Origin of the sequence: Pseudomonas sp. s4, from assembly GCF_046764235.1 — a bacterium.
Lineage (GTDB): Bacteria > Pseudomonadota > Gammaproteobacteria > Pseudomonadales > Pseudomonadaceae > Aquipseudomonas > Aquipseudomonas asiatica.
Genome location: NZ_CP177209.1, coordinates 4,802,675 through 4,854,873 on the forward strand (window position 1 = coordinate 4,802,675; position 52,199 = coordinate 4,854,873).

General features: G+C 60.7%; 68 protein-coding genes, 1 tRNA gene and 1 pseudogene (2 of these 70 running past the window's edge). 18 read left to right on the forward strand and 52 right to left on the reverse strand.

Annotated elements, in window-relative coordinates; genetic code table 11:
* Nucleotides 1–892, reverse strand: partial view of a malate dehydrogenase (quinone) gene (gene mqo / locus ACK56M_RS22205; RefSeq protein ID WP_085721527.1) — the 5' portion only. It extends 746 nt beyond the left edge of the window; the window shows 892 of its 1,638 coding nt (coding positions 1–892); it begins with the start codon at nt 890–892; its stop codon lies off the left edge, out of view.
* Nucleotides 893–1,296: 404 nt separating this feature from the next.
* Between mqo and ACK56M_RS22210 the strand changes: the two genes are divergently transcribed.
* Nucleotides 1,297–2,349 (forward strand): proline racemase family protein, encoded by a 1,053-nt coding sequence (locus ACK56M_RS22210; RefSeq protein WP_015271372.1) that lies wholly within the window; start codon nt 1,297–1,299, stop codon nt 2,347–2,349.
* A 152-nt stretch (nt 2,350–2,501) separates the two neighbouring features.
* Here the strand turns inward: ACK56M_RS22210 and ACK56M_RS22215 are convergent, their stop codons facing one another.
* A complete protein-coding gene (locus ACK56M_RS22215; RefSeq protein WP_003254720.1) occupies nt 2,502–2,693 on the reverse strand; it encodes a YhfL family protein in 192 nt (63 codons plus the stop codon).
* A gap of 219 nt (nt 2,694–2,912) precedes the next feature.
* On the opposite strand from ACK56M_RS22215, the gene ACK56M_RS22220 reads away from it, so the two are divergent.
* The 4 genes and pseudogenes from ACK56M_RS22220 (at nt 2,913) to ACK56M_RS22235 (ending at nt 6,736) form a co-directional block, all read left to right on the forward strand.
* Nucleotides 2,913–4,367, forward strand: a complete 1,455-nt coding sequence (locus ACK56M_RS22220) for a TrkH family potassium uptake protein (RefSeq protein WP_411959058.1) — start codon at nt 2,913–2,915, stop codon at nt 4,365–4,367.
* A gap of 161 nt (nt 4,368–4,528) precedes the next feature.
* Nucleotides 4,529–5,890, forward strand: a complete 1,362-nt coding sequence (gene nhaA / locus ACK56M_RS22225) for a Na+/H+ antiporter NhaA (RefSeq protein ID WP_038410099.1) — start codon at nt 4,529–4,531, stop codon at nt 5,888–5,890.
* A 38-nt stretch (nt 5,891–5,928) separates the two neighbouring features.
* Nucleotides 5,929–6,009: pseudogene (locus ACK56M_RS22230) on the forward strand (chloride channel protein); the annotation flags it as partial.
* Between the two features lie 568 nt (nt 6,010–6,577).
* A complete protein-coding gene (locus ACK56M_RS22235; RefSeq protein ID WP_162998280.1) occupies nt 6,578–6,736 on the forward strand; it encodes a hypothetical protein in 159 nt (52 codons plus the stop codon).
* 57 nt (nt 6,737–6,793) lie between these two features.
* On the opposite strand, the gene ACK56M_RS22240 is transcribed toward ACK56M_RS22235, so the two are convergent.
* The 31 genes from ACK56M_RS22240 to ACK56M_RS22390 form a co-directional block, all read right to left on the reverse strand.
* Nucleotides 6,794–7,054: a hypothetical protein gene (locus tag ACK56M_RS22240; protein WP_121757742.1), complete on the reverse strand. Its 261-nt coding sequence runs from the start codon at nt 7,052–7,054 to the stop codon at nt 6,794–6,796.
* The gene (locus tag ACK56M_RS22245) at nt 7,051–7,434 is read right to left on the reverse strand and encodes a hypothetical protein (protein WP_121757743.1); all 384 of its coding nucleotides are present in this window, start codon (nt 7,432–7,434) and stop codon (nt 7,051–7,053) included. Before ACK56M_RS22245 ends, ACK56M_RS22240 begins: the two co-directional genes overlap by 4 nt.
* Nucleotides 7,431–7,877, reverse strand: coding sequence for a structural protein P5 (locus ACK56M_RS22250; RefSeq protein ID WP_411959059.1), 447 nt, complete (start codon nt 7,875–7,877; stop codon nt 7,431–7,433). Before ACK56M_RS22250 ends, ACK56M_RS22245 begins: the two co-directional genes overlap by 4 nt.
* Nucleotides 7,874–8,092 carry a hypothetical protein gene (locus ACK56M_RS22255; RefSeq protein ID WP_411959060.1) on the reverse strand — a complete coding sequence of 73 codons (219 nt, stop codon included), beginning with the start codon at nt 8,090–8,092 and terminating at the stop codon, nt 7,874–7,876. The genes ACK56M_RS22250 and ACK56M_RS22255 overlap by 4 nt, the downstream gene beginning before the upstream one ends.
* A 60-nt stretch (nt 8,093–8,152) precedes the next feature.
* The gene (locus tag ACK56M_RS22260; protein WP_411959061.1) at nt 8,153–8,752 is read right to left on the reverse strand and encodes a tail fiber assembly protein; all 600 of its coding nucleotides are present in this window, start codon (nt 8,750–8,752) and stop codon (nt 8,153–8,155) included.
* Nucleotides 8,752–9,330 (reverse strand): hypothetical protein, encoded by a 579-nt coding sequence (locus tag ACK56M_RS22265; protein ID WP_411959062.1) that lies wholly within the window; start codon nt 9,328–9,330, stop codon nt 8,752–8,754. The genes ACK56M_RS22260 and ACK56M_RS22265 overlap by 1 nt, the downstream gene beginning before the upstream one ends.
* Before the next feature lie 9 nt (nt 9,331–9,339).
* On the reverse strand, nt 9,340–10,395 hold the full coding sequence (locus ACK56M_RS22270) for a hypothetical protein (RefSeq protein WP_411959063.1): 1,056 nt from the start codon (nt 10,393–10,395) through the stop codon (nt 9,340–9,342).
* Nucleotides 10,395–15,578 (reverse strand): phage tail protein, encoded by a 5,184-nt coding sequence (locus ACK56M_RS22275; RefSeq protein WP_411959064.1) that lies wholly within the window; start codon nt 15,576–15,578, stop codon nt 10,395–10,397. Before ACK56M_RS22275 ends, ACK56M_RS22270 begins: the two co-directional genes overlap by 1 nt.
* 55 nt (nt 15,579–15,633) lie before the next feature.
* Complete coding sequence (locus ACK56M_RS22280) at nt 15,634–16,230, reverse strand: tail assembly protein (protein WP_232859868.1); 597 nt, start codon at nt 16,228–16,230, stop codon at nt 15,634–15,636.
* A complete protein-coding gene (locus tag ACK56M_RS22285) occupies nt 16,230–17,006 on the reverse strand; it encodes a C40 family peptidase (protein WP_162998281.1) in 777 nt (258 codons plus the stop codon). The genes ACK56M_RS22280 and ACK56M_RS22285 overlap by 1 nt, the downstream gene beginning before the upstream one ends.
* Nucleotides 17,003–17,686 carry a phage minor tail protein L gene (locus ACK56M_RS22290; protein ID WP_100413836.1) on the reverse strand — a complete coding sequence of 228 codons (684 nt, stop codon included), beginning with the start codon at nt 17,684–17,686 and terminating at the stop codon, nt 17,003–17,005. The genes ACK56M_RS22285 and ACK56M_RS22290 overlap by 4 nt, the downstream gene beginning before the upstream one ends.
* Before the next feature lie 7 nt (nt 17,687–17,693).
* Nucleotides 17,694–18,032: a phage tail protein gene (locus ACK56M_RS22295; protein ID WP_100413835.1), complete on the reverse strand. Its 339-nt coding sequence runs from the start codon at nt 18,030–18,032 to the stop codon at nt 17,694–17,696.
* A complete protein-coding gene (locus ACK56M_RS22300; protein WP_158239720.1) occupies nt 18,032–21,223 on the reverse strand; it encodes a tape measure protein in 3,192 nt (1,063 codons plus the stop codon). Before ACK56M_RS22300 ends, ACK56M_RS22295 begins: the two co-directional genes overlap by 1 nt.
* A gap of 223 nt (nt 21,224–21,446) precedes the next feature.
* Entirely contained in the window at nt 21,447–21,803 is a 357-nt protein-coding gene (locus tag ACK56M_RS22305; RefSeq protein WP_121757750.1) for a hypothetical protein, read from the reverse strand.
* 62 nt (nt 21,804–21,865) lie between these two features.
* Nucleotides 21,866–22,171: a DUF4035 domain-containing protein gene (locus ACK56M_RS22310; RefSeq protein ID WP_202982206.1), complete on the reverse strand. Its 306-nt coding sequence runs from the start codon at nt 22,169–22,171 to the stop codon at nt 21,866–21,868.
* A gap of 14 nt (nt 22,172–22,185) precedes the next feature.
* Nucleotides 22,186–22,653, reverse strand: a complete 468-nt coding sequence (locus tag ACK56M_RS22315; protein WP_411959065.1) for a phage tail assembly chaperone — start codon at nt 22,651–22,653, stop codon at nt 22,186–22,188.
* Nucleotides 22,653–23,123 carry a phage tail tube protein gene (locus ACK56M_RS22320; protein WP_102059542.1) on the reverse strand — a complete coding sequence of 157 codons (471 nt, stop codon included), beginning with the start codon at nt 23,121–23,123 and terminating at the stop codon, nt 22,653–22,655. The genes ACK56M_RS22315 and ACK56M_RS22320 overlap by 1 nt, the downstream gene beginning before the upstream one ends.
* A gap of 8 nt (nt 23,124–23,131) precedes the next feature.
* Entirely contained in the window at nt 23,132–23,479 is a 348-nt protein-coding gene (locus tag ACK56M_RS22325; protein ID WP_411959066.1) for a hypothetical protein, read from the reverse strand.
* Between the two features lie 4 nt (nt 23,480–23,483).
* Nucleotides 23,484–23,954: an HK97-gp10 family putative phage morphogenesis protein gene (locus ACK56M_RS22330; RefSeq protein ID WP_232874252.1), complete on the reverse strand. Its 471-nt coding sequence runs from the start codon at nt 23,952–23,954 to the stop codon at nt 23,484–23,486.
* Complete coding sequence (locus ACK56M_RS22335) at nt 23,951–24,241, reverse strand: phage head closure protein (protein WP_411959067.1); 291 nt, start codon at nt 24,239–24,241, stop codon at nt 23,951–23,953. Before ACK56M_RS22335 ends, ACK56M_RS22330 begins: the two co-directional genes overlap by 4 nt.
* 29 nt (nt 24,242–24,270) lie before the next feature.
* Nucleotides 24,271–24,747, reverse strand: a complete 477-nt coding sequence (locus ACK56M_RS22340) for a head-tail connector protein (RefSeq protein WP_135002206.1) — start codon at nt 24,745–24,747, stop codon at nt 24,271–24,273.
* Nucleotides 24,748–24,750: 3 nt separating this feature from the next.
* On the reverse strand, nt 24,751–25,140 hold the full coding sequence (locus ACK56M_RS22345; protein WP_161551439.1) for a hypothetical protein: 390 nt from the start codon (nt 25,138–25,140) through the stop codon (nt 24,751–24,753).
* Between the two features lie 43 nt (nt 25,141–25,183).
* Nucleotides 25,184–26,398, reverse strand: coding sequence for a phage major capsid protein (locus ACK56M_RS22350; RefSeq protein ID WP_161551440.1), 1,215 nt, complete (start codon nt 26,396–26,398; stop codon nt 25,184–25,186).
* Nucleotides 26,399–26,412: 14 nt separating this feature from the next.
* On the reverse strand, nt 26,413–27,288 hold the full coding sequence (locus ACK56M_RS22355) for a head maturation protease, ClpP-related (protein ID WP_123083825.1): 876 nt from the start codon (nt 27,286–27,288) through the stop codon (nt 26,413–26,415).
* Between the two features lie 13 nt (nt 27,289–27,301).
* A complete protein-coding gene (locus ACK56M_RS22360) occupies nt 27,302–28,699 on the reverse strand; it encodes a phage portal protein (protein ID WP_411959068.1) in 1,398 nt (465 codons plus the stop codon).
* Nucleotides 28,699–30,393, reverse strand: a complete 1,695-nt coding sequence (locus tag ACK56M_RS22365) for a terminase large subunit (RefSeq protein ID WP_411959069.1) — start codon at nt 30,391–30,393, stop codon at nt 28,699–28,701. Before ACK56M_RS22365 ends, ACK56M_RS22360 begins: the two co-directional genes overlap by 1 nt.
* A gap of 3 nt (nt 30,394–30,396) precedes the next feature.
* Nucleotides 30,397–30,879 (reverse strand): terminase small subunit, encoded by a 483-nt coding sequence (locus ACK56M_RS22370; RefSeq protein ID WP_123083828.1) that lies wholly within the window; start codon nt 30,877–30,879, stop codon nt 30,397–30,399.
* A gap of 126 nt (nt 30,880–31,005) precedes the next feature.
* Nucleotides 31,006–31,347, reverse strand: a complete 342-nt coding sequence (locus tag ACK56M_RS22375) for an HNH endonuclease (protein WP_411959070.1) — start codon at nt 31,345–31,347, stop codon at nt 31,006–31,008.
* Entirely contained in the window at nt 31,347–31,553 is a 207-nt protein-coding gene (locus ACK56M_RS22380) for a hypothetical protein (RefSeq protein ID WP_411959071.1), read from the reverse strand. Before ACK56M_RS22380 ends, ACK56M_RS22375 begins: the two co-directional genes overlap by 1 nt.
* Nucleotides 31,554–31,601: 48 nt before the next feature.
* Nucleotides 31,602–31,925, reverse strand: coding sequence for a phage holin family protein (locus tag ACK56M_RS22385; RefSeq protein ID WP_411959072.1), 324 nt, complete (start codon nt 31,923–31,925; stop codon nt 31,602–31,604).
* A gap of 58 nt (nt 31,926–31,983) precedes the next feature.
* Entirely contained in the window at nt 31,984–33,000 is a 1,017-nt protein-coding gene (locus ACK56M_RS22390; RefSeq protein ID WP_411959073.1) for a hypothetical protein, read from the reverse strand.
* Nucleotides 33,001–33,117: 117 nt separating this feature from the next.
* Here ACK56M_RS22390 and ACK56M_RS22395 point away from each other — a divergent pair, with 117 nt between their 5' ends.
* Nucleotides 33,118–33,306 carry an ECs_2282 family putative zinc-binding protein gene (locus ACK56M_RS22395; protein ID WP_015271435.1) on the forward strand — a complete coding sequence of 63 codons (189 nt, stop codon included), beginning with the start codon at nt 33,118–33,120 and terminating at the stop codon, nt 33,304–33,306.
* Between the two features lie 316 nt (nt 33,307–33,622).
* Here the strand turns inward: ACK56M_RS22395 and ACK56M_RS22400 are convergent, their stop codons facing one another.
* The 14 genes from ACK56M_RS22400 to ACK56M_RS22465 all read right to left on the reverse strand — a co-directional run bounded on the left by ACK56M_RS22400 (nt 33,623) and on the right by ACK56M_RS22465 (nt 41,734).
* On the reverse strand, nt 33,623–34,132 hold the full coding sequence (locus ACK56M_RS22400; RefSeq protein WP_015271436.1) for an acyloxyacyl hydrolase: 510 nt from the start codon (nt 34,130–34,132) through the stop codon (nt 33,623–33,625).
* 225 nt (nt 34,133–34,357) lie between these two features.
* Nucleotides 34,358–34,747 (reverse strand): antiterminator Q family protein, encoded by a 390-nt coding sequence (locus ACK56M_RS22405; RefSeq protein WP_054572660.1) that lies wholly within the window; start codon nt 34,745–34,747, stop codon nt 34,358–34,360.
* Nucleotides 34,744–35,031: a hypothetical protein gene (locus ACK56M_RS22410; protein ID WP_016489225.1), complete on the reverse strand. Its 288-nt coding sequence runs from the start codon at nt 35,029–35,031 to the stop codon at nt 34,744–34,746. Before ACK56M_RS22410 ends, ACK56M_RS22405 begins: the two co-directional genes overlap by 4 nt.
* A complete protein-coding gene (locus ACK56M_RS22415; RefSeq protein WP_054572659.1) occupies nt 35,028–35,585 on the reverse strand; it encodes a hypothetical protein in 558 nt (185 codons plus the stop codon). Before ACK56M_RS22415 ends, ACK56M_RS22410 begins: the two co-directional genes overlap by 4 nt.
* On the reverse strand, nt 35,582–36,085 hold the full coding sequence (locus ACK56M_RS22420) for a hypothetical protein (protein ID WP_161551441.1): 504 nt from the start codon (nt 36,083–36,085) through the stop codon (nt 35,582–35,584). Before ACK56M_RS22420 ends, ACK56M_RS22415 begins: the two co-directional genes overlap by 4 nt.
* A complete protein-coding gene (locus tag ACK56M_RS22425) occupies nt 36,072–37,466 on the reverse strand; it encodes a replicative DNA helicase (RefSeq protein WP_286595747.1) in 1,395 nt (464 codons plus the stop codon). Before ACK56M_RS22425 ends, ACK56M_RS22420 begins: the two co-directional genes overlap by 14 nt.
* Nucleotides 37,463–38,263: an ATP-binding protein gene (locus ACK56M_RS22430; protein WP_161551443.1), complete on the reverse strand. Its 801-nt coding sequence runs from the start codon at nt 38,261–38,263 to the stop codon at nt 37,463–37,465. The genes ACK56M_RS22425 and ACK56M_RS22430 overlap by 4 nt, the downstream gene beginning before the upstream one ends.
* The gene (locus ACK56M_RS22435; RefSeq protein WP_286595749.1) at nt 38,244–39,023 is read right to left on the reverse strand and encodes a hypothetical protein; all 780 of its coding nucleotides are present in this window, start codon (nt 39,021–39,023) and stop codon (nt 38,244–38,246) included. Before ACK56M_RS22435 ends, ACK56M_RS22430 begins: the two co-directional genes overlap by 20 nt.
* A complete protein-coding gene (locus ACK56M_RS22440) occupies nt 39,020–39,250 on the reverse strand; it encodes a hypothetical protein (RefSeq protein ID WP_286595751.1) in 231 nt (76 codons plus the stop codon). Before ACK56M_RS22440 ends, ACK56M_RS22435 begins: the two co-directional genes overlap by 4 nt.
* Complete coding sequence (locus ACK56M_RS22445; protein WP_123109043.1) at nt 39,247–39,897, reverse strand: hypothetical protein; 651 nt, start codon at nt 39,895–39,897, stop codon at nt 39,247–39,249. The genes ACK56M_RS22440 and ACK56M_RS22445 overlap by 4 nt, the downstream gene beginning before the upstream one ends.
* Complete coding sequence (locus ACK56M_RS22450) at nt 39,891–40,661, reverse strand: ORF6N domain-containing protein (protein ID WP_411959074.1); 771 nt, start codon at nt 40,659–40,661, stop codon at nt 39,891–39,893. The genes ACK56M_RS22445 and ACK56M_RS22450 overlap by 7 nt, the downstream gene beginning before the upstream one ends.
* Entirely contained in the window at nt 40,658–41,137 is a 480-nt protein-coding gene (locus ACK56M_RS22455) for a Cro/CI family transcriptional regulator (RefSeq protein ID WP_411959075.1), read from the reverse strand. Before ACK56M_RS22455 ends, ACK56M_RS22450 begins: the two co-directional genes overlap by 4 nt.
* Nucleotides 41,134–41,403: a hypothetical protein gene (locus ACK56M_RS22460; RefSeq protein WP_086976767.1), complete on the reverse strand. Its 270-nt coding sequence runs from the start codon at nt 41,401–41,403 to the stop codon at nt 41,134–41,136. Before ACK56M_RS22460 ends, ACK56M_RS22455 begins: the two co-directional genes overlap by 4 nt.
* Nucleotides 41,396–41,734, reverse strand: a complete 339-nt coding sequence (locus ACK56M_RS22465) for a hypothetical protein (RefSeq protein WP_411959076.1) — start codon at nt 41,732–41,734, stop codon at nt 41,396–41,398. Before ACK56M_RS22465 ends, ACK56M_RS22460 begins: the two co-directional genes overlap by 8 nt.
* 177 nt (nt 41,735–41,911) lie before the next feature.
* Here ACK56M_RS22465 and ACK56M_RS22470 point away from each other — a divergent pair, with 177 nt between their 5' ends.
* The 12 genes from ACK56M_RS22470 (at nt 41,912) to ACK56M_RS22525 (ending at nt 49,066) form a co-directional block, all read left to right on the forward strand.
* Nucleotides 41,912–42,397 carry a hypothetical protein gene (locus ACK56M_RS22470; protein WP_012313224.1) on the forward strand — a complete coding sequence of 162 codons (486 nt, stop codon included), beginning with the start codon at nt 41,912–41,914 and terminating at the stop codon, nt 42,395–42,397.
* A gap of 516 nt (nt 42,398–42,913) precedes the next feature.
* On the forward strand, nt 42,914–43,660 hold the full coding sequence (locus ACK56M_RS22475) for a LexA family protein (protein ID WP_225903918.1): 747 nt from the start codon (nt 42,914–42,916) through the stop codon (nt 43,658–43,660).
* Between the two features lie 137 nt (nt 43,661–43,797).
* On the forward strand, nt 43,798–44,187 hold the full coding sequence (locus tag ACK56M_RS22480; protein WP_286595758.1) for a LuxR C-terminal-related transcriptional regulator: 390 nt from the start codon (nt 43,798–43,800) through the stop codon (nt 44,185–44,187).
* Nucleotides 44,188–44,406: 219 nt separating this feature from the next.
* The gene (locus tag ACK56M_RS22485) at nt 44,407–45,201 is read left to right on the forward strand and encodes a Bro-N domain-containing protein (RefSeq protein ID WP_286595759.1); all 795 of its coding nucleotides are present in this window, start codon (nt 44,407–44,409) and stop codon (nt 45,199–45,201) included.
* Nucleotides 45,202–45,282: 81 nt separating this feature from the next.
* The gene (locus tag ACK56M_RS22490; protein ID WP_411959077.1) at nt 45,283–45,678 is read left to right on the forward strand and encodes a carbon storage regulator; all 396 of its coding nucleotides are present in this window, start codon (nt 45,283–45,285) and stop codon (nt 45,676–45,678) included.
* On the forward strand, nt 45,675–45,821 hold the full coding sequence (locus tag ACK56M_RS22495; RefSeq protein ID WP_411959078.1) for a hypothetical protein: 147 nt from the start codon (nt 45,675–45,677) through the stop codon (nt 45,819–45,821). The genes ACK56M_RS22490 and ACK56M_RS22495 overlap by 4 nt, the downstream gene beginning before the upstream one ends.
* Nucleotides 45,815–46,504 carry a hypothetical protein gene (locus tag ACK56M_RS22500; RefSeq protein ID WP_274395743.1) on the forward strand — a complete coding sequence of 230 codons (690 nt, stop codon included), beginning with the start codon at nt 45,815–45,817 and terminating at the stop codon, nt 46,502–46,504. Before ACK56M_RS22495 ends, ACK56M_RS22500 begins: the two co-directional genes overlap by 7 nt.
* Nucleotides 46,501–47,235: a hypothetical protein gene (locus ACK56M_RS22505; protein WP_411959079.1), complete on the forward strand. Its 735-nt coding sequence runs from the start codon at nt 46,501–46,503 to the stop codon at nt 47,233–47,235. Before ACK56M_RS22500 ends, ACK56M_RS22505 begins: the two co-directional genes overlap by 4 nt.
* 157 nt (nt 47,236–47,392) lie before the next feature.
* Nucleotides 47,393–47,713 (forward strand): hypothetical protein, encoded by a 321-nt coding sequence (locus ACK56M_RS22510; RefSeq protein ID WP_411959080.1) that lies wholly within the window; start codon nt 47,393–47,395, stop codon nt 47,711–47,713.
* On the forward strand, nt 47,710–48,447 hold the full coding sequence (locus ACK56M_RS22515) for a metallophosphoesterase (RefSeq protein ID WP_411959081.1): 738 nt from the start codon (nt 47,710–47,712) through the stop codon (nt 48,445–48,447). Before ACK56M_RS22510 ends, ACK56M_RS22515 begins: the two co-directional genes overlap by 4 nt.
* Nucleotides 48,444–48,818: a hypothetical protein gene (locus tag ACK56M_RS22520; protein WP_411959082.1), complete on the forward strand. Its 375-nt coding sequence runs from the start codon at nt 48,444–48,446 to the stop codon at nt 48,816–48,818. The genes ACK56M_RS22515 and ACK56M_RS22520 overlap by 4 nt, the downstream gene beginning before the upstream one ends.
* Nucleotides 48,815–49,066: a helix-turn-helix transcriptional regulator gene (locus tag ACK56M_RS22525; RefSeq protein WP_161551452.1), complete on the forward strand. Its 252-nt coding sequence runs from the start codon at nt 48,815–48,817 to the stop codon at nt 49,064–49,066. The genes ACK56M_RS22520 and ACK56M_RS22525 overlap by 4 nt, the downstream gene beginning before the upstream one ends.
* A 289-nt stretch (nt 49,067–49,355) precedes the next feature.
* Here ACK56M_RS22525 and ACK56M_RS22530 read toward each other — a convergent pair whose 3' ends face one another.
* From ACK56M_RS22530 to bamC, 5 genes are all read right to left on the reverse strand, one after another.
* Nucleotides 49,356–50,333 carry an integrase gene (locus ACK56M_RS22530; RefSeq protein ID WP_411959083.1) on the reverse strand — a complete coding sequence of 326 codons (978 nt, stop codon included), beginning with the start codon at nt 50,331–50,333 and terminating at the stop codon, nt 49,356–49,358.
* 110 nt (nt 50,334–50,443) lie between these two features.
* Nucleotides 50,444–50,533: transfer RNA gene (locus ACK56M_RS22535), tRNA-Ser, on the reverse strand.
* Nucleotides 50,534–50,624: 91 nt separating this feature from the next.
* Nucleotides 50,625–51,335, reverse strand: coding sequence for a phosphoribosylaminoimidazolesuccinocarboxamide synthase (gene purC, locus ACK56M_RS22540; protein ID WP_004375217.1), 711 nt, complete (start codon nt 51,333–51,335; stop codon nt 50,625–50,627).
* A gap of 30 nt (nt 51,336–51,365) precedes the next feature.
* Complete coding sequence (locus ACK56M_RS22545; RefSeq protein ID WP_015271459.1) at nt 51,366–52,124, reverse strand: MBL fold metallo-hydrolase; 759 nt, start codon at nt 52,122–52,124, stop codon at nt 51,366–51,368.
* Nucleotides 52,125–52,199 carry the final stretch of an outer membrane protein assembly factor BamC gene (bamC, locus tag ACK56M_RS22550; protein WP_004375223.1) on the reverse strand. Its footprint extends 1,047 nt past the window's final position, so only the last 75 of its 1,122 coding nucleotides appear in the window; its start codon lies beyond the right edge, outside the window; its stop codon occupies nt 52,125–52,127.

A 52,199-nucleotide genomic window follows, 5' to 3' on the forward strand; every position in this document is an offset into this window, starting at 1 on the left:
TCTCGGTCACCAGGAACGAGCCGCCCACCGGGAAGCCTGCGTATTCCTTGGCTTCAGGAATGCCCGACTTCTGCAGCAGCTTCAGCGCGCCGCCACCAGCACCGATGAACAGGAACTTGGCGTCGGTAGCCGATTCGCTACCGTCCTTCAGGTTCTTGTACTCAACGTGCCACGAGCCGTCCTTGTTGCGGGTGATGTCCTGCACTTCGCTGGACAGCTTCAGGTCGAAGTTTTCCTGGGTTTTCAGGTGGCCGACGAACTGGCGGGTGATCTCGCCGAAGTTGACGTCCGTACCGATTGGCGTCCAGGTCACGGCCAGCTTCTGGTTCGGGTCGCGACCTTCCATCATCAGCGGGACCCACTTGGCGATCTGCGCGTGGTCCTCGGAGTACTGCATCGGGCGGAACAGCGGGCTGGCCTGCAGCGCGTCATAACGCTTTTTCAGGAACTTGATGTTGTCATCGCCCCACACGAAGCTCATGTGCGGAGTGGTGTTGATGAACGAGTGCGGGTTCTTCAGCACGCCCTGGCGGACCTGCCACGACCAGAACTGGCGGGAGATCTGGAAGGCCTCGTTGATTTCGATGGCCTTGGCGATGTTGACGTTGCCGTCCTTGTCTTCCGGGGTGTAGTTCAGCTCGGCCAGCGCGGAGTGGCCGGTACCGGCGTTGTTCCAGCCGTTGGAGCTTTCTTCGGCCACGCCATCCAGGCGTTCGACCATTTCCATCGACCAGCTTGGCTCCAGCTCGTGCAGCCACACGGCCAGGGTCGAGCTCATGATGCCGCCGCCGACCAGCAGCACATCTACTTTCTTGGTTTCTGCGGCGTGCGCTTGCATGACGCTTGCAGCGACAGCCAGACCCAGCAAGGTCTTGCCAGCTTTCTTGAACATTGATCGATTCCAGTCAGGAGAACAGAGGGCGGGCCTGTGGCTGGCCCAGGTAAAGCATGTTCTGCAGCGCAGGCTTGTTGTTGATCATTGTTCAGCAGCCAGAGAACCAGAAAACGACTCGGCCTTTTGTCGAATTGACCGACAAGGCTGAATCGTTTTTCCGATTGTAACTTAAATGCCAGCACAAACAAATTGCCGGCCCGGGAGTCAAGGTGGCGGGTTGTCTCAGGCCTGTGCGCCCGTGTGGGAGCGGGCTTGCCCGCGAAAGGGCCGGCACAGGCCTGCGCAAATGCCATTCAAAAAACCGGTCACCCGATCGGATTTATTCGACTTACAGCCCCGCCCCACCGCTTTATCCTGCGCCCCAGACCCCGCCTCAATCCGATCAGAACAGGGCCGCCCATATGTCATTCAAACGCACCATCCACGCCGTCGACACCCACGCCGGCATCCCCATGCGCGTCATCACAGGCGGCGTACCGCACATCCCCGGTGACAGCGTACACGCCAAGATGAAATGGCTCGAAACCAACGACGATCAGTTGCGCAAGCTGATGCTGCGTGAACCGCGCGGCTATCCGGCGCACTGCTGCAACATCATCGTCCCGCCAAGCCACCCCGAGGCCGACGCCGGCTACATCATCATGGAGCAGATCGAGTACCCGGTGATGTCCGGCAGCAATACCATCTCGGTGGCCACCGTGCTTTTGGAGATGGGCATGCTGCCGATGCAGGAGCCGCTCACCGAGCTGGTGCTGGAGGCCCCGGCCGGGCTGATCCGCATCAAGGCCCGATGCGAGGGCGGCAAGGTCAAGGCCGTCACCTTCCAGAACGTACCAGCGTTCGCCGCACACTTGGATGCCGAAATCGACGTACCGCACCTGGGCAAGGTGCGCGTGGACGTGGGCTGGGGCGGCATGTTCTATGTAATCGCCGACGTGCGCCAGTTCAAAGGCCTGCAACTGATCCCGCAGCACGGCGCCGAAATCGCCCGGGTATCGTCGATGATCCGCCAGGCGGCTATCGAGCAACTGCCGGTGGCACACCCCGACTACCCCGGCATCGGCATCACCATCTCGCAGCTGTCCGGCCCCAGCGAAGACCCCAACGCCGACTGGAAGAACGCGGTGACCATGACCTGCGGCGAGTTCTCGTGGGACGACCCGGCCACCTGGACCGGGGCGCTGGACCGCTCCCCGTGCGGTACCGGCACCTCGGCGAAGATGGCCACCCTGCACGCCAAGGGTGAGCTGCCATTGCTCCAGGACTTCCGCCATCAGGGCCTGCTCGGCAACATCTACACCGGCCGCCTGATCGATGAAACCAGCATCGGCGGCAACGAGGCCGTGGTACCAACCATCACCGGCAAAAGCTGGATCTACGGCCTGAACACCTTCGTGCTCGACCACGACGACCCGTTCCCCGAAGGCTTTACCATCGGTGATATCTGGGCCTGAGCCCAGGCAGCGTTCAATGCACTGGTATCCGCGAGCCGGGCCTTCTGGCAAGACCTGCATCTGAAGTGGCCACAAACAAAAACCCCCGGCCATGTACATGACCGGGGGCCTTGGATCACGCCGCAAGCGTCGCGATCAGGGTACCGCCAAGATTACTGCTGCTGAGGCAGTTTATCGATCGGGCCGCAGCCACCGATGATCTTGGAGATGGAAACCGAAGGGTGGAACAGGTAGTCGTAGGTGCAGTTTTTTGGCTGGTTGTAAACCTGGCCAGTGCAACCCGACAGCAGGGCAACACCCGAAACGACAGCAACGGCTACAGTAGCCTTGAACAGCTTTTTCATACTAAGTCCTTTAAATGAATCATCTTCGGCCATCGTCTGATGGCGGCGGGATGATACAGAACCCTGGCATTGGATCCAAGCAGCAAGGTGCACTGGCTAGTTGCACCTGTGCAACAATCGAGTGGCTCTGTATGAACTGTCCTAAGACATTACGGCTTTTTACTCGACATTGCTGTACGGCAGGCAATACTGCCGGCATTGTCCGCACGAGCTCAACTAATGCCGCTTCCAGCGTTGCGCTTCATAGCCTTCATTATTGGTGTATTCCTGATCACCTTGGCCGTCAGCATGGTAATCCCGATGCTGACACTGCTGCTGTACGACCGCAGCGATGATCTCGGCGCTTTCGTCTGGTCAAGCCTTATCGTGCTCTGCGCAGGCCTGGTCATGGTGGCCCGAGGCGCTCCCGGCGCACCGCAACTGCGCGCCAGGGACATGTACCTGCTCACAACGGCAAGCTGGGTCATCGTTTGCGCATTTGCGGCCTTGCCGATGGTGTTCATCCGGCACATCAGTTACACGGACGCGTTCTTCGAAACCATGTCAGGGATCACCACCACCGGCTCGACGGTACTAACCGGGCTGGACAATGCATCGCCCGGGTTGCTTGTCTGGCGGTCTTTGCTGCACTGGCTGGGAGGCATCGGCTTTATCGGCATGGCTGTCGCGATCCTGCCCCTGCTGCGCGTAGGTGGCATGCGCCTGTTCCAGACCGAATCTTCGGATTGGTCAGACAAAGTGACACCCCGCTCGCATGTTGCGGCCAAGATGATCCTGATCATCTATGTGGGCCTGACAGTCTTGGGAACATGGGCGTTGTGGGCTGCCGGCATGACCCCGTTCGAAGCCATCAATCATTCGATGGCACTGATTTCAACCGGTGTTTTCCCTACCTCCGATGCCTCGCTGGGCCACTGGGTGCAGCCTGCGGTGCATTGGGTAGCCGTTGTCATCATGATCCTCGGCAGCCTCCCTTTCACCCTGTATGTGGCCACGCTGCGTGGCCATCGGCGCATCCTGCTCGATGACCATCAAGTCCGCGGTTTCATTGGCTTTCTCGTCTTCATCTGGCTCACGGTCGGAACCTGGCTCTGCTTGCACAGCGATCTGTCATGGTGGGATGCGTTCCGTATCGTGGCGGTCAACGTCACCTCCGTGGTGACCACCACGGGCATTGCCGTGGGCGACTACACGCTCTGGGGCAGCTTCGCCATCATGCTGTTCTTTTACCTGACGTTCGTCGGTGGCTGCTCGGGGTCTACCGCTGGAGGCCTGAAGATATTCCGTTTCCAGGTGGCCGCGGCCTTGCTTGTCAGCAGCCTGAAACAGTTGATCCATCCAAGGGCAACAATCTCGAAGAAATACAATGGGCACCCGATCGATGAAGAGATCGTGCGCTCACTGCTGACGTTTTCGTTCTTCTTCTCAGTCACCATCGCGGTCATCGCCCTTGGCCTCTCGCTGCTAGGGCTCGACTGGACAACGGCATTGAGCGGGGCCGCTACCGCCGTGTGCAACGTCGGCCCGGGGCTGGGAGCGCTTATCGGTCCTGCAGGTAATTTCGCCTCGTTATCGGACGCTGCCAAATGGCTGCTGACTGTCGGCATGCTGCTTGGACGGCTCGAAATCCTGACCGTACTGGTACTCGTCTCTCCAGCTTTCTGGCGATTCTAGGCCAGAGGTTACCCGCCCATCTTCGCGCTCATTCACGGTCACGTCATAGCCTTGAGTAGCGGTTGTTCGGTAGACTACCGAACGGGTGCCAGCTGCACGGTGCAGTGGGGCAGGTTAAAGAACAGCGCAGGTCGGGCCGCCATGCGGGAGTACTTGCGCCTATGCAAAAAAAGGAATTGTCTCGCGCCCAGGAATTGGCCGAGCGTGCCTTCGCCAACCTTGAACGCTTTCTGCACATTGAAGCGGTCAGCGGCATCGTTCTACTGGTTGCAGCTATTGCTGCGCTTATCTGGGCCAACTCCCCGGCTGCCGAAAGCTACGACGCCCTTTGGCACACACCGTTGACGATCGGCGTGGGTTCGCTGATCTATTCACAGTCGCTGCATTTCTGGATCAATGATGGCTTGATGACCATCTTCTTCCTTGTCGTGGGCATGGAGATCCGTCGCGAGATCCACGAGGGCGCACTGTCCAGCCTTCGGCAGGCCATGCTGCCCATGGCAGCCGCCATTGGCGGTGTAGCCGTACCCGCGCTCTTCTACCTGGGTTTTGGTCACGCTGCGGCGGAACAACAAGGCTGGGCCGTACCGACGGCTACGGATATCGCCTTTGCGGTAGGTGTCCTGGCGCTGCTCGGCAAGTCGATCCCGTCCAACGTCCGCGTGTTTCTGCTGGCCCTGGCCATCATCGATGACATCATCGCAGTACTGATTATCGCGTTCTTCTACTCGGGCGGCCTCGATTACAGCGGTTTCGGGGTTGCGCTGATCGGCCTGCTGATGGTGATCGGGCTGCAGAAGATCGGAGTGGGTTCGGCCTACGCGTACATCATTCCCGGCTTTGTCACCTGGCTGGGCATCCTGTTGACCGGAGCCCACCCCACCCTCGCAGGCGTTGTGCTGGGCCTGATGACGCCAGTGGTCGCAATGCCGATGCGCGAGCGACCACTGGATGCAATCAGCCGATTCACCGGAGAGCTGCTGGGACGCGCCAGGGCGCCCGAGCGCGATGCCAGCGACCTCATGGACCCGTTGAAGCGCCTGCGCCTGGCCCAGCGCGAACTGGTGCCGCCAGTGGTGCGCATGCAAGGCACCCTGCACCCTTGGGTAGCCTTCGGCATCATGCCGGTGTTTGCCTTGGCCAATGCCGGGGTAAATCTTTCGGGTGTCGATTTGTCAGCCGAGGCCCCGCAGTGGGTGATGATCGCCGTCGCTGTCGCTCTGGTAGTTGGCAAACCCTTGGGCATCGTCAGCGTCAGTTGGCTGATGGTCCGCTTGGGCTGGTGCGCGCTTCCCGCCGAGGTGAGCTGGCGCAGCATCACCTTGGTCGGGCTGCTGGCCGGCATCGGTTTCACCATGTCGATCTTCATTGCCAATCTCGCCTTCGTCGATCCTGGCGCGCTGGGGGCGGCGAAACTTGGCGTGCTTTCGGCATCGGTGATTGCAGCATTGCTTGGCCTGGCCTGGGGTGCATACAGCATCCGTAAAGCATCTGCCATGACCAAAGCAAGTTCGATGACCTAGAAAATCTGACTGGCGACCCACTTCTATCACGCAAGTGGGGTTCGATACTTGCCGGGGGCGCAGCGGGCATTGCGGCGGCCTTAAACGCGCCTCTGGCCGGTATGGTGTTTGCCATTGAGTAACCAAGCCGCACGTTCGAGCAACGCCGGTGCTCTTTGCCGAAAGCTGTGCCGGACACGGCCTCGCATGTTCAATTTCTGCCCTGAATTTGCCCTAACCCAATGGCCAGAAACGACAAAACCCCCGAAAACTTTAACGTTTTCGGGGGCTTTGTTTACTTCGTGTATGGCGGAGAGATAGGGATTTGAACCCTAGGTACTGTTGCCAGTACAACGGATTTCGAATCCGTTTTCGATCTCATATTTTTTTGAGCGATTTTTGTAAAACCCAATAAAATCAACCACTTCAACACAGCACGACACAGCAGGACTCCACACAATTGGGGGTATCAATTCCCCCATAATTCCCCCAGAGCCAGCCAGGCAAAACGCCACTAGACGGCACCACGTATCTTGGGCATGATGCGCCACATCTCGACGCCCTCGGCATTCACCGGCGGCGCCCTTGAACCGGTTGGGTGCCGTGCCCTGTGTCTGGTAAACACAAAGATAGCGGCGCAGTCTGAGCCAGCCACCTCCCTACCAACCGCTGTAAGGGACTGGGGTGGCAGTTCTGGGAGGAAATACGATGAGTATTGCCGATCTGAACGGTTCAGAGGCTCTCGCCCAGCGCATTTATGCGTTCGGTGCAGCAGCAGCGGCACTCTGTGCTGCTGGTGTCGGTCCAGTAACCGCTACAGTACTGGTGCTCTGTGCTAGCTTCGTGCTGGCCAAAGTAAGAGCCTAAGGCTGGAGCCACACCCCCTGCTGGCGGGCAGGGGGTGGCTCATCTTACCGCGCTCCATCAACGACAGCTATCGGCTGCCGCTTCCAGCTCCCTCTCGTACCCGATCCTCTGCCTCCTCTCAGCTAGGAGCGCCCGGACCTTCACTTCCAAGCTATCACTCTTGCGCAGGCCGGCGGCGGCCCATGGCGGTACCGCAACCTCCGGCGCCAGACACGGCACCTGCACCGGCACCTCGATGCGCACGTACTGCACCTGCGGTTCAACCCGGCCGCCGCACCCAGCCAGCGCCAGCGCGCATACGATCAACGGCATCCTCATAAACCAAGCTCCTTGTCGATGATTGAGGTGGCGGCAGCACACTGGTCGCCACCGGTGCGCTCCTGCTGCAAGCGGTTCGCTGCTGCGTAGTCGAGGTCTGCACTGGCCTTGGCTTCGCCCACTGCCTTCTCAGCGCCGGCCTGTCGCTCATTGGCAGCAAGTGCCAAGTCACCCAGCGCCTTGCCCTGCTCTGCTGCCAGCCCGCTGAGGTTGTCCCGGGCAGCAACACAGGTCGCCGCCTGCTTATTGGCCTGATCCAGCAGCGGCCGGTAATGGCCGGACGTCAGCCAGGTGCCGCCGACACCGCCCGCACCTAATAGCAGCACTGCCCCCATCAGTACGGCGACCAAGCGGCCGCCCTCCACGGGTAGCGGCATCATGCCAAGGCCCGCCGGATACCCTCATCGATCACTCCGGCCTTGTAGGGGTTGCCACCGTTCTCGTGAACGATGATGCCCACCACCGCCTCGCGCAGCACCTGCGGCCTGGAGATGTCGATGGAGTCGCGCACGCCAACACCCAGGCGCTTGGCGATGGCCTGGGCGTAGGCCTGGGTATTGTTCTCGCTGGACGGCGCCCAGCGGCTGATGAATTCCAGCGGGGTGTCGATGCCAGGCCGGCCGACGCCGGGCATACCGTCCTTGCCCCGGTAGTTCAGCAGCAGCTTGCCCAAGGCCCGGATGCCATTCTCTGCTTGGTCGAAGCGGGCAAAGCGTGGCTTGGCAACGCCCTCCTCCAGGCCGAGCTGGCCCTGCCAAGCATTACGCGGGTTGAAATCGATGTTGCCGGGGTTGTTATTGCGCACACCGCGGGGAGTAGTCATTCAGTGACCTCCTGTACTGGTTGACCTGCAGCTTCCTCCACGGACACGGTCACCTGCGCCCAGTAGCGCTTGAGCACCTGGGCAGTACGGACGATTGCAGCCGGCTGCTCCTCCAGCAGTTTGCGGGCCGCGGCATCCGCTTCCTGTTCCGTGGCGTATTCGATCTGGTGGATGGGATCGAAGTTGTTACTGTTGTTGATGACGATGAACGGCATGGGTTTTCTCCAGGCAAAAAAATACCGCCAGGTGGCGGTTGGGTGAGCTGCAGTGTTTGGTCAGGCCGGCAATGCGGGCCAATCGATCTCGTCGGGGTAGCCGGCCTGCTCAGGCAACCGGCTCAGGGCAATTCGGTACCGCTTCCAGGCCTTGAGCGTCTCGGCTTCTTCTGCGGTGGCGTCCTCCAGATCAACAGCATCCTGCAGCGGCGCGATAGCCGCGTCTGCCACCATCCGCCGCTGAGCAACTTCAGCGATGGCGACATCGCGCTTTTGCTGAATCGCTGCTTGGGCCTGATCCTCGGCAGTCACCACCTGCCCCCAATCAATGGCTGCATAGCCTCGGCTCGGCGATGGCAGCAGGGCGTCAGGGATTGGCAGCGCGACCTTGCCATTTGCCGGGTCGGCAATGTCAGCCGGGAAACGGGCAGCCTCTGGGGCGTCGGGCCCATGTGGCAGGCTCAGGCTGAACGTCAGCTGACCATTGATCCGAGCAACTTGATCGATGATCCATTCGCAACCCGTTGCAGCGGCAGGAATGGTCGCGCCGTCAGGGAGCGGCGAGAGGTCCAGGGTCAGCCCGTTGATAGTGAGGCTGTCGCCTTGCTTGTACACGGTCAGCTCCAAGTCAGAGCGGACAGGAGAAAGCTTGATGATCATCAATACCACCGTCCTATAGCGATATATTCAATTACCAGGGTGCGGGATCCCGCGGTGGGCGCGATGCTGTACAGCGTCTTTGAGGCTGAGGCCGTTGCAGCCGCAGCTTCGGTCATCATCACCGTGCCTCCAGAGACAGAGCGCAAGCTCATCTCACAGATTGGAACCGCCGAGAATGCTATCGGGAAAGGTCTCGCCCCCGTGATCGCTGAGTAGTACAGCGGCCCAATCAAGCTGGGGTGATCAACAGCTCCAACGTTAACCGAGTGCCAGCAAATTTGCGTGCCATCCGCGTATCTGACGTAGTTGCCATTGGAGTTAGATCCCCGCTCAATGACGGCACCACTGGGCACGCCTCCCGCCTGGCCGACCGCCCCTACAATGTTCGATTTTGCATACCCCCCAGCTGCAGTGATAGCCGCCGCCAAGCTAGCTGGCAGCCCGGCAGCGTTGGCAGATCCCGCAAGGAAGTTGTACAGCTCATCGAAGTTTGCGATTGCCTTCAGCCAGGCGCTCCGGCGGTCGTCTCCACCGGCGCCGCTAGGAGCCGTTCCGAGGTTAATTACTTGTTTTGCCATGTCGCTTCCTTAAATAGGCTTCATTGGGCGAGACGCGAATAGCGTTCGACCATTCACGCTCAGCGGGTTAACGCCATCGAAATTCTCGCAATACATTTGGAGCACATCACGCCTACCAGGAAGGAAGCCGCCATAATTTGCCCGAATAGGCTGAGTGGTTTGACCAATGCTGGTGCAGGAGAACAGCGCATTGGCCAGGACATAGTCGCTGTAATTTCCCGTCCACCCCATCTGGGCTGACGAGGCGTAGTAGCTCACCCCGGTAATGGGCGCGCCAGCGTTGACGAACGAATTGTTCGCTGGCTGACTGTTCAGCAATGCAAGATTGGCTGTCGTTACGAACGTGCGATTACCAGAGGCATCACGAACAGAGGCGCCGTACATATCGACTGCGGTGTTTGGCGTCATGTAGCTCGCACAGAACCACTTGATCATCATCGGGTAAAGCGCAGTGTCGCCGTGCGCCGCCTGATTGTTGTATGCCTTGATGCGGAAGCCAGTCCAATTGCCCGGCGCCCCTGTCATAAAGAAGTTGCCAACCATCATGTAATTTTCGGCATTCAGGAAGATCAGCGGCCGCTCATAGGTGGTAATCGGCTGCGGAAAGGTCACAGTTCCATACTGGATCTGATTCGCACTTCCCGGCCCCTGAAAGCCGATGTTCAAGCCTCCGCTGTAGCGAACCGTCAACACCTGGTTGACTGAGTCAATCTGGGTGCGGATGCTGTTATTGGAAGCCCGGATACCATAACTGCCCGGGGCGGCGAACGGCTCACCGCCCTGCGACAAGATCATTACCTGCCAAGTCAGAGTCCCGGGCTGCCGTAGCTGCAGCTGACCCGGAGTGGCCCAGGCCGGCGGGGTGTAAGTGAGATCTGACCCGTTATACAGCGCATCAACCACCACGAACGACTGCGCCTGAATCTCGGGAATTGAGATGTACTGGTCGAACGCTCCATTGCCAGCGACCTGCATCATTTTCAGCGACCGCACCGAGGTGATGGTGGTGTCCAAGGTGATAACCCCGGACGCATCGCGCGCCCGGAGTCCATACAGGTCAGCCATCAGGTAAGTCTCCCCACTGCCGTACGCTCGGTGCCATTGGCGTCATACACATAGAGGCCTCCGTTGTTGAGCAGTGTCGAACCGTTGGCATCCTGGCCTCGCAGCGTGAACGTGCCCGCAGCGAAGTTGATTTCCAGCAGTGGCAGGCCCTGTGAGTTGAGTGCTTGAGAACGAATACTCATACCCATGATCAGCTCCTGGATGAAGGCTTGGTTGATCAATGCCGAGTTCAAGAACAGCTGACCATTCTGGAAAACGAACAGGCTTGCCTCTTGCCCGTTCAGGCCGTTGATGATCGCCACGCGGTCGGCCGACAGCAGAATCTCGCCAACGGACCCATCACTTCCTTGAATGATGCCGGTGGCCACCTTTTTGCCGCTGGCATTCGTCTCGGTTTTCCAGGAAGAAATGGCCGACACCTTGCCATCGACACCAGCTACGACTTCGCTGACCTGCTGTACAGAGGCATTGGTCTGGCCCATCTGCGCTTGGACCGTTTCGACCTGGCGCCCCATCGCAATGCCGTCCTCGACCCGGGCCGACTGCTCAGTCCAGACACCCACCAGGCCACCCGTGGCGCCTGCCAGACCGGAGCTGTCCCCTTCCATTTCCGGATTCACCTGGACATACAGCCCGTCCAGGCGACTGGCCTGCGCGGTGATCGCAGTACCCTGCTGCTTGACCGTCGTGTCCATCTGGCTGATGGCCGACGCCTGCGCGCTATTCACGCCCTCGGCGTCGCTCATGCGGTTTGTGAGGCTTAACAGCGATTGCCCTTGGCTGGTCAGCGTTGTGCCCTGCTGGGTAACCGTGCTGCTAAGCGTGCTGATTGCATCGGCGTTTGCCGCATCTGCAGCGGTGACGCGCCTCGCCACGATGTTGCACCAGAGTGTCCGCCCAGAGCCATCAGACGGCGTGATCAATGTCAGGAAGCGCCCCGCAACAGCGCCAGCTGGAGCGGTAATGCGTCCGGTGTATGTCTGGAACTGCCCCCCTGCAGTGAAGGAAAACGCTGTGAAGTAGCCAAGGCTAGCCCCCGCCTTGTCGATAAACTGCATTTGGAAGTGGCCCGCTTGGCCTGCCGTCATGTAATTCCGGAAGATATCCGCCGACACATCGAACTGCTCTCCAGCCTTTGTGAGCACGGAATAGGCGTTGCCGCAGAAGCTGTTGCTGTAGAATGTGATGGCCTTACCTGCGGAAGGATGCGCGGCAACAGCCGTGATCGTTGGATCAATACCGCCCGTGACCGGCACCCAAGGATCAAGCAGGCCATCTTCAAAACTCCCACGCCGTAGCAGATTGTCAGGTTGCTGGCCGATAGACGCCTTGATCTGAGTGATCGAGGTGCCCTGAGCGGTCAGCGTGTTGCCTTGGTTGGTGACGGTGGTTTGCAACGTCTGAAGGGCAGAGGCATCAGCTTTGGCCGCGACTTGAGCGAGCGCGCTAGCGGCAGCTGCTGCTGCATCGGTGGCCACCTTGTCGGTCACTGCAACCCAGGCGGACCCGGTCCAGCGCTTTGGCGTGTTCGCCGCCCCAGCGGTATCGATCCACAGGTTCTGCGCCAGGCGCTTGTCCGTTGCCGGCTCGGTGCTACTGTAGATCACCTCGCCTTTGCCACCGGCCTTGTCGGATGCCGCCTGGGCAGCCTGCTGCGCAGCCGTCACGTTACCGTTTGTGGTCTGCAAGCTGCTGCTCAGGCCCAGGATGGCCGAGGCATTCGCCTCATCACCACTGATTCGGGCAGTGCGTTCATCCACAACCGAGGCCACCGAAGCCGACGGTGCGATCTGGCCTACGGCAATCCAGTCGATCTCGAATACATCGGTAGCGCCGGGACTGAGCCACAGGTAGAACCTGGTGATCGTGCTGTCCGACCAGTCGCTGCCACCATTGGTCAACTGCGACATGTCCCACTCAAGCACCATGGTCTGCCCAACCGCCAACCCCGGATCCGGGATCACCTTGCGGTAGGACGTAGAGGAAGCATGATTGGCGGTAGCGTAGGTGACCTGACCAGTCCACCCAGAACCCGCGCGCCGGGTGATCCGGCAGCGGACGCGGTCGTGGTCTCTGCCCTTGACCGACACCGTTGGCGAGCTCAGATATGCAGTGCCGGTACCGTCATTTGCGGCAACCAGGCGGCCGTTTTCTACAGTGAGCGTGCAGCGTGAGCCCGTCCAGCCTTCAACCGTCGAAGCAAAGCCATAGTTGAGCGCCGAATCGAACCCGCCAGACTCGGCCCGGATTGTTGCAATTTGCGAAGCCAGGGCCGCATCCGCGTTGGTTCGCGCCGTGGTCTCGTTGCTGATTGCCGACGAGTTGGCCGCGCTGCTGGCCGCCACGGTGTCGATCCGCTGCCCCAGAGCCGTGTCCGCATTGGTGCGCGCGGTGATCTCCGACTGGATGGCAGCAGCGTTCCCCCCCGCCGATGCAGTGACGGTGTCAATGCGCTGACCCAGGGCGGCATCGGCCGATTGGCGGGTCTGCGCCTCGCTGGTGATGGCGGTGCCACGCGCTTGGGCCTCGGCCAGCAGGCCCTGAGCGCGTGCCGCCGCCTCTGCGTCGATCGCCTGGGTGCGCGCCGTCGCTTCGGCTGCAACTCGCTGAGCCACAGAACCTTCCAGTGTGGGCGGGCCCGAGATCAGTTCGATCTCTTGTCTCAGCGCGGGATACAGAGCGCCATTGCTGATCTTGTCCTTGAAGTACTCCTCGTATTCGGATTGGTTGCTGCTGGACTGTCCGTTTACGCCAACACCTGTCGGGTACCAGGGGCCGATGTTCCCGGAGCGATCCACCAAGCGTGCCCAGTAGAAGAACGACACACCCGCGGCAAGGCCATGAATTTCGTGCTCTGCCTGCGGGTAGGCGAAGTCACCCAGCTTGATAGCGTCGTCGCGGTTGGTGGTTGCGCTCTGCCAGATCTCGGTGCGCTCGGTGTCCTCGGCGCCAGCAGGAAAGCCCCAGGCGAGACCTGTGCCGTAAACCAGTGGCGTGGTAGTGAGGAATGCAACTGCGGGCGGCAGACCTTCTTTGCCCTTCAAATCGACCAGGGCGCTCATGGCGAAGACAGACGACACGTCCATCACGCTGACAGCACTCACTCTTGCCTGGTAAACCCCGGAATAGATCCCTTCGACCTCGGCGCCCAGCGTGCCTGTGCGCGGCAGGCGCAGCCAGCTGCCGTTATCCTTCCTCCACTCTACGTCGTACGCAACAGCGCCCTTCACCGCCGGCCAGGAAATCCGCATCGTGGTAACCGCAATGCCCTGCGAGACAACGCTGCGCGAGGTGATTGCGACGCTCTCTGGCGGCTCAATGACACCAGGTGGCAAGACGGTAATCGGTTGAGGGTCAACTCGCGCTCCGTGGTCAATTGCATCGAACTTGTCTGGCTCGTGTTGCACGCCGGTGATTTCCCACTGGTGCATACCTTTCGGCTCAATGGTGTTCACCCGGAAGCGCATGACGCCAAGGTCAGCGCTCTCAATCGACCAAGCGCTTTCAGGCTCTGGCAGTTCCGAGTAGTCCGCCATGACGGTGACTTGGCGCCCGGCGACCGATTTCACGATCCGTCCTTCTGCCTTCCCGCTAGGCAGGTTAACTATGAGTCGGTCCTCTGGTTGCACCTGAGCGTCGAAGTCAAGCGTGATGACCCGCGCAGTGGCGGCGGAGATACGCCCGCCGTTGGCCCGTCCAGACAGCAGCTCATCCGCGACGCCGATGATTTGGCCTGGCTCGATGTTCCGACCTTCCATGCCGGTGGTGAACCTGACGGTCCACGTCTCGTACTGTTCGGACTTCAAGGCCCATATGCCGTGCCGAATCGCTTCGCCTTCAACGGTGCAAGCGAACCGCGCCACGTCAAGCATGCGGTGACCCAGGACGCCAATCATGTCGTCGTTGGTGACGGCCGTGGGCTCGGTTTTGAACTCGTTGGCGGGGTTGTCCCAGCTGATCTTGGCTCGCGTATGACGGTCGGGAAGCGCGATTGCGCCATATTCGAACTCGCCGACAATGTTCGAACGAGTGAACACGTAGCCGTCGTCATTTCCCGGAATATCGGCGATCACGGTGACCTTCGAGCCGTTCCAGCAGCTGCTACCGCGGAAAACGCTGGCCAGGTCGGACAGCAAGGCATAGCCCTCAACTTGGTCCTGGATGTAGACGTTGGTGGTCATGCGTGGCTGCATGCCGCCCTTCCCGTCCGGCACCATTACGTCGCAGTAACGGCCGATCTCATACAGAGACCAACGGTCCACCATGTCAGCCGTGATTCGGCGGCCAAGGCCGTACCGGCGGTGCAGCAGCAGGTCGTACCAGACCCAGGCCGGATTGTTCGAATACGCCAGCTTGAACGTGCCGTCCCAGCTGCCGGTATAGGTGCGTGTGACCGGGTCGTAGTTGTTCGGCACCTTGATAATGCGGCCACGGCAAAGAAGGCTGAATTTTGGGATGTTGGAAAATTGGGAAGCATCGAATTGCAACGCAGCCAGGGCGAGATTTGGGTAGCGCAGCTTGGCGTCGATAACCTCCGTGAGCGCCTTCACCCGCATGACATCGGCGAAATTGCTGTCGTTGCGGTTTGGAGTCAGCCGGCGCACCCGCAGCACGGCGGTATTGAAGCCCTGGGGCAGATCGACGCGGTGGCTGCGCTCGTATTCGGTCGTGCCCTTGTCGTCGAGGGTGGCAGACAGTACGGTGTTGAAAGCGCCTCCGTCGACGGAAAGCTCGATGGCGTAATCGATGCGGTAGCCGACCTGGTCACCGTTGGTCTTCACCTCCCAGATCTGCGGCCACGAAAGACGCACCCGGACAGCGGACAGATCACGGTTGGTGATCGCCCGCGTCCATGCCACGTCCGATCGCAACTCAACCGGCAAGCCAGCCGATTGTTCGTATTCGGCGGCAGGAAAGCCCGCGATGTGCTCTTGATCAACCGAGCCCGAGCGAAACTCCCAGGTGGTCCCGGGAAACGCTTCGGAGCCGTCCGGAGCGATCAAGGGCGTGCCATCCAGCTTGAATGAACGCGCATCGTCGGCCGGCCCGGCAATCTCACCTTCACTGATGATGTAGAGCATCTTGGCGGTGGCGATCGACAACGCGCTATCGGGCGCCTTGTATGGCTGCCGGGGTTTGCTCTCGCCACCCTTTGCTCCGCCAATCTTCAGTGCTGAACCCATGCTTTCCTCCGAGCAATAAAAAACCGCCCGGAGGCGGTTCGTTCAAACAACTCAATCAAGTCTGGTCTTCGGCATAGATACCGGCCGAGGCCAGGGCTCCACCTACGTCGCGCTCGCCGTAAAGCAGAGGCTTGCATCGTCCTTGAGCCGTGGTAGTCACTGCGCCCCCAAATGCATAGGACGACTTGTTGCCGTCGCCCTCATCGCCCAGCAAGCCCGCTGTCGACGGAGCCATGTTCATGGCCACCCCACCCAGCATCAAGCCGGCGCCGATTGCGGCCAGCCAATACTGCTGTGTGATCGCGCCGATGACGATCAGCGCAGCGCCAGCAATTGTTGCGAACAGTCCGCCAGACTTGCTGCCGACTACGATGGGAGCGATACGGATGTCATCGGTGCGGTTCGAGCGCATCTCAAGCTCGTTTTCCGCGACGTTATGCTTACCGCGGAACACAGCGAACTCCAGGCCGCGCTCGTGCCCTAAGCGCAGAAACCGCCGGAAGCCCGGTACCATCACACACAGCGCGTGGATCGCTTCGCTGCAGGAAGCAACCGCCAGGTGGTGAATCCGACCGAAGCGGGCACCCAGCACACCATAGAGCCGGACTGATACGACGGCCGGCAAAGCCGGGGCGCCTACTTGCATGGACATCAGGTTTCCTCCGGTGCTCGTTGGTGGCGAAGAATCATCACGGTGCGCTCAGCCCACATTCCGCCATAAACGTCGCGGGAAGATTTCTTGCCGTAGCGGTGGTGCAGGAATGTCCCGGGCGCGGCATGTAGGCCGGGCACGCTCGAAAGTAAGCCATCACCCAGGTAGACGCCGGCATGGTTAGGGGCTGCCGGCATGCTGCCCCCTTGAGCGGCGATCTGCATGACGACCAGGTCGCCCTTGCGCAAATCGCCTACCCTGTAGAACCCAGCCTCCTCGCAATACCGCTCGTAGAGGCTTTCGCCATCGTTCCACCAGCCGTCGCGCCGCGGGAAGTTCGGCAGATCGATGCCCCATTCCCGGGCGTACCAGTCGCGTACCAGGGCATAGCAATCGAGGATGCCGTGGTGAAACTCACGCTCCAGTAGTGGTGCCTCATAGCCCTCAGGCTTGATAGTTGCGGTATCGCCGCCAGGCCAACCCAGGATGAACCATGGCACGCCGTGCAGCTCGCAACTGACGCGATCGGCCATGCTTGGGGTTGCCAGTGCGTTCGGGTGGCTGTGCACGATCTCGACGACTTCGCCCCGGTCCTCGGCGGCGCACTGGTCCTCTGGGTTGATGATGAAGTGCTCGCTGGGCGTCTGGGCATCATTTCGGCATGGCACATAGACGCGCCTTCCGTTCTCGCGGATAACAACACCGCAACACTCGCGCGGGAATTCGGCCTCAGCGTGTGCCTGGACCTTTTTCAGCAAAGTCTTGTTCATGGTCATACCAGGCCAGCGCCAGGGACGCCGCCAAAAGGCAGTGGATTATTTTCGCCGAAGCGCTTCTTGCAATCGCTCAACCGGCCACCGCATCGATCAAGCGCTGGATCGTCCACCGGGTTGCCGTCAGCATCGAACATCGCCGAGCCGGTGTAGTTGCAGTCGGGCCCGCGGTACTCGCCCCACAGGCACCACTCACAACGATTCATGATCAGCCCGCCTGGCAGCATCTGTCCTTTCACCGAGGTAGGCGGAGCAAGGCCAAACACAATCTCCTGCCGGCCGATACTGGTGGGCACGTTGATATAGGAAATGTTCAGACGCTCCTGATCCCCTGCGTTCGGGTTTCCTCCGGGGAAGTTGGCCGCATCCAGATACCTGGCGTAAGTCTCGCGGACAGTTACCTTGATGCCCACCAGGTGCTGAAACTGGACACACAGAGCGGTGATGACGCCGTCCAGGTTCCCAAGCTTGAGCATCGGAGTGCTGGTGTTGCCCTCGGTGCCGCGCCCGAAGCCACCGACCTCAAACGGCCGAGGCTGGTAGATCTGTCCCTTCCAAAAGATGGGGCCGTTCAATTGGTGCGCGTGGTAGCGCAGAATGCCCATGCCCCGGGCTTCGCCATCCAGTTCCAAGAGCTGGATCAGGTCGCCGGGCTCAAGCTTCTGGTCATCAGCAGTGATCATGCGCACCTCATGGACTGAATACCTGTTGGAAAGTCGTGCTCAGGGTATAACGGCCCTTGCCGTGGCTTGCCGTTTGCCACCCTCCGGTGGTGATGTACCGCCCTTGCTCCTGCATAGGCGGCTTCCACAGGAAGCTGACAGCCCCCTTGTGGCGGGAAAAAAATGCCAGGATCGGCGCCAGGTAGGCTTCGGTGCCGGTAAATGAGACCTGGTACGACCCGGCCAGGTTGTTGATGCCAACCGAAAGCCGCTGGCTGTATCCGTTGTTGTACTGAGACGTCAGCACATTGGGCTGCACGTCGCCGCTAGAACCCACGCGCGGCGACCAGGTGAAGACTTCCGGCATTACCCATTCCTCCGATTGCTTGGATCGAGCAGACCGTTTTGCCCTTTCTCCTGGATGATCACGCCTCGCGCTACCTTGGGCATTTCCTCGCGGACAGTATTGAGCAGCGCCTGGCCCATAGCCTCGTAACCCTCGGGCGCAGATACCGACCCACCAGATCCATCGCCTTTGATGTGGATGTTGATTTGGGGGGCAGCGGCGCCACCCCCAATCACGCCAGATGGCGAAAAGGACGCCAGCGCCGGCGATACTGAGCTACCGACGTATCCGCCGCTGGCAAAACCAGGCTTGCCGGTTCGGTTCAAACCGATCAGGTAATCCTTCATCCCTGGCTGGTCGACGACCTCCTTTCGAATCACCACTTCGCCGCCGTGCACCACCCCCTTGGGCTCAAACTTGCCGCCCGGGCCGGTGAACCCACCCTCCGAAAACCCTGCCAGAGACATACCGGCCACCATGCCGGCGTTCGCGTAGCCCGCAGCCAGCAGCGCGGCCCCCACTGGAATACCGCCGAGCACAGTCAACTCGGCAGGCGCTTTCGCTGCAGCGATCTGCGCGTTCATGATGATGGAGGCGACAGCGAAGGCCTTCTGAGCGATGAACAGAGCCTTGTAAGCCCCAGACTGCTCGCCAGCGATCTTGCCGACCATATCCGCTGCCTGCCCCGAGAGTTCGCTGAAGGTGCTGACGACAGCGACCTTGTACGAGTCCTGAATGGCAGACAGGCGCTCGTTGTTGGTCCTAGTGATGTCGGCAACTCGGTCCAAGTATTGCTGCTCGGCCGCCAGCCGCTGCTCGTTGGTGCTTTGCTGGTCCGCAAGGATCTGGTCACGCAGTTCGGCCTGGAGTGATAGCTGTTTATCGTGCCATTTCTTCAGCGCCGCTTCGGCCTCGGCGATCTTGATCAGTTCACCAGAAGCACCGGCAACCGACGCGTCGAGCCCGCCATACTCAGGCGCCTGGGTAATCGTCGCTTTCGAAATGGCGTCGGCGCCCGCACGGTACTGGTCGGAATTGAGCGTGCCGGCGCGGTTGGCCGTCTCCAGCACCTTCATCCGCTCGCGGGTAGTCGCTAGCAGTGCCTGCTCCTGCGACTGCAAGCTGCTCATGAGCGCGTCGTATTCTTTGCGAGCATTCAACGCATCCAGCTCTATCGCCTTGCCCTCCAGGCGCAGCTTGTTCTGCTGGCTCAACTGCGACAACTCGCCGTTGGCCAGGTCGTAACGAAGGCGACCTAACTCAGTCGTCTCGCCGTAAAGCGCAACCTGTTGAGTGAGGTTGGCCAGGGTCTGCTTGTAGGCGTCGTTCAGACGCTCGGCTTGTCGCTGGATATCCTCGGAGGCTTTTTTGGCCCGCTGCTGTGCCTCCTCGGATGCTTTGGCCGCCGCCTCCGAACCTTGAATGGCAGTAGCGAGGATTCGCCAGCCCTCAGCTGTACCCGGGTCAACCCCTTCGCGCTCGATCCGCCGGTTGATTTCGCCCAGAAGATCGCCGCCGTCGCGAACAGATTGCAGGCGCTCCACCAGGTTCTTGGTGTAACTGTTCCAGCCGTCGACCGTCTTCTGATCCGGGCCGGGCATGTTCTTCAACCCAGCGTTTGCGCCAGCCGCAGCAGCGGCAACGTCATCCAGCCGACCGCGCAGCATGTTGGCCACATCACCGTAATCGCCCGAGGCCTTGATTGCCTCCCCATACGCAGCCGCGGAGGCGTTGATGGCCTTCGTCATCTCCTCGTTCGGGCGGATGGCAGCGACAAGCTGCTGGGTGGCTGAATCAATGTCCTGGCCACCGGCAATACGTCGATTGAACTGAGCGACAGCGTGGTCGCGCTGGAATGGGTTTGCCCCGTAGGTGTCGCCCCATTTGTCATTGGCCTGGGACGACGCGCGAATCTCCCGCAGCGCCTTCTGTGCCGCCACCTGGGCGTCAGCTTGCTGCTGCAGGACGCCGTCCAGCTTGTAGCGAGCCTGCTCTTTGCCGAGCTCTGCAAACTCCTTGCGGAGCTCTTCAACCGGACGCTTGAGGTCGACGGTGGCCTTCCTGGCCTTCTCGCTGTTGTCACTAAACAGCAGGTAACTCGCCGCGACGGCGCCGATGGTCAGGCCAAGCCCGGGGAGCCCCCCCAGGGCAGCGAAGAGGCCTCTGCCTGCGCGAGCAGCAAGCGAGGTTGCAGAATTGTTTGCCGCTTGGGCGGCCGTTTGCGCGGCGGCCGCTTGAGCGTCCGCTAGACGTGCGATCCTAAGCCGACTAAGTGCAGCCGCATGAGCATCGGTGAACCTGGTAGCGGCAACCTGCGCCTCCGCCGCAATCGTCTCTGCAGCAGCGCGACGTACTGCCATCGAAGCAGCGTCAAGCTGAGCCGCGGTACGCCCAATTTCTGCGGATTGAGCGCTGCGAATTGCAGTTATTTGATCCCAGAGATCCTTGGTGAAGTCGAGAATCTTCCTACCGCCGTATGCTGCTCCAAGAGTGAGCGCCGAGGCGGCTAGAACGTCCATGTTCTCAGCAACTAACGTAATAGCTGCCGCTAAAACTTTCGTACTACCGGTTGTGCCATCCAACCCGCCAGCCCACGCCTGGAAGGAGTTGTTGACTGTTGTTATGGCCCCGCCAACCGAGCCAGGAAGATCCTTGAACTCTCCCTGAAGCGCACCTAGCTGGCTGATCAGAGCAGGGACGACTTTATCAATCGTAAGCAGACCTTGATCTGCCATCGCCTTCAAATCTTTCCGAGCAACCCCCATCCCAGTTGCCAGCGCTCGTATCACTCGATCGCCGTTTTCGTTGACCGAGTTGAATTCCTCGCCTCTCAGCACTCCCTGGCCAAGTGCTTGAGAAAACTGGGTAATCACAGAGGAGGATTCTGCGGCGCCTGCTCCAGATAGCTGCAGGCCAAGCGCTAAGGCTTCTGTTACGCCGAGCACGTCGCTTGAGGAATAGCCGAACTCGCGCATGGATGCGGAAGATCTGCTGAACAGGTTTGCGTTGTCGGCAAAGGCGGTACCAGTTCTTTGGCTGACCTCAAACAAGGCTTTCTGGCTTACAGTAAAGTCTTCGGTACTTGTGGATGCCTGCTTAAGCCTTGCGTTAACCTGGTTCCAACTGTCTGCCTGGTGGATCAAATTTCCGACTGCAAGCGCCCCTGCCATCGCACTTGCATAGCCACCGACAGACGATGTCAGGGACTGCATGGCCGTACTTTGTGCGCGAACCGCAGCTTCTTGAGACCTCCAAGAACTGACTGATTCCCGATTTCCTGACGTTATGGTCCGCAGATAGCTCTGTCCCATTCGCCCGGCCTTGGCCATCTCGCGCTGATAAGCGCTGGTCTCAGCGGACACACTAACGATCAGAGAGCGAAGAGTTTGCCCTGCCATGCCTTTCTCCAGACATTAAAAAGCCCGCCGAAGCGGGCTATTTGGTTCTTTCACTTTGTACAATCTCGTTGTCCTCATCGATGTAATATCTCCATCGATTCCGACAATCTGCATACACGACGATTTTATCTGGCGCTCGGCTCAGCTTCTCCGAAAGTCCAACGTACTCCACCTGGTCGCATCGAGTTTGTTTACCGGCCTTAAACAAAGCAGATCGCTCAACGCTCTTGATTCGTTCAATGCCAGAGTCGCCCCACAGCTGATAAGTTCGTGGGTAGCTTTCTCGCGTGTAGATAGAAAGAACAGACTCGTCAACAACAACCTCAGAGTCAGGCCTCTCAGAATTTCCACAGCCGTAGATTGCCAGCGGTAAAATAAACAGTAGTCGCTTCATGCTTCCTCCTTGGAAACCGGGGAATCTACCATGATGCACCATGACGAAAAAAACTCACCGCTCTAGCTTTCTACTGCTTTCGTCATCAGGAAGGCCTTGAACAGCTCTTCCCCTTCCTCCGGGGCCTGCTCAAAAGCTGGCTTTTCCGTCTTCCATTGAGGAAGCAGGTCCATCGGAGTCACCTTGGCGCCCTGGGCCTGCAGTGTCGAAGCAGCAACGATCGCAGCCTGGATGTCACCGCGCGCGTCACTCAGCGGCGACTCCTCGTTGTAGGCCTGCCAGAGGAACAGCTCCTCGGCGCTCATGCACTGCTTGAGATCCTGCAGAGTCATGCCCAGCCGGAGGGCCAGAGTCAGCATAAAGGCCAACTCTGGCTCCTCCGTTAGCCGTTTCCCGCCGCGTCAACCGGGTCCTGGGCGCCAGCGCCTGCCTCGACACCACTCAGCTCGAACGCCTTGCCCACCAGCCGGTCGTGAACAGGGCTGAAGGCCTTGGCCACGACCGACACATCCTCATCTTCAAAAATGCGGGAATGAGATTCGTCAAGCAGGGTGCGCGCCAGCACGAAGGCGTACAGCGGCGAGGAGTCGATATCGACCAGGCGGGCGGCCGAGGTTTCTTCGTCACCCTCCTCCGGTTGCTCGCTCAGGCCGACAGCGGCGCGGGCAGTAGCCACTGCCGCTGCCGCACGGCGCCGGTACTCAGCCCAGTCGCCAGCGCTCAACGCCATCACCACGACCTTCGCGCCATCCCATTCCGGTACCTCAAGCGATTCATGCTTGAAGTTCCGGATCGGGTCGAGCGCCATCGCTCGCAGGCCCTGTGCGCCTGCAGTCTTTGCGCGGGCCATTACGGGGTCACCGGCGGGACGGTGAAGGTGACGCTGCCGGTGATGCGCACGTTGAAGGTACCGTTAACGGTGCCGTTGGGCGCAGCATCCCAGGTGAACTGGGTGACCAGGCCGAGGAACGTCGAGGACGTACCATCCTTGAATACCGACTTGAATGCCCGCGGCTCGCCGTCGTCGCGTGCGGTTCGCAGCACGGTCTGAGCTTCGTCATCCGCTTTCCAGTTGCCGGACATGCTGAAGGTACCGTTGTCGGCCAGACCAACAGTGAACTCCTTGGCCTCGCTGGCCAGGGTGGTTACCTCAATTTCGTCCGACTGGCCGCCCTGGAACTGAGGCTGCTTGATCGTTACCGACAGGTCGGCGTACTCCAGGCCGTCGGCGGCCGGGTCTAGCGTGGTGGTCTTGGAAACGCTGAGCTGGGTACCCTGCGTTTTCACGAACTTGGCTTTGGTTGGGTTCTGCGCGGCCATGGGGCCTCCTATGGTTGCAGGGTGTACTCCCAGCTCACGCTGAAGAGTTTGGTGTCATCTTCGAATTCGTCCGGCAGGCGATCGGCGCCGCCAGTGGTGAAATCTTCGCCGTCGATGGTCATGGCATTGAATGCTTCACCGGCCAGTGTCAGCGCCTGCAAATAGCTTTCACCCCATGCGGCGAGCTGAATGGTTACGTCACTGGAGCCGTCCCAACCGGCCAGGGTGAATCCGGTGGAGCCACTGACCGTTTGGATCACCAGGCGCGGCTGAGCCGCCCCCTCAGGGGCAACGCCGAAAAACACGCGGCCATCGACAAGAGGCGACAGCCTGTCGATCAGGGATTTCTCGATCATGGGATTACCGCGCGGTGGCGTTGTCGATGCCTTCGGCCAGCTTGTCACTCACGGCCGCTTCGATTTCCGGCAGGCTCCCGTCCCAGGCCGGCCGAATGAACGGATGGGCCTGCATCTTGGAGGTGCCAAGTTCCAGGAACTTCCAGTAGAACGGTGCCTCCCATTCCGTCGCGGAGGTCCGGCCCTTCTTACCGCGACGCTTGAGGGCCTTGGACTGCTTGCCGTTGGGCTTCTTCACGCGCAAGCCAGCTGTGGCGCCCCCAGGCGTCTCGGACTGCTTCAGGCGCACGGCTGCGATATTCTTCTTGAGCTTGCCAGTACGAACCGGCGTCGTGGCACGAGCCTTGTCCCTGGCAACTCGGGCGCCAGCCATTACGGCATCACGCACGATCTTGTTGCCCGTGGCTTTAGCCAAGCGCTCGAAGTCGGCCTGTAAATCACCCAGGCCGACGACAGTCAATGATCCATTGCTCATTTCGGCTTCACCGTCTTGCACATGAGTTTGAGCATGTCGCGCTGATTGGTAGGCAGCTGAGCGATGATTTCGTAGGCAACGCCGTCATGCACCATGTGCTGACCGGCGACAACGTCCTTGCGGTAACGGATGTTGATCTCAGCGCTCACCGTGACCTGCATCTGTGACGCAGCCTCATACATGCGGCCCGAGGGAATGTTTATCTCTGCCCAGAGAGGGCCGAGGTCACCCCACACCTTCGATGGCTGACCCAGGGCATCTTTCTCCTCGATGTACCCACGGCGCATGCAGCGATGTCGTAACGGCCCGGCTCGCATCACACACCCATCCGGATGCGATATGGCATCAGCAGGTGCTGGGACGCCAGCGGCAGCTCGGTGGTGATGGTGCCTGTGACCACTTCCTCACGGTTGGCGAATAGATGGCCCAACTTGAGCAGGCAGGCAGCCTGTATTGCAGGGTTGAGCACCATGCCGTAGGCAATGGCGTCGGCTTGGTCATAAGCATTGGCCAGCGCCTGGCGGGCGTGCTCGAGCAGGCGGCAACGCAGGGTGAGGTCCTGCACCGCCTCAGCGGCCACGACAGCCTCGACATTCGCAGCCTTGGCCTGCTGCATGATCGCCTGAACGCCGGCTCGGGCCTCGTCGAGCGTGACCTGATCCAAATAGAAGCGCCGATTGAGGAACTGCATCGCCGTCTCTTCCGCTGCATCAAGTTGCGTCTGGACCAACGCCTGGTCTTCAGACTCCGCCCTGAGGTGATGCATGGCCACCTCGATTGCGATCACGGACATGGGTTACTCCTCGGCCTGCGCCGGCTCGCCACCGGCGATCAGTCGCTCAGCTTCCGCATTGGCTTCTTCCTGGTTACCGGAGAACTCGCCAACCTGGTTGCCTTCAGCGTCCACCACGATGTACTTGCCAGCGCCCTTGTGCTTAGCCTTGAAGCCGGCGACTGGCTGGGCAATCGGCAAGGTGACGGCGCCCAGGCTGCCGGTGGTCAGCACGCCCGCGCCAACTGCATCTTCCTGCGAGATGGTCACCACCACCTCGCCTTCGGAGTCGTCCGGCTCGGCATAGCCCTTCTGGACCAGCTCGCGGCCGTGCTGCTCGATGGTCTCGAAAGACGTGCCTTCCACCAGCGTTTGGCCGCCCAGGTACAGAGGTTTCAGGGTTTTCAGCTTCATGAATGCCTCCAGGGGCCGCCACCCGGGCGGCCCTCATACAGGGTTATGGAGTGGTCGGCGCGGTGAAGTTGCCGTAGATGAACGCCTCTGGGCGCTTGACCGCCAGGGCGGCACGCTCCTCGCAGCGGATCGAGATCAGGTTCTTCTCGAAGTCGTCTGCGTTTTCGGTGGAGATCACCACGTTGGCGTCTTCGCGATCGAACAGCTGAGCACCAGTCTGGAAAGCACCGGTCAGGAACTTGCCTTGGAAGCCGGCAGCCTCGGTGGCCACGACCGGCAAACCCCACAGGACAGGGCCAGCCAGGCCCAACGGGTTGGCGAGGATGTAGCGACCCAGGGTGTCCTTGGTCAGCTCGATCTTCGCCCAGTCCATGAAGTGCAGGACGTGGCCGGAAGCCGGCAGGCGCGCCAGCTGAGCCTGGAGCATGGCCAAGCGCAGGTCATCGATGCCCGACTGATGCTCGACCTCGAATGCAGGGTCGAAAACCGAGGCTTGCGGGACGATGCCATGCAGATGTACGCCGGTACCGTCACCGAACAGGATCTCCTGCTCTTCGACGTATTTCAGGCCGTAGCGCATTTCGACATCGATAGTGGAGCCCAGCTGCGCGAAGTCATCCAAGATCTGCTTGGAGGCCTTGAACATGTGCGCGATGGTGGATACAGCAGTCAGCTTCGGCGCGAAGCTGATGTTCGAGTACGGTTTGGCAGTGCCCTCAGCCACGACCTTGGCGGCGTTGGTGAAGCCGGTCTGCTGCACCCAGAAGATGGCCGGCGCGGTCGTGCGGCCCGGGGCGATCAGGTCGCGGATGAACAGGCGCTGCTTCGGCGCAGTGTCGATGCCAGGAAGCCGCTGGGGCTCGACGACGCCGGCAGGAATGTCGGTGGACAGCAATGCTGCGCTCACCGGGATGCTCACGCGCTTATTGCCTTCGACACTGGCCGCGAACTGCTTCAGCGCCTCGCTTTTGATCACCACGCCACCGAGACTGTCGCGGGTTTGCGGGGCGCTCGCCGAAGGCAGGCGTGCGAACTCCTGCTCGAGCTCGCCCAACTGGGCTTTCAGCTGCTTCTCGGCTTCGGTCAAGCTGTTGAACTTGGTCGCCAGTTCGTCGACAGCGTTCTTGGTTTCTTCGGAAAGGCTGCCGGCCTTCTTTGCCTCGGCCAGGGCGTTTTCGGCCTGCTTGCTGAAATCGCTGGTGGCCTGCTTGAGCTCGTTGGAGACCTGCTTAAGCAGGTCGGCGGTGTTGTCTGCCATGGGATCTTCTCCGGTTACTTGAGGGCTGCTGCCGAGAACCGCGACATTGCGGCCTGTAAATCGGCAAAGTGGGTGGCCAGGTCGGCCGGGGGTTCGGCAGCGCTTCGCGTACCGGAGGGGGCAGCGCCAGGCGTACCACCCTTGAGTTCTTGAATAAGGGAGCGCCGCTCGGAGCGGGGCATGCCCTGTTTGGCCAGAATCGCGTCCAGTCGGCGAGCTGCGATCTGGTGCGGCGCCTTGGCCTGCGGGTCTTCCTGCGCAGCGTCCGATGGGAGAAGCCCATCAGCGAAGCCGGCCTCAACAGCCGCACTTCCCCCCATCCAGGTCTCGACGTCCATAAGGGCGCGCATCGCGGCGACCTCATCGCCGGTTCTGACCGAGTAGATGTCGGCCAGGGTGCCGTCGATCTGGTCGAGGAAGTCGGCAACTTCGGTGAAGTCGTTTCGGTCACCCGCGGCGATGGTCCAGGCGTTGTGGATCATCATGAAACCGGCTCGAGCGATCTGGATTTCATCACCGGCCATGGCGATGAACGATGCAGCCGAGGCGGCCAGGCCAAGCACCTGAACGGTTACCTTGCCCTTGTGCTCGCGCAGCAGGTTGTAAATCGCCAGGCCCTCGAAGACATCGCCGCCTGGGCTGTTGATCTTCACAGTGATGTCTTTGTCGCCGATGCTGCGAAGTGCGGCACTGACACGCTTGGCAGTAACGCCCTCCCCCGTCCACCAGTCCATGCCGATCGGGTCGTACATGGTGATGGTGGTGGAGTCATCACCGGCTGCAGCCTTGATCGCTGGATTCCAGCGCTCCATGGCCTTCGGCAGGAGATCGGATTCGACGCGCGCGTGCGGCCGCACCGCCGGCGCTGCCGGTAGTGTCTTGAGAGTCATGGGTTACTCCAGGTCAGGCCGCTTTGAGCAGCGGCATCGATATCAGCGCGTGGGCCATCATGGGGCCGTCCGGGTTTCCGGATTCCAGGGCCTGGGAAGCCAGTTCGACGGCCTTGTTGATGGCCTCTTGGTCGTCGTTGTTGCGTGCCGAGACCAGCCGAAGCATGAATGCCGAGGCAGCCGGCGAGACGCCTGCGCTCGGCTTCCCGAGCTGGTCCAATGGCACCAATGCGGATTGGACCGTGTACGTGTCTCCGCCCGGGATCGGTGGCAGGTTCTCCAGCCGGCGTACCTCGTTGCGCGACATCCAGCCGTTTTGCAGCGCCGTGTTGTACCAGGCCCCTCGGCCGGCGCTGTCTGCCCGCAGCAGGCCTTCCACAGCGAACTCGGCGAAGTAGTCGTCGGCATCGGCCTCGCCGATCAGGCAGCGAGTGATCTCCTGCTCAATGTTGACCAGTAGCGGCCGCAGGCTGTTGGTGAGGAAGTGCAGGTTCTGCGCCTCAACCGAAGCAGCCCAGCTGGACTGCTTGTCCATGTGGCCGACCATGAAGGGCGGCACTCGGAACCAGCGGCACATCTCCTCGATCCCGAAAGACCTCGATTCCAGCATTTGCGCGGCTTCAGGGTTCATCGTGATGCCCTGGTACTTGAAGCCCGCCTCCGCCACCATGATCTTGCCGGCGTTTTTCGAACCCATGAATGCCTGCATGCTGGCCCGAAGCTGCTCGCGCTGCTGTGGCGTGATCTTGGCGTCGCTGCTCAGGATGCCGGAGGCCTGCATACCCTGTGCAAACACCTTCGCCGCAGCCTCCTCGATCGCCATGGCTGAGCCGAAGATCTCGCGACCGGTGGTGACGGGGAGCATCCCGCACACTCCATCCAGGCCGAAACCACGAATGTGCATCAGGTTCTTCTCGGGAATGTCGCGGTCCACGCCATTCTCGTTGTAGGTGTACTTCAGGCGCCCGTTTTCCTGCCGCTTGACCTTCATGCACTGGGGCAGAAGCGGCACCAGGGCGATGATCCTGCTGCCGATCATCTTCTTCTCGACGAACGCATTGCCTCGAAGACAGATGCTCGCCACCACCAGCAGCATGAAGCGCTGCGGGGTCATCTCGGCGTTCGGGATGCGGCAAAGCACGCGGAACAGCGGATGGTCTTTAGCGATCTCGCGTGATCCGTCGGGAAGGCGCCGATACAGCTTGAGTGGCAGCGTGGAAACGGATTCGGACAGCAGCCTCACGCACGCCCATACCGTGGACAACTGCATGGCCTTGTCGACAGATACGTGCTTTCCAGATGCGGAGCTGCCGAACCATTCTTGCCAAAATGCACCATCCTTCAGGCCGATGGGCACCCCGAGCCAGTTTTGCAACGCAGCCTTCACACGGCCCGGTTTCTTCTCGGCCATCAGATTCCTACCATGATCGGGTTATCAAAGAAGCCCTGGAGATCGCCAGAGCCTTCCGGGTTCAACGCCATCAGCGTTGCCGCATCAAAGGTCGCCATCAGCGGGTCGATCTTGGCAGTGCCGCTGACCTGCTTGTTGATCGCGATTGCGTTGCCGACCTGCACGGTCTTGGCGTTGCCCACACACCAGGCCATCAGCCGGGAGTCGCCGTGAATGAACTCGCCACCGGCAACCTTTCGCTCTGTGGTCTTGATCGCGCCATTCAGGCGCCACCCCTGGGATACGGAGGCGATCCGCTCCATGGCGATGCCGCGCTCCTCGGTGGTGAGTTCGTCGATGATGTCGCCAATGCCAGCCGCGTCCACGCCGATGGCCTGTTTCTCTGGCAGCAGCCCAGCATCGCGCACCTGGCAGATGATGTCAGCGACATCCCGAACATCCTCCCCGGGAAGCTGAACAATGGTCAGGTCGCCGTCCGCCGAGAAGTCGTTCAACACGCTGACGATGTCCTTCCGGCGCTCCAGCACGATCTTGTGCGCCCAGGCATGAGCCCAGTGCAGCCACTTCCGGGTGCCGCGCTCTCTCCCGATCAGGCTCAGACCCAACAGGTCGTCCAGGCCTCCGCCGTCGATCCCGGCCACTACCACTTCGCTTCTGCGCAGCAGCTCCTCGAGGGTGAGCTGCTTGTCGCCCCGGCCTTCCCAGTGGTCGGCGCCCGCCCAGCGGTTCGCCCGCAGGTTCATGCCGATCTGGATGTTCAGGTGCTTGGCCAGGAACTTCCGCTGGCTGCCCTCATCCTTGCGCAGGTTCTTCGCCAGCTCGTCTTCCAGCCACTCCCGGCTTACCGACCGCCCCATGTTGGGGTTGGTGACGTAGAAGTTGTCCGGCTGAAGGTAGGCCTTGCTCTTCACCATGGCCTCTGGGAACTCGTACAGGACGCCCAGCGACTTGCGATCATTGACTACCCCGTCGCGAACATCACGGTAGTAGCTCAGCTTCTCTTCGAAGACCCCGGCCGGCGGCTCGTCGCTCTGCGTCGACAGCAGGATTACGAAACCTTCGTCTCGGGAGATCTGGCCACCGGTGGCCTCCATCAGCATGGCGTCGGCGTTCGCGCGCTTGCCGAACACCCACACCTCGTCGATCAGGATCTTGCCGGACTTCTTACCCGATACCGTGTCGGTGTCGGCCGCGACCACCTTCAGCGCCGCATTGTTCACCCGGTGGGTGATGGTGCGGATGTGATCCTGGACGTGCAGCAGTTCGCTGAGCTCCGGATCGGCCCGCACCATGCCGGCGGCTGGCTTGTAGCTGTTCGCCGCTACTTCGATCGTCGGCGCGATGATCAGCAGCTCCTCATCGTGCCGCCAGTTCAAGATCAGCGCCGTCAACATGATGCCGGCGGCGATCGTTGATTTCGTGTTCTTCTTGCTGATCAACAGGAAGAACTCCCGGATCAGCTGCTTACCGTGCTCGGCATCGTAGGCCCCAAAGATGGCGGCAACGAAGTCGAACACCCATTCATCGCAGCACTCGCCGAAAGTCGGCTGGCCAGGCAAATCGACGACCTTGAGCGCCTTGAACACTTCAAGCGCGGCCTCGGCTTCATCGGGAAACAGCGGCTTGAAGGGAATCAGCGATTGGCCAGCAACGATCCGAGCCTCCCAGTCTGGGCAGGCTGTCGTCCACTCCATGCATCACCCCTTGTTGTTAACCACCAGCTTCGGTGGCGGACGGGCGCCGAAACGCCCCTTGCTGACCTGATCGGCCGCTGCGGCCTTCTGTTCCTTCTTGCCCTGGTCGGCGACCTTGCCGTGCTTGTAGGGCAGTAGTGCCTTGGCGGCATCGACGCGCAACTTGGGCTCAGCAGCCTGCTCATTCATGACGGCCTTCAGGAAGTCCATCGGGTCGTCGAAATCGCCCAGCTCGAGCTCCCCGACGGCGCCATCCTCTGGCGGAGGAGCTTTAACTTTCCGGCCTGGTTTAACTTCCGTGGACGCTGCCTGCCGGTCGCGCAGATGCCGACCAATTGCGGCGATGACATCCGGGTCCTTTGCGAGCTTGGAGCCCGCTTGCGACGCGGTTTTCTCTGAATAGCCGGCGGCGATGGCCGCGTCTCGGTTTGACGCTCCCGACAGCAAAGCGTCAGCAAACCGTCGCTTCTTGTCGGTTAAAGCCATGGTTAACTTTTCCGTGAAAGGGGAAAAAAACTGCGAATGGGAGGGGGCGTGGTTTCCGAGAAGGAAAGGTATGCACTCTTACCCCACCCTCCCCCTTGAAGCACGTCATAGCCCCGATGAAGCACGTCAATCCCCCTGTTTCGCATCAGATCGGTGCACGCCCAGCTCGGCTGCATCGGCCGCCGTCTTCTTCATGTGGCAACCGTCAGGACCACAGCACAGGATCTGGCAATTCTCGTCGGTGTCGGCGCCGCCTTGATGCAACGGCACGCGGTGGTCGAGCTCGAAGCCATTCGGGTAGGCAACAACTCGGCCGCATTCGACGCACGTCGGCGATTCCGCCCACAACCGCAATCGACGGGCCTGAAGCCTGCTACCTGTCATCCGGCGCTCCGAGGTGTTGGTGGTCGAGAGCTTGCGGCCTTCTACAGGCTTTAGCCTCGACTTCAGCGTTGGCAGCTTGGGCATCAGTCTTGGACCTTGCGTGTCATCATCCGCACCTCGTTGGCAATCTCAACAGCTCGCTCACGCACCTCCAGCACCTGGCCGTCGAACGTATGGACGATGGAACAGACGCCGTGCCACTGGGAGCTGGTGCCAGCCTCCTGCACGCGGGCAATCGCGCTCGGCGCCAGGAAGTGTTGGCGGCGGTTGATGTCGGTCAGGGTGATCATTGGCTACCTCGCGCCACGAAACGGCGCATCTTGATGTTGTGGCGCGGCTCACGGCCCATCGACCTTTCGCTCTGCCCAGCGCCTGCCGAGCTGGCGCGCCTGCTCAACGCCAAGCACACCAACGAAGCCGGCGGTGGCGAATGACCAGGCGATGCTAAGACCGAACTCTTTCACGGTCAGGCCAACCACCATCACGATCAGCGCGCCAAGCGTTGCCTCAATCAGCTGGCGGACGGGGCGCGTTTCCTTGCCGTCGTACTGAATGCGCAACCAGGTCAGGGCGAATGTCAGGCCCATTGCAAGGCCGTTCTCTCTCAGGGCGGTAAGCACCATCACCCAGAAGGATGGGTCTTTCTCGGGCATATGGGCCATCTCGATTCCTCCCGTTGCGGGGAGCAGAAAAACAAACCCGCTCAAGGCGGGTACTGGATCAGCGTCGATGCAGCAGACCGCCTGGGCGAAGCTCTTCGCGGATCGCCTGGCGCACGGTTTCAGCAGGATCAGCAGCCTTGGCAATCTCGTCGCACAGGGCCTGGCTAAGCTCAGTCCCGGCGATCTGGCCAACGATCAGGCTTAGGATCTCAGCGGCATTGCCCTTCTCGATGGCGCGTTCCATGTCGGTCCGATCATCTTTGGTCTCGCCGCGGGCCTGGTCGATGCCAAGACCGATGCCAGTGCAGACGTATTGGCCATGGGAGTTCCTGAACATCGTCACTACGAACTTATCGGATCTCACCAGGGCTTGGGAAAGCAAAGCTGTCCCTCCGGGCTTCCAGTCCGTCAGCGCATCACGCAGTGCACCTTCGCTCTCATCGCCTCGGTAAATCGCTTTCTCCAGCGCACCAATGCGCCCGGCCAAAGCCTCATCCGCTGATGCGCGGGTGCTGGCTTCGTCAACGATCTGCGCTTTGGTTGCGAACTGATCAACGAAGGCCTGGCTGATGAAGACCTGGTCACCCTCAATCACGAACGGCTGATCAACCGATGGTTCATCGCTTTTCGGGCAGCCAAGGCGCGCCATGACCTTGCCGCTGCAGGTAATGGTCAACCCGTCGGCATTGATGGTGACGCCTGAGCCAGACCGCAACGAGGTTCGCGCCAAGGCCTCCTGCTCGGTTTCGAGGCGCCGGTACGTCAGGGTGGTGCGGATGTCCGATCCGTCGTGATCGAACGAAATATCCTCGGTCGAGAACTCGGCATCAGCGCGGAACTCGACCGGCACCTTGCCGATCTGCTCCTGCAAGAACGCCAGGCGGGCCTTAGCCCCTGCCGGGACTTCGCTTTCTGGCCACTCGCTGGCGGTGACGGTGATCATCTGCGGGTCGCTGGGCAAAGATCCGACAGCCATATGACCGCTATTGATCTCCATGGCGCCCGCCTTGAGATCCAGGCGGTAGCCGGACATGCCGGGAACATAATCGGCACTCTGAATAACGTTGACGTCCAAGGCAGGCTCCTGAAACGAAAAAGGCCCGCCGAAATGGCGAGCCCTTGGAATGGGTAGAAAGGTGGCTCCGTGCTATCGTCGAGTTTCCACACAAGACGTTTCACGGAGCGAAAAACGATGAAGGTAACCCTCAAGTGCGCCAAGTGCGGCAGTGACAAGTTCGAGGTTCCGGCTAGGCCGAACAACAACTCGAAGGTCACCTGCGGCAAGTGCGGCGCTATCGAGACTTACGGAAAGCTCATGAAGGCTGTGGGTGACAAGGTCACGAAAGACCTGGAGCGGCAGCTCGGGAAACTGTTCAAGTGACTTGAGCGTTTCGCTCAGAGGGCGCAGGAAGTCAGCGGCGCCCTCAACCTCAACGTCGAGCTGTAGCTTTTCCATACAACCTCCAGATACGAAAAAGCCCCGGCAGATACCGAGGCTTGGAATGGGTGCGGAGGGCCGGTGCTTACCCGGCTTGTTGGCCTGGATCGCTGGGTCACATACCCCAGACTCTCATCGCGTAGCCGATCAGGGAGCGCACGGCTTTGATCGACGCCACTACCGACTTAGCCCAGCTGCCTGAGCGTGTCATCCGCATAAAAAAGCCCGCACAGGGCGGGCAAAGAGGGATCGTGCTTTTTTAAATCTGGTGGCTGTAGAACAGCGAGTACGACTCGATACCGTCGTTGGGCTGCTTAATGCCAGCGTTGGAGTAGTGAATCGCTCGGATGCCAACCTTCTGCGTCTCGCCGATCTTCAAGCCCGCACCGATGCGGTCTTCAAAGTTGAAGGCCGAACCAAAGTCCTGGTCACCTGCGGACGTACCAGAGAAGACCGCCAGGCCGATGCCAGCCTCAACGAATGGCTTCACGTTACCGCTGCCGAACTCGTAAACGAAAACTGGCGCAAAGGACAGCGAGTGAGCCCCACCTGAAGCATCGCCTGCTTCCCAGTAGGTGTAGCCAGCATCCCAATAACCGGTGAGACGGCCAGTACTGGATTCAAACCAGCTTTTGCCCCAGTTAAAGCCAATGCCGACGCGCGCTGTAAGACCACCTTGGCCTGTCGCGCCAAGCGCTCCGGATAGCTCAGCCGCTCCGGCGGACGCAGCGAAAAGGGAAAGCGCCACAACGGCGAGAACGTTTTTCATACTCACGGTCTTCCATGTTATTGAGTAGCAACCTATCAGAATCATAGCGCTATCAAATCGTTCCCTCATACAAGAAAAATGCTTTTTCTGGAGGGCTACCTGAATCGAAGCCCCTCAAAAACACAAAACCCCGACACGATGGCCGGGGTTTGTCTGTGTCGCGTAACGTTGCAAGCTGGACACGCTGCTATGAAAACAGGTGTTTATCCGCCCGCATAGAACTTTTTACGCAGCTTCTCGAATTTCTTCGAGGGCGCAGTCGATCCATGCAACGCCAGCCTTGATGATCTCTCGGGCCTTGCGCTCGGACATTCCAGCCTCCCGACCTACCCGCATAGCCGGTTGCTTGTAGCCGTAGTACGCCCACACGAAGTCCCCCATCTGCTGGTTGCGCTTCACAAGCCTTGCAACAGCACCATCCACGACCAGCGCCAGATCGTCCGTGATCACATGCTGGCGCGCACCACCCTCGGATGGGACGTTGTCCCGCATGAGCGCATACAGGGGTGAGACGTACCGTGGCACGCCCATCTCGCACATCCGCCACCAGCCCCACTGCTCGAGCAAGTACTCGGTATCGCCCAGCATCTTGTCCACGTAGGTTCTTTTCTTCATGCAGCCCTCCGGGGCGTTGGGTCGGTGTCCAGGCCGAACAGCTCGCGCAGCAGCTTGTCAGCGTGTTTGTTCTTGGCGTTGCCTTCGGTGATCCAGCCCTTGGCGAATTGCTCGAAGCCCACATTGGCGCGCGCGGCGTGCCAGTCAGCCACGATATCCATCAGTGCTGCCGAGGCGATCCGGCCATTGTTCTGCTCCAGCAGCATACGGTTGCCCACCTTGAGGAACTTGCACTCCACGGCGGTCAGGCTTTTGCGCGGCAGTGCCGCAGTGACGTTGCTCATAGTGCGGCACTCCATACGTGCAGGATTTCATTTGGGCGCTGGTCGGCGCGCGCCTCGATTGATACGGCGCGGGACCAAGACCGGTAAGCCTCAGCTGGTGATCCGCCGGCGCCGGCCCATGGATGCTCCTCGCTGACGCACCACCAGGTTCCCTTCCGGCAAGTGATGCTCACCTTGGGCAGGCGACCGGTGAAGCCGATCTTGTGGGAGGCCAGCCAGGCTTCCACAGCAGGCCATACAATTGCCTGCTCCTCCTTGCAGAACCGTGCAGTTACACCGCTCGCGCGCTCACCAAGCCCCCAGTCTTCGTTGGCGACCCAGAGCACGAAACCAGTCGGGCCGTGCTTGAGAGTGTGACCTTTGTACTCCCAAGCCCAATCGCCCGGATACTCGCGCAGCGAGGCGGCAATGCGTTCTGCTTCAGGGTATTGCTTCACCTTGACTACCTGAGAACCTGGCGGGAGCACGGCAACCCCGTCAGTGACAACTGGCTGATACCCTGCCTGCTCATGCATAGGTGCCAGCACCCGAGCAATCAACTTGAGCGGGTTCATCGAGCCACCTCCGCAGCCACTCGGGCCTCAGCAATTCGCACATACCCCAGGAACTGGTCGGCCGGCATGGATTCCTTGATCACGTCGAGGATCATCCGGTCCAGGCCCTGCTGGGCTTGCTGCTTGGCCTCCTTGCGCAGTTGCCCGCAGCGGTACAGCGCCCGGGTGCGGTCGTGGTTGATATGCTTGAGCGCTGCCTTGGCCCGGTTGTACCAGCTGCGGTTGTAGGGGATTCCCTGAGCAGCGCCCTCCTGAGCCTGAGCCAGCGCCAGCTCCAGCCGGATGGCGTCGGTAACCAACTGCTCATGCAGGGCTTCACACTCGGCAAGGGTGGCGGGCAGCTCGATAGGGCCGCGCAGGCCGGCGTTGGGTGCCTGGGCATTGCCAGTGGCAACAGGCTGCCCGGCACCAGCACGCTTGGTCACGATCACCGAGACGACCGGCTTTGCAGGCGTGCGGGCTGGCGGCTTGCGGCCTGGCCACAGATCAGAAAGTTTCATGGCGTTTGCTCCCCTTATGGCGCTGGGCATAGCTCTCTCGCCCCATTTCGACATCATCGTCAGTCGGCATAGAGCCTTCGAAGTTTGCGAATCGGCTGTACTGGCCCTCCTGCTGCAGAACGCAGCTGCCGACCTTCGCATGGCGGCACTTGGTCATCAGGATCTCGGTCAAGCCGTTCTTGCCGTGCTCGGTATCCATGTCGCGGTGGACCATCAGAATGCAGCTGGCGTCGGCCTCGATCTCGCCCGAGTCGCGCAGGTCGCTGGACTGGGGCTTCTTCCCGGGGCGCTTGGTCGAGTCTCGGTTCAGCTGGGCCAACTCGATGACCGGGATACCCATTTCCTTGGCTAGCTGCAGCAGGGCCTTGCTGATCTTGCCCACCTCCTCGGTGCGAGATCGGCCGCCACGCTCGCTACGCACCAAGGTCAGGTAATCGACCACGATCCCGGCCAGGCCGTGCTCACGCTGGCAGCGCCTGGCTGTGGCCCGAATGGTCGCCGGGGTTTGCACTGGGTCATCGCAGACAAACAGCGGCGCATCCAGAGCGATGGCTACAGAGCCAGACAACTTCGCCCAATCCTCTTCTCGCATGCGATCCGGCTCGTCCAGCTTGGCCAAGTCGATGCCACCCAGCGATGCGATGGCACGCAGCCCCAGTTCTTCACCAGGCATTTCGATGGAGAACACCAGCCAAGGCTTCCGCTCCTTCACAGCGTTGTACTGGGCGACCTGCAGGGCCAGGGTGGTCTTGCCGCTCCCTGGCAGGCCGGCAATCACAGTCACCTTCTTCGGACGAATGCCACGTACTAGCTTGTCCAGGCTTTCGAGGCCTGTGGAGGGCCACTTCGGTGCCACGCCTTGGTGCTTCTGGTCAATCAGGTCAGCGGCATCACCCATCCACTGATCCAGGCGCTTGAACTCCTTGTGCTCGCCATCGAGGTTCCGCAGGTCGGCCATGGCCTGCTGGGCGGCGGCGATCACATCGGCGGTCGGCTCACCGGCGCTTACCATCTCAACCGCAACGTCGTGCACGGCCAGAATGCGCCGCAGCACACTCCAGTCCTTGACGTGCTTGACGTAAGTCTTCCAGCTGGCCAGCGACGGGGTGTTCTTGGTCAGGTCAGCGGCATAGGCCAATGTGTTGTTGCCGCTTGGCAGACGGCGCTGCACTGCATCAACGGTAACCGGGTCGATGGGCATGCTGCGTTCCTTGCAGTCGTTCATTGCCTCAAAGAGCGCAGCATGGTCGGGATGGTGGAAGTCAACCGAAGATAGCTGGCCCATGATGTCCTCGACCAGACCGGCATCCTGCTGCAGGCTGGCCAGCATGATCGAGCCCAGTACGCCCTGCTCGGCGGGAATGCTGAAGAACTCGGTCATGCCGCTGCCCTCATCGAGGACCAGGTAAAGCCAACCTGTTGCCCGCCGTTCTGCCGCAAGCGATCAAGGGCGCGGTCGCCGATGTAGGACTTCAGGCTTTCGGCGCTCAGGTTGCTGATCAGCACGGTGGGCAGTACCGCCTGGTACCGGCGGTCGATGATACTGTGCAGCAGGCCCAGCTCGTACTCGCTGCCCTTCTGGCAACCAACCTCATCGATCACCAGCAGGTTCAGGCCTCCCAGGTGGACCACCACGTCGCGGTCGGTGTAACCAGAGCCTGGAACCATCGAGGCGCGGGCGATGCTCACAATTTCCCCAGCCGGGACGATCAGGGCGGCAGCGCCGTCAGCCACCACGGTGCGCACAATCGCGCTAGCCAGGTGCGTCTTGCCGCAGCCGACGTTGCCGGTCAGCAACAGCGAGCGACCGGCCCGGAAGTTTTCGGGGAATTGCTCGGCATAGGTCCGGCACTTGGCCAGGGCCTTGCGCTGGGGATCAGTCTCGGCTTGGTAGCTGTCGAACGTGGCGCCAGCAAAGCGCGGGGTGATTCCAGCCCCTATCAGCGCCGCCATGACGTTTTCCGCCTTACGCTGGGCGTTGGCCTGGGTGTGCACCTCAGAATCGCGCGGAGCCGTGTGCAGGGCCTCCCAGTGACAGCGCTTGCAGCCACGCGCCAGCATGGAGCCGTCCAGTTGCTCAATCTCGCTCATGTCGACCTGGCCATGTACGGCACACTCGCCTGAGTAGATCCGCATGGCTGGGCGGCGGTGGAACAGATCAGAAATTCGCTCGGCCATCGTGGCTCTCCTCGTACATGTCATCGGTGTGCTGCGGGAGGTTGTTGAATGCGCTGCCGTGGGCGGCGAAGCCAGGGGCAGGCAATTCGTCCTCCCAGCGCTTGCCGTTCAGCCAAGTGGCTGCGTGCGGGATGAACTGGCCGCCATCCTTGGTCCAGTCGTGAGACCTGCTCCAGGCAGCCAGAGCGATGCCAATGCGGTTGAACAGGTCAGCGTCCACCTTGAGCTTCGCCCAGGCCTTCTCGGCTTTGACCTTGCCCACCTTGCGCGGGTAGAGCTTCCAGAAACTATCGAACTCGACCAGACAGGGAGCGTCAGCGACCGTTGGTTTTTTCTCTATTGATTGAGTAATAGAATCCTTTATTAAGTAGTTGTCGGTTTGCCCACAGTTCGGTAAACCCACACTTCGGTTAACCGAATATTCGGAAACCTGTAGGTTCGGTTCGTAGTGGACGATCACGCGACGACCGAGCACCTTGCCGGTGCCCTCTTCGCGCACTACCTCATGACTGACCAGTCCCAAGTCTTTGAGGCAGGCCATTGCCTTCGAGTAGCGCTCACGACCGATTGCGAACCTGTCCTGCAGGTGTGAGCCAATGACCTTCCAGTCGCTGGAGCGCGTCTGCAGGTAGGTCCAGATGGCCAGAGCATCAGGGTTGATGATCATGGCCACCACGTCATTGCTCAGCGAGCTATACGGCGCTTTCTTGGCGTAGAAGGTCGTGGGCGTTGCTTTTTCCACGTTCACAGGCTTGCTCACAGCTGCAACTCCTCACAAGCGCGGCGCACGTACTGGTCGTGCGACTCCTCGAAAATCCAGCCGCGCTGCTCAAGAAAAGCCCGCTGCTGTTTTGCCCATTCGTAGAACTGCCAGCGGGCACCCTCTGGGAATAGCTTGAACAGATCGCAGCAAGGCCATCCACTCGGCACGATCGACGCGCCAGCGCGCTGATGGAGCTCCTGGGCATGGTTTGGGGTCGTGGTCATTGGAGAGTCTCCGATGAGGGACCGGTGCTATCCGTCAACGGATCGATCTGAACGAGCTGGACGCCAGCGAACGGTGAGCCCGGGCCGAACAAATCCGGCAGATCTTCCTTGGGCGCCGTTCTCAGCCAATTGGATACAGCGGCAAAGCATGCCTCGAACAGTGGGCCGCCCTCCCCCCAACGGTCAGAGCTCCGATCTGCGCTGTTTTCAAGACGCTCGACGTAAATCAGATCTGCGAGGCCGCGATCCAAACCGCTGACTTCTATTCCTTGTCGATGAACAGGGTTCACGCCGAGGAGATCTAGCAGGGTGTCAAGGCCAACCTTTTCAAAGGCCTCGCCGCGGTCATGCAGAAGCATATTTCCAATGCCAGCCAGAAGGTTCTCGACCTGATCAAGCTCTTGCCGACGATGGTCGTTAGCGCGCTGCTTGAGCTCCGCGATCTGCAACGGGGCGCCGGGCATTTCGACTTCGAAGATCCCGGCCTGACGACTGAACGTACGACGCTCGGCCCAAATTTCCTTGCGGTGCTGGCCGGCGTTGCGAGCTACGTGCTGGATCAAGATGAACTTCACCTTCTCGGAAACCCCAGGCTTCTCGCAGATCTCCGCCATCTTGCGGACTTTCGCAGCGTTCAGTTTCAGCATGGTTGTTCTCCAGCAGCGCCGAACAGATCGGCTAGGTCAATTTGATAGACGGCCGCCCAGGCAGCAGCAGGCCAGGAACGAACCCAGCCGAATCGAGAGTCTTGGACTTTCGGGGCGGACACCCCGTGGCTGTCGCACCAGTTCTTGAGCGGGCGGAAGCCCTGGTTACCGAAGCTTCGGCGGGCGGCCTTCTCCACCGCCGTCACAGTGGCGTGCTGACAGCCCCTGCCAAGCTCGTTCTCCAAGTGCATGACCTTGCGTACAGCGGCTGAGGCGGTGGCCATGGCCGTGGCTTCTCGCCGGCTGCCGATCTCCGCCTTGGTGGCAATCGCTTGGTCACGCTGCTCCAGCGCCAGCTGCTCAGAACGCTTCGAGGCCAGCAGGTGCTCCAGCGCCGTGATGTAGTCGGTGGGCAGCGCGGGGGCCGGCCTGAAGTAGTTGTTGACCAGCTGGCGCTGGACGGTCCAGGCCAGGTCGTCGGTCAACGACTTGACGATCATCAAATAACCCTGCTCTGTGAACAGGGTGAAATCCTCATGCGCCCTGTTGGAGATAGGCATGATTTTGTGCGAACGGATTTCTTCGGCACTAACTTTGAAGTAATCCTCCCCCTCAACGAAGCGGCCACGGTTCTCATTAAAGTTCCGACGAGTCGTGCCATCGGGGCGCTCATGCACCTGATCAATCATCTGGGTGGACGCAACCCGCTGGCCGCGGTACTCGACGACGGGCAGCCGAGTGTTGTGGATGGTGATCTGGCTCATACCGCACCTCCGAAACGCGGGGACGGAAATGGCTTCTCTTCAATCGCGCTGTACGAGCCGTCAGCCATGCGCGTTACGAAAACAGCCCGCCCAACGCGGATTGCCTTGCTGATAGCCGCTTGCTGAACACCAAGATCCCTCGCCGCCTCATGCTGTCGTCCGCGCGCAAATTCAGCCAACGGCAAGCGCTCAGGGTTGGTGGCGCCACGAAGTGGATCGACGGCATTTTGTGGCGCCGCGCCTGCCGACTCGATGCGCTTCTCCAGAGTCCCCACTTGGTCGTCCAAGCCGCTGTGCCAGTCATCAGCGTTGTAGATCGCCAGGTTGGCCACGTTGGCGCCGTGCGAATCACCAGCAGTTTTGAGGCGGTCTTCAAGCACATGTAAGACGCCCCGCAGCCAGTCGATCTGGCACATGGCGCACTGAACCTGGAAGGTAGCGTCCTGGGCGATGGTCTCAAGCTGGTCAGCGCTCATGCAGCACCTCCCTGCTCTGGAGCGACACCGGCATGGGCGGCGTAGCAAAGCGCGAGCGCTGCGTCGGCGGCGAAGTAAATCAAGGTGGCTTGGTTGGAAACGGTCGGTTCAGTCATAAGGTCGCGGAGACCAGCTAGAACCGCTTCCAGGCGATCAGTGGCAGCATCCAAGGACTCGTGAAGTGGAACACCCGCCACCGCCTCAAAGACTTCGCTGGCGCCACTGGAAGCGAAAGGATGAGCAATCGTTGTGGGCTGATTAGTCATTGCTCACCCCGCCGGCAGCTGCGCGGGCAACGCTCTTTTCTACCGACCAGATCAGCGCGCTGACGGTCTCGCCCAGAAACGCGAGAGTCGCCGCGCCATCGCAATACGCCGACTCGCCCAAGTTCAGGCTGTCGTGCAGGTGGTGGCAAAGCTGGCTCAAACCCGAGGAAAGCGTGCGAGCTGCCCGCAGTGCGTCTTCGGCGTTCGTGCCAGGCGCTACGTTGAGCAGATACACACCCCGATTATCAATCGGTGTATCCAGAAAGCCGGTCTCGGCGGTGAGGATGGGTTGCGCCGGTGATGGCGCGGTGGTATTTTTTGGACGTGACATATCGTTCTCCTCGAACGAAGATTCAAAAAGTCCCTTGCCGGGGACGGTGTTAAAAGAGCCAGCCTCGCGAGCTGGCTTTTTGCTGTCTGGGGTTTACCCAGGCCGCAAAAGGGTGCCGGGCCAATCCGTGATATCGTTCTGACTCCACTCGAAACGAAGGCCACGGAGGCCCGGCAAATGAAGATAAGTCGTACATTGCAGCGCGAGCTGCTGGAGCATCTTAGGGACTGCTATCCGAACGAATCGGACGAGGTCACGAGCCTTGGGAATGAAGAGGATTGCCAGAGCAATCTCTACTACCTGAGGGAGCACGGGCTGGTTACCCTTCTCGACAGTCAGTATCTCGGTGGCACCAGGGCGATTCACCACGCCACCATCACAGCCAGGGGTATCGATTTCCTTGAAGACGATGGCGGTCTTGGAGCGATCCTTGGGACGGTAACGGTCAAGCTTCACGAGGACACCCTCCGCCAGTTGATTGAAGCGAAAGTCCAGGCATCGAACCTTCCCGAGGAGCAGAAAAGCGGCATTCTGAAAGCTCTGCGCGAAGCTCCCGGCGAGACCACAAAACAGCTGATAACGAAACTAGTGGACCTGGGCATGGAGAATGCGCCGAAAGCAATTCCACTAATTCAAACGTTGCTACAGGGCGGCCAGCCCTGAACTCAGTGGCGCTTTCCCGCCGTACTAGGCGGGCGTAGCCGATCAGCGCGCCGCTACCCCAAAGCTCAACGAACACTTCGTCCAGGTCGTACTCCGCCTGGACGAATAGCTCGGTCGACAACGCCGATTGGCGCGCAGCTAACGCCAGCAATGCACGCGGCTTCATTGGGTGGCCTGCGCGGTACTGGATGAATTCACAGCCACCGCAGTGGAGCTGCGCGGAGTGGCACTTGAGGGTATCGTTTGCGTCAGGGTAGGGAGCGCACTTGCCAGTAAGACGGTAATCTCAATGGGAGTGCCGTTCGCCGTCGCCAGATCGCAGATCCGCTGAGCGTAAATGGTCTCTCCGGTGTATTCGGTCCGGGGCAATCGACCTGCAGAAAGCCACTTGTACACGGCGCGCGGGGACTTCTCGCAAGCTTGCGCTACCGCTACGACACCGCCTGCCGCATCAATGGCCTTCTTTAGGGATTGCATGGGGGTCTCCGGCGAAAATATGAACCTTGAGTACATACTATGTCGGAACTGAAAGTACATGCAACCCCATGCAATATTGAACGAATGGTTCAGATAGAAGAATTGCGCAGCGCATTCGCTGCCAGACTCAAGCAAGCCCTCACCGCCCGAGACATTCCGTCTTGGGGTTCAGGGGCGCGCATCTCCAAAATGATCGGCGTTACCCCAAAGGCAGCCAGCAAGTGGCTGAACGGAGAGTCAATGCCTGGCGGCGCGAAAATGCTGGCATTAGCTACTGCGCTTAAAGTTCGGGTGGAATGGCTGGAATACGGCAAGGGTGGAATGACGGATGAAACGTCAGGCTTTGACGCTAACGTCGAGCCGACTCCCGGCCCTGTCAGGTATTACGAATACCCGGAAATAAGCTGGGTTCAGGCCGGGATGCCAATGGAAGCGGTAGAGATTTCGAACGTCGCCTTGTGCGAGGTTCACCCATCGGACGCCTGGGCCGGACCAAACGGGTTTTGGCTCAAGGTAAAAGGCCCCTCAATGACCTCGCCAAGCGGGATGTCATTCCCTGAGGGCATGGTGATCCTGGTGGCTCCAGGCTTCGACGTTGAGAGCAGCCAATTTGTGGTAGCCAAGATGATCGACACCAACGAGGCCACCTTCAAGCAGTTCATTTGGGATTCCGGTCGGGCCTTCCTTAAGCCTCTAAATCCATCGTTCCCAACTGTCGAAATGGATGGTGAGTGGGTGCTCGTAGGCCGAGTCGTTGATGCGAAGTGGCCAAGGTCTGTACTCTAGGGTTCTGTCTAGCTGCACCCAAGCCCGCAAAACGCGGGCTTTTTTGTGCGCGCCGGAAAAATATGTACTTTTGGTTCTTGCATTAATTGAACCTTTAGTACATATTTCTTCCATCACTCACCGCAAGGAGCGCCACCATGACCACCGCAACCTCGATAACTCTCGGCAACTGGCAAGGCCTTCTCGGCCGTGGCGCAGCCCCTCGTGAGCTGGAGTGCCTGCTGGCGATTGCTGGTGGCGCCTCCGGGAAAGAGGCTGCCCGCACCCTAGGCATCAGCGAAGACGGAGTGAAGAAACGCCTGATCGCCCTGGGCACAAAGTGGGGCGTAACCCGCCGCGCTGCTCTGGTTGCTGAGGCATTCAAGCGCGGCGTCATCAGCCCTGCCGCAACCGCCCTGGCTCTGGTTTTGGTGATCCACGGCCTGATGGCTGATGACGTTGCACTTCGGGTTCGTCGAGGGAGTGGCGAGAAGCGTGTTGAGCTTCGCGTTGCGGCGCGGCGGGTTGAGCAACAATTGGTGGCATAGCAGCGGCGAGCGCCTTCAGTGAGGGCGCTGTCCGGTGCGAAGGCATCACTTGGCTAGGCGAGCAGCGGTCGGGTACGGCGTGTTAAGGCGTGGCGGGCTACGGCGCGGCGAGGGCTGACAACAGCGTACAGCCACTTCGATGTTGAGGTGGCTGTGCGGTGACCAAGCCTGAGCGAAGGGGGTAGCGAAACGCGACCCCCATCCTTTCGGAGATACCAGATGAACTTGATTCAACGCAGCTTCAATGGCCACTCGATCCAGGTGATCCTGGATGAGAATGGAGAACCGTGGTTCATCGCGATGGAGGTGGCTGAGGTGCTTGGCTACAGCGATGCCTACGAGATGACCAAAAAGCTGGATGACGACGAGAAGTCAAACCGGCAAATCGCCGGTTTGGGTACCGCAACTGGCGGGCGCGGGGTTTCGACGATCAACGAGTCTGGCCTGTACTCGGCGATCCTCACGAGCAGCAAGCCGGAAGCCAAGCCGTTCAAGCGCTGGGTGACCCACGAAGTGCTGCCAACCATCCGCCGCACCGGTAGTTATTCGATGGCCCAGCAGCAACAACTCCCAAGCGCGAACGATGCGACGATCCTGATCGAGTCGATGGCGCGAACCATGAACCTGCCGGCTTCGGCCACGCTCGGCATGTATCAGCGCTACGCCGCCAAGATCGGTCAGGCTGACTTGCTTCCTGTCTATGCTATTGACGCTCCGGATGGCGACACCAGCAGCCACACAACTGCTGCCCTGGCCACGCTGATCAAGAAGACCGGCCTGCCGGCTACCGCTCGCAAGGCGTACCTGTGTATGCAATCTGCCGGCCTAGTCGAGCGTAAAGAGCGCCCGAGCAAGACGAGGGGTGTCAAAGAGTTTTGGGCGCTGACCGATGCTGGATTGAAGTATGGCAAGAATGTCACGAACCCGAAGAACCAACTTGAAGTTCAAGTTCATATTTACGAAAGCAAGTTCGACGAATTGTGCGAATTGCTGGATGTACATGGTTTGCGCTAACTAACAAGTACCACCCCCAGCTTCACTCGAAAGCCAACAACCGCGGCAGGCCACCGGTTTGCTCGAAATAAGGAGATTCACATGCTTATGCTCAGTCGCAACATCGGCAAGGCCGTCATCATCGGCGGCAACATCCGGGTCAGCGTGGCCCAGGTTAACGGCTGCCAGGTCCGCCTGGGGATCGAGGCTCCGCGTGGTGTGATCGTTGACCGCGAGGAGATCCATCACCGCCGGGTTGCCGAAGGCACCGCCCAGGATGCGCCGGGGTTCAACATCGACGACCACGTCAAGCTGGTGGCCGATGCTCGCAGGTACCGCTGGTTGCGTGACCGAGAGCGAATCGAAGATCCCGACGAAGACCTGCTGGTGGTGCGCGGCGATAACTGGCTATCCGGCGAAGAACTGGATCAGGAGATCGATACCGCCCTGCGCCTGGAAGCCTTGGAGCAGCAGGTGGTGCAGGAGCAGCTTCCATGACTCAGGCCTGCATGCTCCTGTTGCTGTGGGAAGCCCTGCAGCACCGTCAAACCACCTTTGGCCAAGTGCTCGACCTGTCTGCCGCTTGCGGCCTGGATGGGCGTCAGGTGCTGGCCGACCACTTCCGGGGGTTGCCATGCTAATGAAACCTGAGCACGTGCGTCGGCTGACCGAGCTAGCCAACCGTGGCAACGTCGAGCCGCTGATCTCCCTCATCATCGCCCGGCGCGCTTCCCGCCATTTGTGCGCCGAGCGCGAGCACGATTACGCGTACTATGGCGCGCATATCAAGGCCGCGAAGGCGGGCCTGCCGTTCACCGCCAGCAAGGTGAAAGCTCTGGAGGACGAGCGTGAGGCGCGCCGTAAAGGTCGCCGGAAAAACTTCCTGGCTATCGCCGACTGGCTTCTGCGGGCCGATGACTACCTGACCATCGTGCACGGCCTCGACACCATCCTTGATGTCTTGGCGGTCAACGCGGTGCATCGAGCTGAGGCTGCCGAATATGCTGCCGAAGCCAGAGGCACGCTCTCCGGGGTCGCGTTCGTGGCCGGCCTGGAGGACAGCGCCAGCGCTCGATCCGGGCGAAACCAGCATGACTTCAAGGATGGACCGCTGTTCAACGCACTCATGCGTCAGTTCGAGCAGATGATGCTGGACAACCCGGGCGCCATGCCAGATCCGTGCGCGCCCGGTGGACCACTCTACGGAATCCCGACCTACACGCAGATGCCCGACGGCACCATGGTGCGCAACGCGCCCACTGTGACAGTGCATGACAGCCATGGCAGCCACGTCGTCACCGGAAAACCGAGGACTGCAAAATGATCAAGCGCCGCGAAATCAACCCCGCCGCCCTGCCCGCCGTGGGCCAGCTCCTTGGTGGTGGCTTCTTCGCCGGCCGGATCTTCTTCGACGGCGCCGAGCACGCTGTCATCGACGCCGGCCGAGAGTTCGAGGTCGCCGCCCATTGGTGGCAGGAGGAAGGCCCGCGCCCACGCATCCGTGGCGCCACGTCGCGTTTCGATGGCCTGGCCAACACCCAGGCCATGGCCGCCGAGGGCAGTGCTATCGCCCGCAAGGTGCTGGGCATGAACATCCGTGGCACCTGGGGCTGGCACATCCCTTCCATCGAGGAGCTGCAGGTACTGCGCTGCAATCTCTTGCAGCTTCCAGAATGGGGTCACGACGGGTCGTACACAGTCAGGGGCGCGACCCAGGCGTTCGGCCTTAGCGAGTACTGGACCAGCAGCCAGAAATCGAACGCAGCGACTGCCTGGTGCATGCACATGCTGCCTTGGTGCGTGCCTGATACCAACTGGGTGAGCAAGTGCAAGGGCATCAGGCCGGTGCGCACCTTGCTGATCAGCCAGGAGGCTTTCGTGCACGAGCCATCGACCGACGCGGCCGTGCCCAGCGCCGATCTGCGCGGCCTGGCCAACCAGCAGGCGGTAGCCACCGTGCTCGAGCGGTTCGTGAACGAGGACACCGGGAAGTTCTACGGGCGCACCGAGGCCTTGGTGGCTGAGCTGGCCGCGCTGGCGGGAGGCCAGCCATGAGCGCCGTAATCGAAGTCACGCAGAACAAGAACGGGAGCTGGACGGCCCGAGGCTCCCGCCCCGGAATCTACGCCGAGTGCACGTGCGCTACCCGACACCAGGCCGTGGTGGCCCTGGACAAAGCGCTCCATGCATTCGATCAAAAGGCGGGAAATCAATGATCCAGACCCTTATTTCCACCGCGATCAGCGCCGTTATCAGCCTGGTGCTGCTATTCGGCGGTGCTCAGCTCCACCGCTTCGCCTTTTACGTCACAGTGGCTTTCAACGTGATGGCATGGATCGGCTGGGCATCCGGAACCGTGACCGGTGAAGTTGCCGAGCGGATTCTGCGCTACTGGTGGATCAGTGTGCCCAGCACTGGGTTTCAACTGTATGCCCTGATCAGCAGTGGCCATCCTATGTTGGCTGTTTCCTGCTTCCTTGCGTCCTTCTTCATCGTCGCAGCGGCGGCGCGGGCTACGGGGGTGCTGTCGTGAGTATCTTGCAACGATTCAGCATCAATACCGCCGGCCGCGACTTCGCCGTCGGCGACATTCACGGGCACTTCACCCGCCTGCAGCGAGCACTGGACGCGGTCGGCTTCGATCCTGCTGCTGATCGGCTGTTCTCGGTGGGCGACTTGATCGACCGAGGACCTGAGTCTGACCAAGTAGATGCCTGGCTGGCCAAGCCATGGTTCCACGCCGTACGCGGCAACCACGAGCAGATGGCGATCGAGGCGTACCGCTTTGATCCCTCAGGCCGCTTTGGCGATGTGCATCAATCCAACGGCGGGGCTTGGCTATACGGCAGATCCAGTGTCGAGCAGGCCTGTTATGTTGAACTGCTGGCCGATCTGCCGCTGATTCTCGAAGTGGAAACGCCACAAGGGGTGGTGGGCATCGTTCACGCAGACTGCCCCTACAAAGCCTGGGGTGAGTTCACTTGGGCGGCAAAGGATGGCGGGCCTGCCGAGAGCGAACACGTTGCAGCAATGGCGCAATGGTCTCGCAGGCGGATCACTGCCGAAGACGCATCCGGCGTTGATGGCGTTCACGCGGTAGTGGTGGGCCACACCCCAGTCCGGCGCCTGGCGGCGCTTGGCAACGTTTACCACCTCGACACCGGCGGCTGGATGGATGGCCACTTCACGCTGCTGGACCTGCACACCCTGCAGGCTCACCCACCGATTGATCCGAAGTTGAGTTGGGACTGGGAGGATCGGCCATGAACATCCTCGCATCCATGGCGCTACGGCGAGCACGCGGGCAGCTGAACTCCGTTCAATCCCGATCAGCTGGAAGCCCGGCAACACCAGCTTTGGCGTCACACAGTGCGCCAGTGACAAAGGACGCGGTCTTCACCGGGCCGATAAACCGGTACATGTTCCTTCAGGGGCGCGAGTGGGCGATCGAAATGGTCGCTTCTCTCCGGGCCGCTCCTGTCGATCTGGTGATCGAGCGCTTGACCGGTGCAGCAGCGGGCAGGCCAGGCAGCTACGCGGCCGGTATCGAGTCTGTGGTGGATGAATTGAAAAGTGCTGACGCGACAGGTCAGGCTGAAGAAGAGAACCTGACGCGTCAGGCCGGGAGTAAGGTATGAGTGAAGAAACTGAGGTGCTGACGGTCGAGGGCCTGGCCAAACTGCTGGGCCGCACCGAGGCGTCAATCAGGGAAGGGATTCGCCGCGGCGTGCCGTGGCTGCCCAAGAGCTTTAAGATGGGCAACCGGCACTGCTGGCTGAAAGAGGACGTGCGTAAGTTCCTGCGAGAGGTTCGGGACGGCGCCCACCAGAAGCCCAAGGTGGGTAGGCAAAGACAAACGCCGCCGACCCTACGCGGCGTCGCATGAGATAGGCCTATTGATTACTGTTTCGCCCCTCGCTGAAGCCTTCTTTCACCCAACATGCAATATGGGAAAGCAGGAACGGCGCTACGTATAGGAAGGGGGTCACTGCTATCGTCACGACAAATGCAATCGGCCACTCTCTAGTGAAAAAGCGAGTTCCTATTGCCAGAAGTAAAACCCAACCGATTGAAAGCGACATGCCTAAAACGACACATATCCTGCGCAAACCTTCGGGCAGCGGCCTCATTTAGCTTCCTTGATCAATCTTGCTTGAAGAGCCGGCATGATAACCTCACCCTAACTTTTCGGCGAGGTCTTGCGGGCTGAGGTGCGTGTAGCGCTTGAGCATCGCCAGGGTCTTGTGCCCCGTGATACTCGCGACCTCCATCATGGTGAAGCCTCGCTCGAAGAAACGACTGGTTGCCTCATGGCGCAGATCGTGAAGGCGTAGGCCTTCAATCCCTGCGGCGACACAGGCCCGCGGGAAGTAGTTGCTGATCGTGTTGAGCGCCAGGCTAAAGTACCGGCCGCCACCGATCGGCGTGGGCAGCCCCTCCAACAAGGCGATTGCCCGGGAGGACAACGGCACAGCGCGCCGCTCGCCGTTCTTGGTGTCTTCCAGATAGGCCACCTTGCCGCGCACTTGGTCGCGGCGCAGCATCAACAGCTCAGACCGACGCATCGCCGTCTCCACCGCCAGCTCAATGAACACCGGAAGTTGGGCATTCATCTGCCCGGCTGCCTTGTACAGCGCGGTCAGCTCTGCAGGCGTCGGGCGCCGATCCCTCTCCTTGCTGCCCTTCGGCATACGGATCGCCCGGCAAGGGTTGGTCAACCCTTCAATTCCCCATTCCTTGGTGGCCACCGTGTAGAGATGGCTGATCACCGCCAGGTTGAGGCGGACCGTCGCCGTTGACTTGCCCTCTTTGAGCTCAGCATCGCGGTACGCGGCCATGTCGCTCGAGCGGATCGCTGCGAGGCCCTTGCTGGCCAGCTTGTGATCTTTCCACTTCTTGATGCGGACCTGTTCCTGCTTGGCGCCCTTCTTGGTGGAAGTTACCTCTGACAGGTAGCGGTCCAGGGCCTCGGCCAGCGTGGTGCTCTCGGCCTCGCGCATGTCGACGAATCGAGCACGCGACATATCGCCTTCGATCTCGGCGGCCCATCGCTGGGCTTCTGCCTTTGTGTCAAAGGTGGCGGAAAGTGTTGGATATCCTTTGCGGCGGATCTGGGCGCGCCAGGCGTCCCCGCGCTTCTCGTAGTAGGCCATGGGGGAAATGATAGCGAACGCATGGGGGAATTACACGCTCCCCCATTCCCCCAAAATTCCCCCAAACGAAAAAAGCCCCGAGGGCTATACAGCGCTCGGGGCCTTTAATATGGCGGAGAGATAGGGATTTGAACCCTAGGTACTGTTGCCAGTACAACGGATTTCGAATCCGTCCCGTTCGACCACTCCGGCATCTCTCCAATGCCGCGCATCATACCAGCGTTCTTTTAAAACGCAAACCTTTTTTTAAAAAAAATCGCGTGGTATCAGGCGCTTGCGTGAACGCGCCGCTTACAGCGGCACGCCCAGGCGCTTGGCAACTTCTTCGTAGGCTTCGATAACGTCGCCCAGGCCCTGACGGAAGCGGTCCTTGTCCATCTTCTTGCGGGTCTCTTTGTCCCACAGGCGGCAGCCGTCCGGGCTGAACTCGTCGCCCAGCACGATCTGGCCATGGAATACGCCGAATTCCAGCTTGAAGTCGACCAGCAGCAGGCCGGCATCATCGAACAGCTTGCTCAGCACTTCGTTGACTTTCAGCGACAGCTTTTTCATTTCGGCCAGCTGCTCGGCAGTGCCCCAGCCAAACGCGACAACGTGGGATTCGTTGATGAAGGGGTCGCCCTTCTCGTCGTTCTTCAGGAACAGTTCGAAGGTGGACGGCTCCAGCTTGATGCCCTCCTCCACGCCCAAGCGCTTGACCAGGCTGCCGGCGGCGTAGTTGCGCACCACGCACTCGACCGGAATCATGTCCAGCTTCTTCACCAGGCACTCATTGTCGCCCAGCAGTTTGTCGAACTGGGTCGGCACGCCGGCTTCTTCCAGTTTCTGCATGATGAAGGCGTTGAACTTGTTGTTCACCATGCCTTTGCGGTCGAGCTGTTCGATGCGCTTGCCGTCGAACGCCGAAGTGTCGTTACGGAACAGCAGGATCAAGCGGTCGGCGTCGTCGGTCTTGTAAACCGATTTGGCCTTGCCGCGGTAGAGTTCGTCGCGTTTTTCCATGATTGGGCTCCGCTTGCTTGAGGTGTTGGGCTAGGCGATTTCGCGCCAGTCGAGCCCGTGTTCCTGATTCGCCACCTGGAGCCAGTCCGGGTCGCACCCAAGGGTATCGACGAAGCACTGGCGAGCCAAGTGTGGCAGGTTGTTCTTGCTGCTGAGGTGGGCCAGCACCAGGTGTTGCAGGTTGCTCCAGCCCAACTCGTGCACCAGGCGCGCGGCCTGGTGATTGTTCAAATGTCCTTGCATGCCACCCACCCGCTGCTTCAGGAAGGCCGGGTAGTGACCGCGTGCCAGCAGGTCGCGGCAGTGGTTGGCCTCGATCAGCAGCGCATCCAGGCCCTGGTAACGCTCCAGCAGCAGCGCGTCGTACGAGCCCAGGTCGGTCAGCATGCCGAAGCGCCGCTGGCCGTCACTGACCACATACTGCAGCGGCTCGTAGGCGTCGTGCTCGACCCGCGCCGCGGTCACTTCCAGGCTGCCGATACGCAGGCTTTGGCCACAAGCGAGAAAACCGGCCACCTCCACCGGCTTGCGCATGCCGCGCAAGGTCCCCTGGCTGAGGTAGACCGGTACATTGTAGCGCCGTGACAGCAAGCCGACCCCATGCACGTGGTCGGCATGTTCGTGGGTGACCAGTACCGCACTGAGCTGGGCTGCCGACACGCCGAGCAGCGCCAGGCGCCGCTCGGTCTCGCGCAGGGAGAACCCGCAATCGACCAGGATGAACGTGTCACCACTGGCGATCAGCGTGCCGTTTCCCTGGCTGCCGCTTCCGAGTACCGCGAAGCGCACTTAGCCCAGGTGGTCCTGAATGGCGCTCAGCACGCGGCGGGCGACATCGGCCGGGGCCACGGTGTTGATGTTCTT

Excerpts from the sequence above, each read along its gene's own strand:
- ACK56M_RS22210 (WP_015271372.1), top strand. The coding sequence starts at position 1,297 with ATGTCATTCAAACGCACCATCCACGCCGTCGACACCCACGCCGGCATC.
- ACK56M_RS22215 (WP_003254720.1), bottom strand. The coding sequence starts at position 2,693 with ATGAAAAAGCTGTTCAAGGCTACTGTAGCCGTTGCTGTCGTTTCGGGT.
- ACK56M_RS22220 (WP_411959058.1), top strand. The coding sequence starts at position 2,913 with ATGCCGCTTCCAGCGTTGCGCTTCATAGCCTTCATTATTGGTGTATTC.
- nhaA (WP_038410099.1), top strand. The coding sequence starts at position 4,529 with ATGCAAAAAAAGGAATTGTCTCGCGCCCAGGAATTGGCCGAGCGTGCC.
- ACK56M_RS22235 (WP_162998280.1), top strand. The coding sequence starts at position 6,578 with ATGAGTATTGCCGATCTGAACGGTTCAGAGGCTCTCGCCCAGCGCATT.
- ACK56M_RS22240 (WP_121757742.1), bottom strand. The coding sequence starts at position 7,054 with ATGAGGATGCCGTTGATCGTATGCGCGCTGGCGCTGGCTGGGTGCGGC.
- ACK56M_RS22245 (WP_121757743.1), bottom strand. The coding sequence starts at position 7,434 with ATGATGCCGCTACCCGTGGAGGGCGGCCGCTTGGTCGCCGTACTGATG.
- ACK56M_RS22250 (WP_411959059.1), bottom strand. The coding sequence starts at position 7,877 with ATGACTACTCCCCGCGGTGTGCGCAATAACAACCCCGGCAACATCGAT.
- ACK56M_RS22255 (WP_411959060.1), bottom strand. The coding sequence starts at position 8,092 with ATGCCGTTCATCGTCATCAACAACAGTAACAACTTCGATCCCATCCAC.
- ACK56M_RS22260 (WP_411959061.1), bottom strand. The coding sequence starts at position 8,752 with ATGATCATCAAGCTTTCTCCTGTCCGCTCTGACTTGGAGCTGACCGTG.
- ACK56M_RS22265 (WP_411959062.1), bottom strand. The coding sequence starts at position 9,330 with ATGGCAAAACAAGTAATTAACCTCGGAACGGCTCCTAGCGGCGCCGGT.
- ACK56M_RS22270 (WP_411959063.1), bottom strand. The coding sequence starts at position 10,395 with ATGGCTGACCTGTATGGACTCCGGGCGCGCGATGCGTCCGGGGTTATC.
- ACK56M_RS22275 (WP_411959064.1), bottom strand. The coding sequence starts at position 15,578 with ATGGGTTCAGCACTGAAGATTGGCGGAGCAAAGGGTGGCGAGAGCAAA.
- ACK56M_RS22280 (WP_232859868.1), bottom strand. The coding sequence starts at position 16,230 with ATGTCCATGCAAGTAGGCGCCCCGGCTTTGCCGGCCGTCGTATCAGTC.
- ACK56M_RS22285 (WP_162998281.1), bottom strand. The coding sequence starts at position 17,006 with ATGACCATGAACAAGACTTTGCTGAAAAAGGTCCAGGCACACGCTGAG.
- ACK56M_RS22290 (WP_100413836.1), bottom strand. The coding sequence starts at position 17,686 with ATGATCACTGCTGATGACCAGAAGCTTGAGCCCGGCGACCTGATCCAG.
- ACK56M_RS22295 (WP_100413835.1), bottom strand. The coding sequence starts at position 18,032 with ATGCCGGAAGTCTTCACCTGGTCGCCGCGCGTGGGTTCTAGCGGCGAC.
- ACK56M_RS22300 (WP_158239720.1), bottom strand. The coding sequence starts at position 21,223 with ATGCAGTCCCTGACATCGTCTGTCGGTGGCTATGCAAGTGCGATGGCA.
- ACK56M_RS22305 (WP_121757750.1), bottom strand. The coding sequence starts at position 21,803 with ATGAAGCGACTACTGTTTATTTTACCGCTGGCAATCTACGGCTGTGGA.
- ACK56M_RS22315 (WP_411959065.1), bottom strand. The coding sequence starts at position 22,653 with ATGGCCCGCGCAAAGACTGCAGGCGCACAGGGCCTGCGAGCGATGGCG.
- ACK56M_RS22320 (WP_102059542.1), bottom strand. The coding sequence starts at position 23,123 with ATGGCCGCGCAGAACCCAACCAAAGCCAAGTTCGTGAAAACGCAGGGT.
- ACK56M_RS22325 (WP_411959066.1), bottom strand. The coding sequence starts at position 23,479 with ATGATCGAGAAATCCCTGATCGACAGGCTGTCGCCTCTTGTCGATGGC.
- ACK56M_RS22330 (WP_232874252.1), bottom strand. The coding sequence starts at position 23,954 with ATGAGCAATGGATCATTGACTGTCGTCGGCCTGGGTGATTTACAGGCC.
- ACK56M_RS22335 (WP_411959067.1), bottom strand. The coding sequence starts at position 24,241 with ATGCGCCGTGGGTACATCGAGGAGAAAGATGCCCTGGGTCAGCCATCG.
- ACK56M_RS22340 (WP_135002206.1), bottom strand. The coding sequence starts at position 24,747 with ATGTCCGTGATCGCAATCGAGGTGGCCATGCATCACCTCAGGGCGGAG.
- ACK56M_RS22345 (WP_161551439.1), bottom strand. The coding sequence starts at position 25,140 with ATGAAGCTGAAAACCCTGAAACCTCTGTACCTGGGCGGCCAAACGCTG.
- ACK56M_RS22350 (WP_161551440.1), bottom strand. The coding sequence starts at position 26,398 with ATGGCAGACAACACCGCCGACCTGCTTAAGCAGGTCTCCAACGAGCTC.
- ACK56M_RS22355 (WP_123083825.1), bottom strand. The coding sequence starts at position 27,288 with ATGACTCTCAAGACACTACCGGCAGCGCCGGCGGTGCGGCCGCACGCG.
- ACK56M_RS22360 (WP_411959068.1), bottom strand. The coding sequence starts at position 28,699 with ATGGCCGAGAAGAAACCGGGCCGTGTGAAGGCTGCGTTGCAAAACTGG.
- ACK56M_RS22365 (WP_411959069.1), bottom strand. The coding sequence starts at position 30,393 with ATGGAGTGGACGACAGCCTGCCCAGACTGGGAGGCTCGGATCGTTGCT.
- ACK56M_RS22370 (WP_123083828.1), bottom strand. The coding sequence starts at position 30,879 with ATGGCTTTAACCGACAAGAAGCGACGGTTTGCTGACGCTTTGCTGTCG.
- ACK56M_RS22375 (WP_411959070.1), bottom strand. The coding sequence starts at position 31,347 with ATGCCCAAGCTGCCAACGCTGAAGTCGAGGCTAAAGCCTGTAGAAGGC.
- ACK56M_RS22380 (WP_411959071.1), bottom strand. The coding sequence starts at position 31,553 with ATGATCACCCTGACCGACATCAACCGCCGCCAACACTTCCTGGCGCCG.
- ACK56M_RS22385 (WP_411959072.1), bottom strand. The coding sequence starts at position 31,925 with ATGGCCCATATGCCCGAGAAAGACCCATCCTTCTGGGTGATGGTGCTT.
- ACK56M_RS22395 (WP_015271435.1), top strand. The coding sequence starts at position 33,118 with ATGAAGGTAACCCTCAAGTGCGCCAAGTGCGGCAGTGACAAGTTCGAG.
- ACK56M_RS22400 (WP_015271436.1), bottom strand. The coding sequence starts at position 34,132 with ATGAAAAACGTTCTCGCCGTTGTGGCGCTTTCCCTTTTCGCTGCGTCC.
- ACK56M_RS22405 (WP_054572660.1), bottom strand. The coding sequence starts at position 34,747 with ATGAAGAAAAGAACCTACGTGGACAAGATGCTGGGCGATACCGAGTAC.
- ACK56M_RS22410 (WP_016489225.1), bottom strand. The coding sequence starts at position 35,031 with ATGAGCAACGTCACTGCGGCACTGCCGCGCAAAAGCCTGACCGCCGTG.
- ACK56M_RS22415 (WP_054572659.1), bottom strand. The coding sequence starts at position 35,585 with ATGAACCCGCTCAAGTTGATTGCTCGGGTGCTGGCACCTATGCATGAG.
- ACK56M_RS22420 (WP_161551441.1), bottom strand. The coding sequence starts at position 36,085 with ATGAAACTTTCTGATCTGTGGCCAGGCCGCAAGCCGCCAGCCCGCACG.
- ACK56M_RS22425 (WP_286595747.1), bottom strand. The coding sequence starts at position 37,466 with ATGACCGAGTTCTTCAGCATTCCCGCCGAGCAGGGCGTACTGGGCTCG.
- ACK56M_RS22430 (WP_161551443.1), bottom strand. The coding sequence starts at position 38,263 with ATGGCCGAGCGAATTTCTGATCTGTTCCACCGCCGCCCAGCCATGCGG.
- ACK56M_RS22440 (WP_286595751.1), bottom strand. The coding sequence starts at position 39,250 with ATGACCACGACCCCAAACCATGCCCAGGAGCTCCATCAGCGCGCTGGC.
- ACK56M_RS22445 (WP_123109043.1), bottom strand. The coding sequence starts at position 39,897 with ATGCTGAAACTGAACGCTGCGAAAGTCCGCAAGATGGCGGAGATCTGC.
- ACK56M_RS22450 (WP_411959074.1), bottom strand. The coding sequence starts at position 40,661 with ATGAGCCAGATCACCATCCACAACACTCGGCTGCCCGTCGTCGAGTAC.
- ACK56M_RS22455 (WP_411959075.1), bottom strand. The coding sequence starts at position 41,137 with ATGAGCGCTGACCAGCTTGAGACCATCGCCCAGGACGCTACCTTCCAG.
- ACK56M_RS22460 (WP_086976767.1), bottom strand. The coding sequence starts at position 41,403 with ATGACTAATCAGCCCACAACGATTGCTCATCCTTTCGCTTCCAGTGGC.
- ACK56M_RS22465 (WP_411959076.1), bottom strand. The coding sequence starts at position 41,734 with ATGTCACGTCCAAAAAATACCACCGCGCCATCACCGGCGCAACCCATC.
- ACK56M_RS22470 (WP_012313224.1), top strand. The coding sequence starts at position 41,912 with ATGAAGATAAGTCGTACATTGCAGCGCGAGCTGCTGGAGCATCTTAGG.
- ACK56M_RS22475 (WP_225903918.1), top strand. The coding sequence starts at position 42,914 with ATGTCGGAACTGAAAGTACATGCAACCCCATGCAATATTGAACGAATG.
- ACK56M_RS22480 (WP_286595758.1), top strand. The coding sequence starts at position 43,798 with ATGACCACCGCAACCTCGATAACTCTCGGCAACTGGCAAGGCCTTCTC.
- ACK56M_RS22485 (WP_286595759.1), top strand. The coding sequence starts at position 44,407 with ATGAACTTGATTCAACGCAGCTTCAATGGCCACTCGATCCAGGTGATC.
- ACK56M_RS22490 (WP_411959077.1), top strand. The coding sequence starts at position 45,283 with ATGCTTATGCTCAGTCGCAACATCGGCAAGGCCGTCATCATCGGCGGC.
- ACK56M_RS22495 (WP_411959078.1), top strand. The coding sequence starts at position 45,675 with ATGACTCAGGCCTGCATGCTCCTGTTGCTGTGGGAAGCCCTGCAGCAC.
- ACK56M_RS22500 (WP_274395743.1), top strand. The coding sequence starts at position 45,815 with ATGCTAATGAAACCTGAGCACGTGCGTCGGCTGACCGAGCTAGCCAAC.
- ACK56M_RS22505 (WP_411959079.1), top strand. The coding sequence starts at position 46,501 with ATGATCAAGCGCCGCGAAATCAACCCCGCCGCCCTGCCCGCCGTGGGC.
- ACK56M_RS22510 (WP_411959080.1), top strand. The coding sequence starts at position 47,393 with ATGATCCAGACCCTTATTTCCACCGCGATCAGCGCCGTTATCAGCCTG.
- ACK56M_RS22520 (WP_411959082.1), top strand. The coding sequence starts at position 48,444 with ATGAACATCCTCGCATCCATGGCGCTACGGCGAGCACGCGGGCAGCTG.
- ACK56M_RS22525 (WP_161551452.1), top strand. The coding sequence starts at position 48,815 with ATGAGTGAAGAAACTGAGGTGCTGACGGTCGAGGGCCTGGCCAAACTG.
- ACK56M_RS22530 (WP_411959083.1), bottom strand. The coding sequence starts at position 50,333 with ATGGCCTACTACGAGAAGCGCGGGGACGCCTGGCGCGCCCAGATCCGC.
- purC (WP_004375217.1), bottom strand. The coding sequence starts at position 51,335 with ATGGAAAAACGCGACGAACTCTACCGCGGCAAGGCCAAATCGGTTTAC.